The sequence below is a fragment of the Streptomyces sp. NPDC059010 genome (assembly GCF_042740355.1).
GTDB lineage: Bacteria > Actinomycetota > Actinomycetes > Streptomycetales > Streptomycetaceae > Streptomyces.
This window is the reverse complement of record NZ_JBHYJA010000015.1, coordinates 1-57205: the sequence shown is the minus strand read 5'-3', so window position 1 is coordinate 57205 and position 57205 is coordinate 1. Positions and strand designations below refer to the sequence as shown.

At 71.1% G+C, this 57205-nt stretch carries 49 protein-coding genes (1 of these 49 cut by a window edge); 27 read left to right on the top strand and 22 right to left on the bottom strand.

Annotated elements, in window-relative coordinates; genetic code table 11:
* From ACFWYS_RS18005 to ACFWYS_RS17995, 3 genes are all read left to right on the top strand, one after another.
* On the top strand, positions 1-136 hold the 3' portion of the coding sequence (locus tag ACFWYS_RS18005; protein WP_384769270.1) for an aromatic amino acid ammonia-lyase. It extends 1382 nt beyond the left edge of the window; the window shows 136 of its 1518 coding nt (coding positions 1383-1518); its start codon lies off the left edge, out of view; it ends in the stop codon at positions 134-136.
* Complete coding sequence (locus ACFWYS_RS18000) at positions 133-993, top strand: MurR/RpiR family transcriptional regulator (RefSeq protein WP_384769267.1); 861 nt, start codon at positions 133-135, stop codon at positions 991-993. Before ACFWYS_RS18005 ends, ACFWYS_RS18000 begins: the two co-directional genes overlap by 4 nt.
* 82 nt (positions 994-1075) lie before the next feature.
* The gene (locus ACFWYS_RS17995; protein WP_384769264.1) at positions 1076-1663 is read left to right on the top strand and encodes a hypothetical protein; all 588 of its coding nucleotides are present in this window, start codon (positions 1076-1078) and stop codon (positions 1661-1663) included.
* A gap of 36 nt (positions 1664-1699) precedes the next feature.
* Here ACFWYS_RS17995 and ACFWYS_RS17990 read toward each other — a convergent pair whose 3' ends face one another.
* The 5 genes from ACFWYS_RS17990 to ACFWYS_RS17970 form a co-directional block, all read right to left on the bottom strand.
* Positions 1700-2074, bottom strand: coding sequence for a hypothetical protein (locus tag ACFWYS_RS17990; RefSeq protein ID WP_384769261.1), 375 nt, complete (start codon positions 2072-2074; stop codon positions 1700-1702).
* Between the two features lie 14 nt (positions 2075-2088).
* The gene (locus ACFWYS_RS17985) at positions 2089-2610 is read right to left on the bottom strand and encodes a roadblock/LC7 domain-containing protein (RefSeq protein WP_384769258.1); all 522 of its coding nucleotides are present in this window, start codon (positions 2608-2610) and stop codon (positions 2089-2091) included.
* A gap of 79 nt (positions 2611-2689) precedes the next feature.
* Complete coding sequence (locus ACFWYS_RS17980; protein ID WP_384769256.1) at positions 2690-3478, bottom strand: transcriptional regulator; 789 nt, start codon at positions 3476-3478, stop codon at positions 2690-2692.
* Complete coding sequence (locus ACFWYS_RS17975; protein ID WP_384769253.1) at positions 3475-3867, bottom strand: hypothetical protein; 393 nt, start codon at positions 3865-3867, stop codon at positions 3475-3477. The genes ACFWYS_RS17980 and ACFWYS_RS17975 overlap by 4 nt, the downstream gene beginning before the upstream one ends.
* 181 nt (positions 3868-4048) lie before the next feature.
* Positions 4049-5428, bottom strand: a complete 1380-nt coding sequence (locus ACFWYS_RS17970) for a diaminopimelate decarboxylase (protein ID WP_384769250.1) — start codon at positions 5426-5428, stop codon at positions 4049-4051.
* Positions 5429-5673: 245 nt separating this feature from the next.
* On the opposite strand from ACFWYS_RS17970, the gene hutU reads away from it, so the two are divergent.
* From hutU to hutI, 4 genes are all read left to right on the top strand, one after another.
* Positions 5674-7338: a urocanate hydratase gene (gene hutU, locus ACFWYS_RS17965; RefSeq protein ID WP_384769247.1), complete on the top strand. Its 1665-nt coding sequence runs from the start codon at positions 5674-5676 to the stop codon at positions 7336-7338.
* 119 nt (positions 7339-7457) lie between these two features.
* The gene (locus ACFWYS_RS17960) at positions 7458-8660 is read left to right on the top strand and encodes an allantoate amidohydrolase (RefSeq protein WP_384769649.1); all 1203 of its coding nucleotides are present in this window, start codon (positions 7458-7460) and stop codon (positions 8658-8660) included.
* Complete coding sequence (locus tag ACFWYS_RS17955) at positions 8657-10030, top strand: formimidoylglutamate deiminase (protein WP_384769244.1); 1374 nt, start codon at positions 8657-8659, stop codon at positions 10028-10030. The genes ACFWYS_RS17960 and ACFWYS_RS17955 overlap by 4 nt, the downstream gene beginning before the upstream one ends.
* Positions 10027-11346, top strand: a complete 1320-nt coding sequence (hutI, locus tag ACFWYS_RS17950; protein ID WP_384769241.1) for an imidazolonepropionase — start codon at positions 10027-10029, stop codon at positions 11344-11346. The genes ACFWYS_RS17955 and hutI overlap by 4 nt, the downstream gene beginning before the upstream one ends.
* A gap of 44 nt (positions 11347-11390) precedes the next feature.
* Here hutI and ACFWYS_RS17945 read toward each other — a convergent pair whose 3' ends face one another.
* Complete coding sequence (locus tag ACFWYS_RS17945) at positions 11391-12962, bottom strand: ricin-type beta-trefoil lectin domain protein (RefSeq protein ID WP_384769239.1); 1572 nt, start codon at positions 12960-12962, stop codon at positions 11391-11393.
* Between the two features lie 207 nt (positions 12963-13169).
* Positions 13170-14123, bottom strand: coding sequence for an RNA polymerase sigma factor SigF (locus tag ACFWYS_RS17940; protein WP_384769236.1), 954 nt, complete (start codon positions 14121-14123; stop codon positions 13170-13172).
* A 239-nt stretch (positions 14124-14362) separates the two neighbouring features.
* On the opposite strand from ACFWYS_RS17940, the gene ACFWYS_RS17935 reads away from it, so the two are divergent.
* The 6 genes from ACFWYS_RS17935 (at position 14363) to ACFWYS_RS17910 (ending at position 19888) form a co-directional block, all read left to right on the top strand.
* A complete protein-coding gene (locus tag ACFWYS_RS17935) occupies positions 14363-14749 on the top strand; it encodes an STAS domain-containing protein (RefSeq protein ID WP_384769234.1) in 387 nt (128 codons plus the stop codon).
* A gap of 248 nt (positions 14750-14997) precedes the next feature.
* The gene (locus ACFWYS_RS17930) at positions 14998-15510 is read left to right on the top strand and encodes an ATP-binding protein (RefSeq protein ID WP_384769232.1); all 513 of its coding nucleotides are present in this window, start codon (positions 14998-15000) and stop codon (positions 15508-15510) included.
* A gap of 230 nt (positions 15511-15740) precedes the next feature.
* The gene (locus ACFWYS_RS17925) at positions 15741-16427 is read left to right on the top strand and encodes an LPXTG cell wall anchor domain-containing protein (RefSeq protein ID WP_384769229.1); all 687 of its coding nucleotides are present in this window, start codon (positions 15741-15743) and stop codon (positions 16425-16427) included.
* Between the two features lie 82 nt (positions 16428-16509).
* Positions 16510-17373 (top strand): hypothetical protein, encoded by an 864-nt coding sequence (locus tag ACFWYS_RS17920; protein ID WP_384769226.1) that lies wholly within the window; start codon positions 16510-16512, stop codon positions 17371-17373.
* Complete coding sequence (locus ACFWYS_RS17915) at positions 17370-18467, top strand: hypothetical protein (RefSeq protein ID WP_384769223.1); 1098 nt, start codon at positions 17370-17372, stop codon at positions 18465-18467. The genes ACFWYS_RS17920 and ACFWYS_RS17915 overlap by 4 nt, the downstream gene beginning before the upstream one ends.
* 89 nt (positions 18468-18556) lie before the next feature.
* Positions 18557-19888 carry a hypothetical protein gene (locus tag ACFWYS_RS17910; RefSeq protein WP_384769646.1) on the top strand — a complete coding sequence of 444 codons (1332 nt, stop codon included), beginning with the start codon at positions 18557-18559 and terminating at the stop codon, positions 19886-19888.
* A gap of 108 nt (positions 19889-19996) precedes the next feature.
* Here the strand turns inward: ACFWYS_RS17910 and ACFWYS_RS17905 are convergent, their stop codons facing one another.
* Complete coding sequence (locus ACFWYS_RS17905) at positions 19997-21502, bottom strand: peptide MFS transporter (protein WP_384769220.1); 1506 nt, start codon at positions 21500-21502, stop codon at positions 19997-19999.
* Positions 21503-21929: 427 nt separating this feature from the next.
* On the opposite strand from ACFWYS_RS17905, the gene ACFWYS_RS17900 reads away from it, so the two are divergent.
* A complete protein-coding gene (locus tag ACFWYS_RS17900; protein ID WP_272114946.1) occupies positions 21930-22607 on the top strand; it encodes a response regulator transcription factor in 678 nt (225 codons plus the stop codon).
* Between the two features lie 62 nt (positions 22608-22669).
* Entirely contained in the window at positions 22670-23944 is a 1275-nt protein-coding gene (locus ACFWYS_RS17895; RefSeq protein ID WP_384769217.1) for an ATP-binding protein, read from the top strand.
* Positions 23945-24009: 65 nt separating this feature from the next.
* Here ACFWYS_RS17895 and ACFWYS_RS17890 read toward each other — a convergent pair whose 3' ends face one another.
* Positions 24010-24582 carry a GtrA family protein gene (locus tag ACFWYS_RS17890; RefSeq protein ID WP_384769214.1) on the bottom strand — a complete coding sequence of 191 codons (573 nt, stop codon included), beginning with the start codon at positions 24580-24582 and terminating at the stop codon, positions 24010-24012.
* 176 nt (positions 24583-24758) lie between these two features.
* Here ACFWYS_RS17890 and ACFWYS_RS17885 point away from each other — a divergent pair, with 176 nt between their 5' ends.
* Genes ACFWYS_RS17885 through ACFWYS_RS17875 form a run of 3 tightly spaced genes read left to right on the top strand, consistent with a single transcriptional unit; the run spans position 24759 to position 27630 of the window.
* Positions 24759-25898 (top strand): 5-(carboxyamino)imidazole ribonucleotide synthase, encoded by a 1140-nt coding sequence (locus ACFWYS_RS17885; protein ID WP_384769211.1) that lies wholly within the window; start codon positions 24759-24761, stop codon positions 25896-25898.
* Entirely contained in the window at positions 25895-26434 is a 540-nt protein-coding gene (gene purE, locus ACFWYS_RS17880; RefSeq protein WP_384769208.1) for a 5-(carboxyamino)imidazole ribonucleotide mutase, read from the top strand. The genes ACFWYS_RS17885 and purE overlap by 4 nt, the downstream gene beginning before the upstream one ends.
* Positions 26435-26439: 5 nt before the next feature.
* Positions 26440-27630, top strand: a complete 1191-nt coding sequence (locus ACFWYS_RS17875; RefSeq protein ID WP_384769205.1) for a dipeptidase — start codon at positions 26440-26442, stop codon at positions 27628-27630.
* Between the two features lie 4 nt (positions 27631-27634).
* On the opposite strand, the gene ACFWYS_RS17870 is transcribed toward ACFWYS_RS17875, so the two are convergent.
* Complete coding sequence (locus tag ACFWYS_RS17870) at positions 27635-27994, bottom strand: VOC family protein (protein WP_384769202.1); 360 nt, start codon at positions 27992-27994, stop codon at positions 27635-27637.
* 124 nt (positions 27995-28118) lie between these two features.
* On the opposite strand from ACFWYS_RS17870, the gene ACFWYS_RS17865 reads away from it, so the two are divergent.
* Positions 28119-28634: a CGNR zinc finger domain-containing protein gene (locus tag ACFWYS_RS17865; protein ID WP_384769199.1), complete on the top strand. Its 516-nt coding sequence runs from the start codon at positions 28119-28121 to the stop codon at positions 28632-28634.
* 169 nt (positions 28635-28803) lie between these two features.
* Here ACFWYS_RS17865 and ACFWYS_RS17860 read toward each other — a convergent pair whose 3' ends face one another.
* Positions 28804-30147, bottom strand: coding sequence for a UDP-glucose dehydrogenase family protein (locus tag ACFWYS_RS17860; protein WP_384769197.1), 1344 nt, complete (start codon positions 30145-30147; stop codon positions 28804-28806).
* Positions 30148-30334: 187 nt separating this feature from the next.
* Between ACFWYS_RS17860 and ACFWYS_RS17855 the strand changes: the two genes are divergently transcribed.
* On the top strand, positions 30335-31492 hold the full coding sequence (locus ACFWYS_RS17855; protein ID WP_384769194.1) for an acyl-CoA dehydrogenase family protein: 1158 nt from the start codon (positions 30335-30337) through the stop codon (positions 31490-31492).
* A 109-nt stretch (positions 31493-31601) separates the two neighbouring features.
* Here ACFWYS_RS17855 and ACFWYS_RS17850 read toward each other — a convergent pair whose 3' ends face one another.
* On the bottom strand, positions 31602-32159 hold the full coding sequence (locus ACFWYS_RS17850) for an acyl-CoA thioesterase (RefSeq protein ID WP_384769191.1): 558 nt from the start codon (positions 32157-32159) through the stop codon (positions 31602-31604).
* A gap of 119 nt (positions 32160-32278) precedes the next feature.
* Between ACFWYS_RS17850 and ACFWYS_RS17845 the strand changes: the two genes are divergently transcribed.
* The gene (locus tag ACFWYS_RS17845) at positions 32279-33553 is read left to right on the top strand and encodes an LCP family protein (RefSeq protein WP_384769188.1); all 1275 of its coding nucleotides are present in this window, start codon (positions 32279-32281) and stop codon (positions 33551-33553) included.
* Between the two features lie 77 nt (positions 33554-33630).
* On the opposite strand, the gene ACFWYS_RS17840 is transcribed toward ACFWYS_RS17845, so the two are convergent.
* Together ACFWYS_RS17840 and ACFWYS_RS17835 are read right to left on the bottom strand one after the other, a co-directional pair.
* Positions 33631-33993 carry a four-helix bundle copper-binding protein gene (locus ACFWYS_RS17840; RefSeq protein WP_272114960.1) on the bottom strand — a complete coding sequence of 121 codons (363 nt, stop codon included), beginning with the start codon at positions 33991-33993 and terminating at the stop codon, positions 33631-33633.
* Between the two features lie 222 nt (positions 33994-34215).
* On the bottom strand, positions 34216-35670 hold the full coding sequence (locus ACFWYS_RS17835) for an LCP family protein (protein WP_384769184.1): 1455 nt from the start codon (positions 35668-35670) through the stop codon (positions 34216-34218).
* A 146-nt stretch (positions 35671-35816) separates the two neighbouring features.
* Here ACFWYS_RS17835 and ACFWYS_RS17830 point away from each other — a divergent pair, with 146 nt between their 5' ends.
* Positions 35817-36845: a glycosyltransferase family 2 protein gene (locus ACFWYS_RS17830; protein ID WP_384769181.1), complete on the top strand. Its 1029-nt coding sequence runs from the start codon at positions 35817-35819 to the stop codon at positions 36843-36845.
* Between the two features lie 23 nt (positions 36846-36868).
* Here ACFWYS_RS17830 and ACFWYS_RS17825 read toward each other — a convergent pair whose 3' ends face one another.
* The 4 genes from ACFWYS_RS17825 to ACFWYS_RS17810 form a co-directional block, all read right to left on the bottom strand.
* Positions 36869-38458 (bottom strand): LCP family protein, encoded by a 1590-nt coding sequence (locus ACFWYS_RS17825; protein ID WP_384769644.1) that lies wholly within the window; start codon positions 38456-38458, stop codon positions 36869-36871.
* A gap of 400 nt (positions 38459-38858) precedes the next feature.
* Positions 38859-40664: an LCP family protein gene (locus ACFWYS_RS17820; protein ID WP_384769178.1), complete on the bottom strand. Its 1806-nt coding sequence runs from the start codon at positions 40662-40664 to the stop codon at positions 38859-38861.
* 227 nt (positions 40665-40891) lie between these two features.
* Positions 40892-42067 carry an LCP family protein gene (locus ACFWYS_RS17815; RefSeq protein WP_384769175.1) on the bottom strand — a complete coding sequence of 392 codons (1176 nt, stop codon included), beginning with the start codon at positions 42065-42067 and terminating at the stop codon, positions 40892-40894.
* A 364-nt stretch (positions 42068-42431) separates the two neighbouring features.
* Positions 42432-43187, bottom strand: coding sequence for a TIGR03089 family protein (locus tag ACFWYS_RS17810; RefSeq protein ID WP_384769173.1), 756 nt, complete (start codon positions 43185-43187; stop codon positions 42432-42434).
* Between the two features lie 141 nt (positions 43188-43328).
* Here ACFWYS_RS17810 and ACFWYS_RS17805 point away from each other — a divergent pair, with 141 nt between their 5' ends.
* The gene (locus ACFWYS_RS17805) at positions 43329-44840 is read left to right on the top strand and encodes a peptidoglycan recognition protein (RefSeq protein ID WP_384769170.1); all 1512 of its coding nucleotides are present in this window, start codon (positions 43329-43331) and stop codon (positions 44838-44840) included.
* A 335-nt stretch (positions 44841-45175) separates the two neighbouring features.
* Positions 45176-46258 carry a sugar phosphate nucleotidyltransferase gene (locus tag ACFWYS_RS17800; protein WP_384769167.1) on the top strand — a complete coding sequence of 361 codons (1083 nt, stop codon included), beginning with the start codon at positions 45176-45178 and terminating at the stop codon, positions 46256-46258.
* 232 nt (positions 46259-46490) lie between these two features.
* Here ACFWYS_RS17800 and ACFWYS_RS17795 read toward each other — a convergent pair whose 3' ends face one another.
* From ACFWYS_RS17795 to ACFWYS_RS17780, 4 genes are all read right to left on the bottom strand, one after another.
* Complete coding sequence (locus tag ACFWYS_RS17795) at positions 46491-47492, bottom strand: DNA-3-methyladenine glycosylase family protein (RefSeq protein ID WP_384769164.1); 1002 nt, start codon at positions 47490-47492, stop codon at positions 46491-46493.
* 368 nt (positions 47493-47860) lie between these two features.
* On the bottom strand, positions 47861-49171 hold the full coding sequence (locus tag ACFWYS_RS17790; RefSeq protein ID WP_384769163.1) for a coenzyme F420-0:L-glutamate ligase: 1311 nt from the start codon (positions 49169-49171) through the stop codon (positions 47861-47863).
* Entirely contained in the window at positions 49168-50127 is a 960-nt protein-coding gene (gene cofD / locus ACFWYS_RS17785) for a 2-phospho-L-lactate transferase (protein WP_384769160.1), read from the bottom strand. Before cofD ends, ACFWYS_RS17790 begins: the two co-directional genes overlap by 4 nt.
* Before the next feature lie 33 nt (positions 50128-50160).
* Complete coding sequence (locus tag ACFWYS_RS17780; RefSeq protein WP_384769158.1) at positions 50161-50667, bottom strand: cysteine dioxygenase; 507 nt, start codon at positions 50665-50667, stop codon at positions 50161-50163.
* Positions 50668-51315: 648 nt separating this feature from the next.
* On the opposite strand from ACFWYS_RS17780, the gene ACFWYS_RS17775 reads away from it, so the two are divergent.
* From ACFWYS_RS17775 to ACFWYS_RS17765, 3 genes are all read left to right on the top strand, one after another.
* Complete coding sequence (locus tag ACFWYS_RS17775; protein ID WP_003975777.1) at positions 51316-51579, top strand: WhiB family transcriptional regulator; 264 nt, start codon at positions 51316-51318, stop codon at positions 51577-51579.
* 217 nt (positions 51580-51796) lie between these two features.
* Positions 51797-55498: a glycosyltransferase family 2 protein gene (locus tag ACFWYS_RS17770; protein WP_384769155.1), complete on the top strand. Its 3702-nt coding sequence runs from the start codon at positions 51797-51799 to the stop codon at positions 55496-55498.
* Positions 55495-57009: a DUF5719 family protein gene (locus ACFWYS_RS17765; RefSeq protein ID WP_384769153.1), complete on the top strand. Its 1515-nt coding sequence runs from the start codon at positions 55495-55497 to the stop codon at positions 57007-57009. The genes ACFWYS_RS17770 and ACFWYS_RS17765 overlap by 4 nt, the downstream gene beginning before the upstream one ends.
* Positions 57010-57205: the final 196 nt, after the last annotated feature.

Below are 57205 nucleotides of genomic sequence, written 5' to 3'. Positions count from 1 at the left end.
GATCGGCCGGGCGATGGAGCTGGCCGAGTCGGTGCTCGACGACGACCTGGCCGACCGTCCGCTCACCGACGACGTGACGGCGGCGGCCGCACTGCTGGACCGGTTCACGGAGATCTGGAGGGGGAGCGCGGCATGAGCGCGGACAGGAACACCCACGGGACGGACAGCCCCGCCGCGCGGTTGCAGGCGCTCTTCGAGGGGCACCGGCTCACGCCCACCCAGCGGCGCATCGCGCACAGCATGGTGCGGCGGGCCGCCGACGTGCCCTTCCTGTCCAGCGTCGAACTGGCCGAGCTGGCCGGGGTCAGCCAGCCGTCCGTGACCCGCTTCGCCGTCGCCCTCGGCTTCGACGGCTACCCGGCGCTGCGCAAGCACCTGCGCGAGGTCGCCCCCGTCGAGCAGGCGGCGGACACCGGCTCGTACAACGAGTACCAGCAGGCCGTCGAGGCCGAGATCGAGAACCTGCGGCATCTGGCGGAGGTGCTGGCCGACCCGCGCCCGGTGCAGAAGGCCGGACGGCTGCTCGCCGCCTCGCGCCCGCTGCCGGTGCTCGGCCTGCGCGCCGCCGCCTCCCAGGCGTACGGCTTCTCGTACTTCGCCGCCAAGGTCCACCCGGACGTACGGCTGCTGGACGAGGGCGGCACGATGATCCAGGACCGTATCGACGCCGCCGTACGGGCCGGCGCGAGCGCCCTGCTCTGCTTCGCGCTGCCCCGGCATCCGCGCGAGGTTGTGGACACCCTCGCCCACGCCAAGGAGGCCGGGCTGACGGTGGTGACCGTCGCCGACTCCGCGTTCGCGCCGGTCGCCAAGGTCTCCGACCTGCTGCTGCCCGCCGCCGTCGGCACGGGCCTCGCCTTCGACACGGCCTGCGCGCCGATGCTGCTGGGCCGGGTCCTGCTGGAGGCCATGTGCGACGACCTGCCGGACGCCCAGGCGCGGCTGGAGGAGTTCGACGCGCGGGCGGCGGCCCGGGGGCTGTTCGTCGAGTGAGGTCCTGACCCGTTCTTAAGGCTCGTCTCACGTTCGCTGGCTAGCGTGCGCGCACAGCATCTGGACAGACGGGAGGCGGGACGTGGCACGCGCAGGTGGACAGGGGCTGGCTCGGGTGGCCGTCGTCGTACGGGCCGGGGCGGCGCCGTTGTGGTGGCTCGGGGTGTTCGCGGCCGGCATCGGGGTGCTGGTGCCGGGGCTGACGGGACGCCGGATCGGGGTGCTGGCGGGGGCGGCGCTGTTCATCGTCGCCGTGCCGGTCGTGGCGTACGCCCGCCGCAAGCGGTACGCCGCCCTGAGCCGCTCGGCCGCCCGGGCCGGCAAGCACGATGTGCTCCAGGACCGTGCCGTGGCCGTTCGCAACTGGCGCCGGGGCCACCGCTGGTGGCTGCTGCTCGCGTTCCTCGCCGCGCTGGGCAGCGCGTTCGCGGTTCCGGCGGCGGGCGGGATGCTGCTGGCCGGGTGCGGGGCGGGGCTGTGGCTCAAGGCGTCGTGGCTCGGCCGGCGGGAGCGGGCCGAGAACGCCCTGCTGTGGGTGCGGGTCGACTGGCTCGACGGCCGGGGCGGCCGGCCGGCGGGCAGGGCCGTGAAGGCCTACCGCAGTACCGGCATCGCCGCGGGCGACGCGGCCCCGGGCGGGGGCCGCCGCCGCACCGCGGCGCTCGTGTAGGTCAGCGGGGCAGGTGGGTCAGGTAGGTCCGGTGGGTCAGACCTCCAGGTCCTCCTCGATCTTCTTCAGCTGGTGCCTGGCCATGGCGAGGTTGGCCCGCTTGGCGTCGAGGACCAGGTAGAGGAAGAGGCCGTTGCCCCCGCGCCCGGTGATCAGCCGGATCAGGTGGTACTGGTCGGAGAGCGTGATCAGGATGTCCTCGATGCCGCCCTTGAGGCCGAGGTGCTCCATCGTGCGCATCTTGGAGCGGACCACGTCCGTGTTGCCCGCGGCGGCGACATTGAGGTCGAAGCTCTTGCCGCCGCCCAGCGTGCCGAGCGCCATCCCGCTGGTGTAGTCGACGAGCGCGACGCCGGTCGCACCCTCGATGGAGGCGAGGCATTCCTTCAGGGTGGTCTCGGTGTTGGCCATGATGGGGGTTCCTCTCAACTGTCGGTGGTGGTGGTACGCGCGTTGGCGGTCGTGGTGCGTGCGGAACGCGCGGTTCTCGTGCGGGTGGGCATGGACTTGGCGGGCTCCTTGGCCTCCTTCGGCTCCTTGGCGGAGCTCTTGGCGGGGCTCCTGCGGGGCGGCGCCGCCTCCGCGTCGACGAGCTCGCCGATGCGGGCACCGGCGCGGCGGCCCTCCAGATGCAGTCGGCCGACGTTGACGCCGTCCTTGGCGAGCAGCGTCAGCACGGCGGTCTCGCCCGCGGCGTACGTCGCCACATAGCCGTCCACCCCGCGTACCAGCAGTTCACGGAAGTCGCCCCGGCCGGTCGCGTCCGTCATGCGCTGCGCGACACCGAGTGCGGCGGCGGTCAGCGCGGCGAGGCCGTCCGGTTCGACGCCGGGTGTGTCGTGGGCGAGGACGAGGCCGTCCACGCCGGCCGCGAGCGCCCCGGTCAGCTGGGGCACACGGGCTCTGAGCCGGCGGAACTCGTCGAGTAGCGGGGCCTCGGCCGCCATCAGGTTTCTCCTCTCGGCACGGGACCGCTGCGGCGGGCGCGGCACCCCGACCGGCTCGCGGTCCTCGAAGGGTTTGCGGTCAAAGGGCCTCCAGCGCATCCCTGACCCTCTTCAGCAGCGCGATGTAGGGATCGGCGGCGTCGGGTGGGTGGTCCTCCATGGGCGGCGGCTGCGAGGACACGAGCCCCGCCGCGGCCAGCCGCCGTATGTGCACCAGCGTGTGGAACGCCGGTCTGCCCAGCTCCCGCGCGATGTCCGTGGCCCGTCGCACGCCGTCCACCCTCGCGAGTACGGCGGCCTGCCGGGACGGGACCGCCGGGGCCGCGACCGGGTCGGCCCGGATCAGCGGCGCGGCGTCCGTCGCCGGGTCGGGCCAGATACGGCGCAGCAGGGCGCGCCGGCGCAGCGTCTCGCGCTCCAGGTCGTCCACCGCCACGGGATGCACGGAGGCGAGCCAGTGCGCGGTGCCGTAGCGGAAGCGGCCGGGCGCGCTGCTGGGGGCGAGAGCGAAGTACGCGGCGTCGTACAGCGCGCTCACCTGGGCCAGCTCCAACGCCCCCGGCGGGAGGCCGCGCCGCAGGAGCCGCTCCTCGTCGGCGTTGTCCTCGGCGTCCTGCCAGGTCTCGACGTCGAGCGCGCCGTGGGTCGTCAGGAGCAGGCCGAGGCTGGGCGCGAGCGGGCTCTCGGCGTGCACCACCTGGCCGTCCACGAGGTGGATCGCGCCGTGCTCACGGGCCAGGACGCCGGTGGCCCGCTCCTCGGCGAGCCGGGTCAGCATCGGCGAGACCACGCCCCGCGCCCGTTCCCGGGCCGCCGCCGCGTCCCGGACCGGCAGCTGCGGCGGCGGGGTGGTTCCGACCACGGTCATGCCAGCACCAGCCGTTCGGCCATCTCGCCCAGCCGGATGCGGGCCAGCGCGAGGTTGCCGTCCGAGCGGGCCAGCCACAGGTAGAGCACCACGCTGCTGTCGAACGTCGTCGGCACGAACCGCAGCACGTGGTAGCTGTCCCGGTTGCTGAGGATCACGTCCTCGACCGGCGGATCCACGTCGTCGGAGCCGTCGGCCGGCCCGAACGCGTGCTGCTCGGCGGCCAGCCGCGCCAGCTCCGCGGCCTCGGCGGCCGCCGTCTCGTGGTCACCGCCCGGAGGGTCGCCCACGGTGCCCAGGGCCAGCCCGCTGGTCCAGTCGACCAGGGCCGCCCCCCGTGCACCGGGCAGCCTCATCGTCTCCAGCAAGCACTCGTCGATTCCGGGCACCGTCGCTCCCCTCCCGCCTGGGGTTCGCCTGAGTGACGTTGAAACTACGCAACGTGTGTGCGGCGAGTGAGCGTTCGGGCATTTTCCGGTGGAACATGCGCGGAGTGGCTAGGGTGGGTCAACTGAGCCTGTTTTCGAGCCAGTTGATCGTGTACGGCTTACTGCCCGACGCCGGTCTTCATCAACGGCGCTTCGGCGCGGGCAGGGTGGTGAGCGAAGCGGCGTGCGCCCCTCCTGATTCGGCCACGATCTCGTCGAGCGACTGCGGCTCACGCACCGTCGCGAAGGCGATGCCCCCGGCGTCGTCGGACGCGAAGCCGTAAATGCCGGGCCGGGCAAGGGAGTTGTAGGCGTAGTGGTGCGCGAAGTAGTACGCCCCCGTGTCCGTCGCCGCCGCGAAGTCGCCCTGCTCCAGCAGTGGCAGCGCGCACGCCTCGGCCAGCAGGTCGCCCGAGAAGCAGGCCGGCCCCGCCACGTCCTGCACCACGGCCGGCCCCTCCTTCGGGCGCCCCTTGCCGTCGTACGCCGCGATCCGCAGCGGCCAGCTCCCCGGCGCGTACACCGTCCGCGTCGCCACCTGCACCCCCGCGTGCGTGACCGCCACCGGCCGCCCGCCCGCGCTCTTGGCGTACTCGACCCGCGCCACGATCGTCCCGTGCTTGGCCAGCAGCGACCGGCCGAACTCCGTGACCAGTCCGTAGCGGCCGTCGAACAGCCCGGGCACCGCCTCGCTCAGCAGCCGCGCGTACTGCGCGTACGTCGGTGTGGTGGCGTCCGAGGCGAAATTGACCGGCAGCCCGCCGCCGATGTCGAGCGTGTCGATCTGCCGCCGTCCGATCCGCCGGTTGATCTCCTCGGCGAGGGCGTACGTCTGGGCGACCCCCTGCGTCATCAGCGACAGCGGGATGCCCTGCGAGCCGGTGTGCGCATGCAGCCGGGTCAGCCACGGGCGGTCCTGATATGCCCGCACGACCCACTCCCGCGTCCCCTCGTCCCGCAGCGCCACCCCGAACTTCGATGTCGCCGTCGCCGTGGACGTCGCCTCGATCGAACCGCCGCCGACCTGCGGATTCACCCGGATCCCGAGCGGCGAGCGACTCCCGGCCGACCTCACCAGGGCGTCGATCCGGTCCAGCTCCTGCGGGTTGTCCGCGTTGACGGCGATGCCCAGCGCCAGCGCCTCCCGCAGCTCGGCCGGGGTCTTGGCCGGCGAGTCCAGCACCGTCATCTCCGGACGCAGCCCCGCCGCCCGCGCCAGAGCCAGCTCGCCCGGGCTCGCCACCTCCGCCCCGATGCCCTCCTCGCGCAGCAGCCGCAGCACCGGCACCAGCGGGGTCGCCTTCACCGCGAAGGCGTGCAGCACGGGTGTCCCCGGCGCCACCACCGCGTCGAACGCCGCCCGCAGCGCCACCGCCGACTCCCGGATGCCGGTGACGTCCAGCAGGCCGACGATGGGGGAGTCGGGCCCGAGCAGCCCCTGCTCCACGGCCGCCCGCACCGCCTCGTCCCGCCGCGCCGCCCGGTCGGCGTCATACGCCGGGATCCCGATCCCCCTGGCCATTCGGTCGTTCACCACATTCCCCGTCGCGTCGTCGTACGAGCCCTGGCCCTTTCGGCGAGCCCCAGCCCTTTGTACGGGGCCGAGCTCTTTGTATGGGCCCATGCATCCAGCCAAACACCCGGAACGCGCACGCGCTGGCGCACGGATGTATTGACTAGTTCTATTCAGACGGTCAGGATGTGAATATCCACCTCAACAGTTCCACCCCCGACAGTTCGCAGTCACAGCCCGCTGGGAGGCAGACCATGTCAGGACCCCGCCCCGTCCGGTCACCGCGCGGTACGGAACTGAGTGCCCTGGGATGGCAGCAGGAAGCCGCCCTGCGGATGCTGCAGAACAACCTCGACCCCGAGGTCGCCGAGCACCCCGACAAGCTCGTCGTCTACGGCGGCACCGGCAAGGCGGCCCGCGACTGGCGCTCCTTCGACGCCATGGTGCGCACGCTGCGGACCCTCAAGCAGGACGAGACGATGCTCGTCCAGTCCGGCCGCCCCGTCGGCGTCATGCAGACCCACGAGTGGGCCCCGCGCGTCCTCATCGCCAACTCCAACCTCGTCGGCGACTGGGCCAACTGGGAGGAGTTCCGCCGCCTGGAGCAGCTGGGCCTGACCATGTACGGCCAGATGACGGCCGGGTCCTGGATCTACATCGGCACCCAGGGCATCCTCCAGGGCACCTACGAGACCTTCGCCGCCGTCGCCGCGAAGAAGTTCGACGGCACCCTCGCCGGGACCATCACCCTCACCGCCGGTCTCGGCGGCATGGGCGGCGCCCAGCCGCTCGCCGTGACCATGAACGACGGCGTCGCCATCTGCATCGACTGCGACCCGCGCGCCATCGAGCGCCGCATCGAGCACCGCTACCTGGACGTGAAGGCCGACTCGCTCGACCACGCCCTCCAGCTCGCCACCGAGGCCCGTGACGCCCGCCGCCCCCTCTCCATCGGCGTCCTCGGCAACGCCGCCGAGCTGGTCCCGCAGCTCCTCGCCATGGGCGCGCCCATCGACATCGTCACCGACCAGACCTCGGCCCACGACCCGCTGGCCTACCTGCCGCTGGGCATCGCCTTCGAGGACATGGCCGACGCCGCCGCCAAGGACCCGGCGGGCTTCACCACCAGGGCCCGCGAGGCCATGGCCAGGCACGTCGAGGCCATGGTCGGCTTCATGGACGCCGGCTCCGAGGTCTTCGACTACGGCAACTCCATCCGCGGCGAGGCCCAACTCGCCGGATACGACCGGGCGTTCGCCTTCCCCGGCTTCGTCCCCGCCTACATCCGCCCGCTGTTCTGCGAGGGCAAGGGCCCCTTCCGCTGGGCGGCCCTCTCTGGCGACCCGGCCGACATCGCCAAGACCGACAAGGCGATCCTCGACCTCTTCCCCGAGAACGAGTCCCTCGCCCGCTGGATCAAGATGGCCGGCGAGCGGGTCCACTTCCAGGGCCTGCCCGCGCGTATCTGCTGGCTCGGCTACGGCGAGCGGGACAAGGCGGGCGAGCGCTTCAACGACATGGTGGCGAGCGGCGAGCTGGCCGCGCCGCTGGCGATCGGGCGCGACCACCTGGACTGCGGTTCGGTGGCCTCCCCCTACCGCGAGACCGAGGCCATGCTCGACGGCTCGGACGCGATCGCCGACTGGCCCCTGCTGAACGCCATGGTGAACGTGGCCTCCGGTGCCTCCTGGGTGTCCCTCCACCACGGCGGCGGCGTCGGCATGGGCCGCTCCATCCACGCCGGCCAGGTGACCGTGGCCGACGGCACGAAGCTCGGCGGCGAGAAGATCCGCCGCGTGCTGACGAACGACCCCGGCATGGGCGTCATCCGGCACGTGGACGCGGGCTACGACATCGCGGAGTCGGTCGCCGACGAGCGTGCGGTTCGGGTTCCTATGCGCGAGGGTGACGACGCGTGACTCAGCATCTGGGCGGGCACGGCAACTCTCCGGCGGGGGCCGAGGCTTCGTCGCCGGGTGCGGGTCCGGCTGTGCCCACCTTGGCTCACTCTCAGCCTGGCGGCGCCTCCTTCCACGAGATGTGGCGCGAGCTGCTCCCCATCGGTCGGCACCCCGACTCCCGCGGCTACCGTCGCTTCGCCTGGAGCGGGGCCGACCTCGACTGCCGGGCCTGGTTCAAGGACCAGGCCGAGGCGCGCGGGCTCACCTACGAGGCCGACCGCAACGGCAACCAGTGGGCCTGGCTCGGGGACCCCGCCGCCGGGGACGCCGTCGTCACCGGGTCACATCTCGACTCCGTGCCCGACGGGGGCGCCTTCGACGGGCCCCTGGGCGTCGTCTCCTCCTTCGCCGCGCTCGACGAACTGCGCGGCAGGGGCGTGGACCTCGCCAGGCCCCTCGCCATCGTCAACTTCGGCGACGAGGAGGGCGCCCGGTTCGGGCTCGCCTGTGTCGGGTCGCGGCTCACCGCCGGGCAGCTCACCGTGGAGAACGCCCATCGGCTGACCGACGCGGACGGAGTCAGCCTGCCCCGGGCCATGGAGTCCGCCGGGTACGACCCCGAGACCATCGGCGCCGACCCGGAACGGCTCGCCCGCATCGGTGCCTTCGTCGAACTGCATGTCGAGCAGGGCCGCGCCCTAGACCTGTCCGGCGACCGGGTCGGCATCGCCAGCGCCATCTGGCCGCACGGCCGCTGGCGGTTCGACTTCCGGGGCGAGGCCAACCACGCCGGGACCACCCGGCTCGCGGACCGGCGCGACCCCATGCTGTCGTACGCCGAGACGGTGCTCGCCGCCCGCCGGGAGGCCGAACTCGCCGGCGCCGTGGCCACCTTCGGCAAGATCGCCGTCGAGCCCAACGGCGTCAACGCCATCCCCTCCCTGGTGCGCGGCTGGCTCGACTCCCGGGCCGAGGACCAGGCGAGCCTCGACCGAGTGGTCGGCGGCATCGAGAAGGCCGCCCGGGAGTACGCGGCGGCCCACGGCATCGACCTCGATGTCGTCCGGGAGTCCTTCACGCCCGTCGTCGAGTTCGACCACGCCCTGCGCGACGAACTGGGCCGCATCCTGGGCAAGGACACCGACATCACCGTCCCCGTCCTGGGTACCGGTGCCGGACACGACGCCGGAATCCTGTCCGGGACCATCCCGACGGCCATGCTGTTCGTACGCAACCCCACGGGCGTCTCGCACTCCCCGGCCGAGTTCGCCGCCGAGGACGACTGCGTGGCCGGAGTCATCGCCCTCGCCGACGTACTGGAAGGACTGGCCTGCACGTGACGCCCACCGAGCGGACCCGTACGTACTGGCTGGAACACGCCTGGCTCGACACCCACGTCGAGCCGGGCGTCGCCCTCACCGTGTCCACAAGCGGCTCCGCCGCGGGCCGGGACGGCCGCATCACCGCCGTCCGCACGGACGTCCCCACCCCGCCCCCGGGAGCGGAGCCCCTGCGCGGCCTCACCCTCCCCGGTCTGGCCAACGCCCACTCGCATGCCTTCCACCGCGCCCTGCGCGGCACCGTCCAGGTCGGCTCCGGCACCTTCTGGACCTGGCGCGAGACCATGTACGCCACGGCCGCCCGGCTCACCCCGGAGACCTACCACGCCCTCGCCCGCGCCGTGTACGCCGAGATGGCGCTGGCCGGGATCACCGCGGTCGGCGAGTTCCACTACGTCCACCACGCCCCGGGCGGCACCCCGTACGCCGACCCCAACGCGATGGGCGAGGCCCTCATCGAGGCCGCCGCCGAAGCCGGTATCCGGATCACCCTCCTCGACACCGCCTACCTCTCCTCCGGCTTCGGACAGGCCCCCAACACCCACCAGCTCCGCTTCTCCGACGGCGACGCCGACGCCTGGGCCGAACGCTGTTCAGTTCTCAAGGAACGGGATCACGCACGGATCGGGGCGGCGATCCACTCCGTACGGGCCGTGCCCGCCGACCAGTTGGAGACCGTCGCGCGGTGGGCAGAGGAACGGCGGGCACCGCTCCATGTGCACCTGTCCGAGCAGACCGCCGAGAACGAGGCGTGCCTGGAGGTCCACGGCTGCACCCCGACCCAGCTGCTCGCCCTGCACGGCGTCCTCGGACCGCGCACCACCGGCGTCCACAACACCCACCTCACCGCCGAGGACATCTCCCTCATCGGCGGCAGCGGCACCGGCACCTGTATGTGCCCGACCACCGAGCGGGACCTCGCGGACGGCATCGGCCCCGCCGTCGCCCTGCAGAACGAGGGCTCCCCGCTCTCCCTCGGCTCCGACAGCCACGCCGTGATCGACCTGCTCGAAGAGGCGCGCGCGATGGAGCTCAACGAGCGCCTGCGCACCCGTACGCGAGGTCACTGGACGGCGGCGGCCCTCCTACGGGCGGCCTCGGCCGACGGACACGCCGCCCTCGGCTGGGACGACACCGGCACCCTGGAGCCCGGCGCCCGCGCCGACTTCACGACGATCGCGCTCGACTCGGTCAGGACGGCAGGGCCGCTTCCGCGGCTCGGGGCCGAGACGGCCGTATTCGCCGCGTCGGCAGCAGACGTGTCGCATACGGTCGTGGCAGGTCGGCACGTCGTACGGGACGGGGTCCACACCCTCGTACCGAATGTGCCGCAAGCCCTCGCGGACGCCGTCGAAGCCCTGCGCGGATGACGCCGGGACGGCCCGGATCCTCCGCCCCCGAACCCGACACCGCCGACCAGGCAACCAAGGACGCCATGAGCAACGCGACGACCGTCAGCCCCGCCCACTCCGCGAGCACCGCAAGCACGCTCATCACCAACATCGCCGCCCTGGTCACCAACGACCCCTCCCTCGGATGGGGGTCCCCCCGTTCGAGCAAATTCGAGAATGGGGGAGGATCCCCCCTCGGACTGATCCAGGACGCGGCCGTCGTCATCGAAGGCGACCGCATCGCGTGGACCGGTGATCAAAGCAAAGCACCCGCCACTGACAATCGGGTCGACGCGGGCGGCCGGGCGGTCGTCCCCGGCTTCGTGGACTCCCACTCCCACCTCGTCTTCGCCGGTGACCGGACGCAGGAGTTCAACGCCCGGATGTCGGGGCGGCCGTACAGCGCGGGCGGCATCCGCACCACGGTCGCGGCCACCCGGGCCGCGAGCGACGAGGAACTGGAAGCCAACCTCACCCACTACCTCGCCGAGGCCCTCCGCCAGGGCACCACCACCTTCGAGACCAAGTCCGGCTACGGCCTGACCGTCGAGGACGAGGCCCGCGCCCTGCGCATCGCCGCCGCCCACACCGACGAGGTCACCTACCTCGGCGCCCACATCGTCTCGCCGGACTTCGCCGACGACCCGGCCGGCTACGTCGCCCTCGTCACCGGCGAGATGCTCGACGCCTGTGCCCCGTACGCCCGTTGGGTCGACGTCTTCTGCGAGAAGGGCGCCTTCGACGGCGACCAGGCCCGTGCGATCCTCACCGCCGGCAAGGCCAAGGGCCTGCACCCCCGCGTCCACGCCAACCAGCTCACCTACGGCCCCGGCGTCCAGCTGGCCGTCGAGCTGGACGCGGCCAGCGCCGACCACTGCACCCACCTCACGGACGCGGACGTCGACGCCCTGGCCAACGGCCGTACGGTCGCCACCCTGCTCCCCGGCGCCGAGTTCTCCACCCGCGCCCAGTGGCCGAACGCCCGCCGCCTGCTCGACGCGGGCGTCACCGTGGCCCTCTCCACCGACTGCAACCCGGGCTCGTCCTTCACCTCCTCCGTCCCCTTCTGCATCGCGCTGGCGGTACGGGACATGGGGATGACCCCGGACGAGGCGTTCTGGTCGGCCACGGCGGGCGGCGCCGCGGCCCTGCGCCGCGACGACATCGGCCGCCTCACCCCGGGCGCCCGCGCGGACCTGCTCCTCCTCGACGCCCCGAGCCATGTGCACCTGGCGTACCGGCCGGGCGTGCCGCTGGTCAGCGAGGTCTGGCGACGGGGCGTGCGCGAGGCCTGAGCAGCAGAGCCCTCAGCACGGGTCTCCTGACGAGAAAAGCCTGATCAGGAGGCCCCGGCCCGCCACCGCTGGCGCGCGTCCCCGTCCACCGGTTCCAGCCACAGCCCGTCACCGGCATCCCCGTACGCCGTCACCGCCGTCTCCAGCGCGATGGCGGGCCGGATCGCCCCGTCGCCGTCCACCACGAACTGCAGGTTCCGCCCGTTGGACCCGTAGACCGAGTCACACGTCCAGATCCCGACGCCCCGGTCCGTCGAACCCCGGCTGTCCAGGCAGAAGTCGGGATCGGCGGCCGACTGCACCACACCGCGCTCGGCGTCGACGCGCCAGCGCTGTGTCCGGGACGAGTTGCAGGGGGACGTGACCACGTCGGTGCCGTTGAAGAAGGCTCCGCCCACGTCCAGGCACAGCCCCGAGTCCACGTTCACGACCTGGGCGTATGTGCCGTTCGGCGGATGGGTCGGAGTCGGCTTGGGGGATGGCGGTGGCTTCGGGCGGGCCGTCTTCGACGGGGCCGGGCGCTTCGTCGGACTCTTGGTGGGAGAGGGCGACTTGGTGGTGGGCGAAGGCGACGGGCTCGCCGACACCGTGGCCGTCACGGTCACCGCCACCGGCGGCACGCTCACCGGGGTGCCGACCGAGCTCACGGGTTCCTGCGACGACGAACCACCCTGCGCCACCAGGAACAGCACCAACGGCAGCATCGCCACACCGAGGGCGGCCGACACCAGCACGACCCGGCGGCGGTCCCACGGCCAACTTCCCTCCGGCCAGCCTCCCTTCGCGACAATGGCGACGCCCTCCCGCTCGCCCGCGACATCCGCCGCATACGACGTCCCACCCCAGGGCAGCAGCCCTTCCGCCAGCGCCGTGCGCGGGGAGTCCCGCAGGGCCGACAGTTCCTCGTACGCCGTAGTGCAGTGCGGGCAGTGCACCATGTGAGCGTGCAGGTCGGCGCTGTCGCGGGGACCGTCCGGCCGTACCGACTCCTCGATGAGGCGGCCGAAGTCGGGGCAGTCGAGGCCGTCGGAGGCGGCGAGGCGGGCGCGCAGACAGGCGCGGGCCAGCTGCTGGAGCGCCGGGGCGATGCCGTAGGCGACGTCCGCGCGCGTGAGGCCGAGGAGACCGGCGGTGTGTTCCACGGGTTCGCGCTCCACGACGCCGTACCAGATCAGGCCCTGGGTGCGGGACGGCAGCGTCTGGAACGCCGTGAGCATGGGCGGGACCGGACCGGCGGGGCCGGCCGTGTTCAGGACGAGCAGCAGCCCCGCGTCCAGGCCCGCCGCCCGCTCGTCCATCGCCCAGGTCCCCGCCAGACGGGCGGTCAGCAGCAGGAGTTGGTGCCGCCAGGGCAGACCGTGATCGATGCCGCGCGCGGTCTGGCGGGCCGCGAGCGTGAACGCCTGGGCCGCCAACTGCCGTGCCATGGAGTCGTTCGGGGTGCACACGCGCGCGTAGGTGAGCACGGACGTGTGATGGCGGGCGCGCAGTTCCTGGAGCGCCGTGTACGCGGTGGCCGTGTCGGCGCGCAGCAGCTCGGTGAGCCGTGCGTCGGACGCGCCCGCGTGGATCCCATGACCACGGTCCCCACCGTCACCGTCACCGGCCCGAGCCATCCGCCTGCCTCCTCGCAGCCTTGCGACCCGTCCGGAGTTCTGACTTACCGGCGGGTATGACGGCTCATAGTGAAGGAAGGGGAGCTTTGGGGAAAGGGTTTCTGTGGGTAACCCCTGAACGCACTGTGCCCGGTGCCCTGCCGACAGATTCGGCGGGGCACCGGGCACAGTGCACGTCAGCGCGAGGGAGCGTCCGCTCCTCGCCGGTCATTCCTCGACCGTCAGACCCTTCCGGAGCCGGACCAGTGTTCGGGACAACAGTCGCGACACATGCATCTGCGAGATGCCGAGTTCGTCGCCGATCTCCGACTGGGTCATGCCCGCGACGAACCTCAGGGAGAGGATCTTCCGGTCCCGGGGCGGCAGGTCGGCGATGAGCGGCTTCAACGACTCGACGTACTCGATGCCTTCGATGCCGTGGTCCTCGTAGCCGATCCGGTCGGCCAGCGCGCCCTCGGCGTCGTCCTCCTCGGGCTGGGCGTCCAGCGACGAGGCGGTGTACGCGTTCGACGCGGCCATGCCCTCGACGACCTCGTCGTTGGTCAGCCCGAGCCGCTCGGCCAGTTCCGCCACCGTCGGGGCGCGGTCCAGCTTCTGGGCCAGCTCGTCACCGGCCTTGGCCAGGTCGAGCCGGAGCTCCTGAAGCCGGCGCGGTACCCGCACCGACCACGAGGTGTCGCGGAAGAAACGCTTGATCTCGCCGACGATGGTCGGCATCGCGAAGGTGGGGAACTCCACGCCACGGCTGAGCTCGAAGCGGTCGATCGCCTTGATCAGGCCGATGGTGCCGACCTGGATGATGTCCTCCATCGGCTCGCTGCGCGAGCGGAAGCGGGAGGCGGCGAACTTGACCAGGGCGAGGTTGAGTTCGACGAGCGTGTTGCGGACGTACGAGTATTCGTGGGTGCCTTCCTCCAGCGACTCCAGCCGCTCGAAGAGGGTCTTGGACAGGGCCCGCGCGTCCACCGGCCCCACCTCGTCGTACGGCGGGATGTCCGGAAGCCCGGCGAGTACGTCGTCCTGTTCGAACTCCTGGCCGAGGCCGGGTTCGGGGTGTACGTCGCTGCTCTGCGCGATGGGATCCAGATGTTCCGGTCGGGGTGCCGACGTCGCGTTCTGGGTATGCGAGGCGTCGAGCCGGGGTGACATGATGTCCTCCATCGTTCTCGGCATATGGCTGCCGGAGCCTGTGAGTGCACTGCGGTGTGCGGCGCCTCCAAAGCCGGCCGAGTCGGTTACGTGTCTCTACTAGCCCTACCCGGTTTCCCGAGCTCACCGCAAGTGCGCTGTGTTCCGAAATGTCCGTTTCTGGGTGGATGTTCGGGTGTTGGGGGGCGTAGGGAGGGCGTAGTGTTCGAGAGCGTGAGTCAGCAGCCACGACGTCGGGAGTGAGACACGGCATGGACCGCGGGACGGTCGGCAGCGCACAGTCTGGCCGACTTCTGGTCGAGGTGCGGCAAGAGGGCTCCAGTGCCGTCGTGACCCCGGCGGGTGAGTTGGATCACCACACCGCCGATTTGTTGCGTGAGCCACTCGACGACTGCCTCTCCAAGGGCTTCAGCCGACTGGTCGTCGACTGCTCGCGCCTTGAGTTCTGTGACTCCACGGGGCTGAATGTGCTGCTCGGGGCGCGCCTGAAGGCGGAGGCCGCCGGTGGCGGGGTGCATCTCGCGGGCATGCTGCCCGCCGTTGCGCGCGTGTTCGAGATCACGGGGGCTTCCGCGGTCTTCACGGTCCACGACTCGCTCGACGATGCCCTGGCCAACGAGTCCGACGGGTCCGGTTGACCCCTCGCGTCCGGCGCTGCATCAGACGTCACATCATTTGTGCCGAATACGGGGGTGTTCCCTCGGTCCGGTCGGGCAGGAGAGACCCTGAACCTGTCGGCTGTGATGTCCGCCACCGAGGGGTGGGGGACTGTGACCGACGTATCAGGCAAGGACTTGTGTACGGGCGTACTGACTCTGCGTACTTACTTCGAAATCGTGTTGAACGTTGAACTGGTGAATCGGTGAATCGGTGAGGTGAAGCGCTGATGAGCACCACCCGGCCCTTCTCGCCGGGCGACCGCGGCCCCGAGCCCAGCGGCGCTTCCGGGGCGTCCGAGGGGCCCGAGTCGTCCGTCGAACCGTCGGCGGGGCCTCAGGTCCGCCGACTCGACTTCGCCGGGCAGAGCGGTGTCGTCCCGCTCGCCCGCGACTTCGCGCGGCAGGCGCTGTACGCGTGGGGCTGGCTGCCCGCCGCCACCGCCGACCAGCGGGCCGCGGCCGAGGACGTGCTGCTCGTCGTCTCCGAGCTGGTCACCAACGCCTGTCTGCATGCCGACGGGCCGGCCGAGATGCTGATCGCCTGCGACAACAAGGTGATCCGGATCGAGGTCTCCGACAAGGGCACCGGCCAGCCCGCACCCCGCACCCCGCACCGCGCGGGCCGCCCCGGCGGTCACGGCATGTTCATCGTGCAGCGGCTGTGCCTGGACTGGGGGGTCGTGAGGGCGCCGGGCGTCTCCGGAAAGACGGTGTGGGCGGAGCTGGGCGCTCCGGCGTAGGGCGCGCCTGCGGCCGTACGGAAGATTCGTTTCCGCTTCCGGTGCGGACCCGCGGTCAGGCGCCGCCTCGGGTTACCCGGGGTCACCCCCACGGGTCCGCCCTCCACTCGAACCCCTTCTCTCACACGCCGGATCGCCACAACTCCGGCGTGCACCGTGTCTTCCTTCCTCAAGTCCCCGGGCGTACCTTGACGGCCCGATCTGATGTGCCGTCAGGAATTGAGGGGACCGTGTCGAAGCAGAAGCGAACCGCCGCGCTCGCGACCGCCGCGGCCCTGGCCGGCTCGGCGGTGTTGATGGCCGCCCCCGCGGCCCGGGCCGAAGTCGTCGACGTCAACTACGCCTGCAAGACGCCCATCGGCGACAAGAGCGCCGTCTCGCCCATCGACATCAAGGGCGTCAAGAGCGGCAGCGGCTACAAGGTCACCATGTCGTGGCAGAAGGGCGTCTCGTCCAGCCCGGTCGAACTGGGCAAGGGCGCGATGAACCCGAGCGCCACCATCAAGCTGGGCGGCGCCGACAGCGGCACCATGAACGTGACCGGCCCGGCCAACCAGGAGGCGATTCCCGCCAACACCCCCATCAAGATCAATGACTTGACGGGCACGTACACCCCGAAGAAGACCGGCAAGGTCACCTTCACGGCGGGCATCCTCACCATCAAGGCCCTCGGTACGACCACCACCTGCACGCCGACCAACAGCCCCGGGCCGTCGCTGAGCCTCGACGTGACGGCGGCGGGCGGCGGCGGGGCCGACAGCGGACCCCAGAGCGGCTCCGGTTCCGGCTCCGAACTCCCGCAGACCGGCCCCGAGGACTCGGCGATCGCGCTGGGCACCCTCGGCGGCACGGTCCTGCTGGCGGGCGCGGCGGGCGCGCTGTGGCTGACCCGGAGGAGGCAGGCGGTACGCCGCTGAACTCCCCCGTATGCCCGCTCGTCGCCCGACCACCGCCCCTCAGCGAGGCGCTTCGCGCCGCACCTCCTTGCCGGAGCCGCCGATGTCGTCAGCCGCCCGTGTCCTGTGCCTGCCTCTGCTGCTTCCGCTCCTGCTGGCGGCCGCCCCCACTGCGGCCGCCACCGGGACCTGGACCGTCGCGCCCTCCGGCGGCGGGCGCCCGTCCTTCTACACCGAGGGCGAGCCCGGCACGGTGCAGCGGGACACGGTGTCGGTGACGAACCGCGGCGCCGGGCCGGTCACCGTGCGGCTGACCGGCACCGGCGTGCCGATCGCCTTCGCCGAGAGCCGGGTGCGGATCCCGGCCCGCACCCGCGCCGAGGTCCCCTTCACGGTGACCGTCCCGACGGGCACGTCCCCCGGCGACCGTGACGCCGCGATCGTCGCCCGTGACACGGCGGGCCACGCCAGGACCGTCCCCCTCCGGCTGCGCGTCACCGGCCCCGAACTGTCCGCGCTGACCGTCGAGCACCTCGCGATACACGCCGACGGCATCACATACGAGCTGGTCAACAGGGGTACGACGCCTCTCACCCCGAGCCTCGCGGTGCGCGCCGACGGTGTCCTCGGCCGCCTCCTCGACCGCACCCCGCGCACCCTCCCCGTCGACCTGCCCCCGGGCAGCCGCACCAGGCTCACCGAGCCATGGCCCGACCGCCCCGCGCTGGACGCGGTCGACGTCCGGCTGACGGTGACGGCGGCGGGCGGCGCGAGCGACACGGCTCAGGCGTCGGCACGGTTCGTGCCGTGGGGCGCGGTGGCGGGGGCCGCGGGGTGCGCGGCGACGGTGGGCGCCCTCTTCGCCGTACGACGTCGAAGGCGCCGTAAGCCGTACGGCGGCGGCGGTGCGGCGGACGTAGTGCAACAGCCCCACGCGGAAGCCGAGTTGACGGGAGCGGGGACGTGAGCGGCAGGGTGCGGATCCCGGTGTGGGCGGCGCTGGTGGCGGTGCTGGCGCTGCTGTTGCCGCCGATGGCGGCCATGGGCGCGGCGGCGGCCGACGGTCCGCCGGTCGTGCGGCTGTCCAAGTCGCAGGCGGGCACGGGCGGGTCGATCACCGTGACCGGCAGCGGCTGGCGGGCGCGCACGCTGCTGATGATCCTGATCTGCGGCCAGTCGGTGCCGTCCTCCGGCGTCACCGGTGGCACCAACTCCTGTGCCAACTCCGACGGCAGGGCCGTGACGACGGACGCCGAGGGGCGGTTCAGCCGGAAGCTGCCGGTGGCCGAGCCGCCGGTGCCGTGCCCGTGCGTGGTGCACGTCGCGACGGTGACCGGGGCGAAGGCCGAGGCCGACGCGATCTTCCAGGTGGCCGGGCACGCGGTCGAGCCGCTGCCCGCCGAGCCGACGGGCGGGCGGCTGTCGGTCCTCACGGACACCCGGCTGGACGGCTCCGGCGGCCTGCTGACCTGGTTCGGCGCACCGCCGTCCCGGACGCTGGTGTTCACGGTCGGCAACGTCGGCACGTCACCCGTCAGGAACCCGGTCTTCCAGGTCGGCACCTCCCACGGCGTGTTCGCCCCGCAGTGGGAGGAACAGCAGTGGCGCGGCACGATCCGGCCCGGCAAGAAGGCACGGATCGAACTGCCGGTGGAACTCGCCGCCGGGGCGCACGGCGACTACACCGTCTCCCTGAAGTACGGCGGCAAGGTGATGGCCGAACAGCCCTGGGGCGTGGGCCGGCCCTGGGGCGTGACGCTGTTCTGGGTCCTGGTCTGCCTGGTCGTACCGGCTGCGCTGTTCCGCGTCGGGATGGCGGTGGTGGACCGGGTACGGCCGCGCCGGACCGCCCGGCGCCGCGGCCTCCGGCTGTCCGAACTGGCCCTGCGCATCCCGGGGTTGAAGCCCCGGGAGGAGGCGAGGCACGCCCTCTCCTCCCCTCCCTCGACCCTGCCGTGGTTCACCCCGGACAACGACCCGGGCACGGCCGGTCGGCTCTCCGCACCGCACGACGACAGCCCGACGAGTCCCACGACTCCGACCACGAAGGGATCCACGTGAGCATGCGAAGGAGAGTCACACCGGCCGGGCCCCGGAGCCCCGGCGGCCCCCGCAGCCCCCGCAGAGCGAGCGCCGCGGGGGCCGCCCTGATGCTCGGCGGCGCGACCGTCCTGCTCGGCGTGGCGGCCGCGCCCGCGCAGGCGGCCGAGGTGGCGTACGCGACCGAGTGCGTCCCGCCCGCGATCTCCGGGCTGCCGCCGGTCCAGGGCACCACGAAGGTGGAGATCACCGCGCCCGCGGAGGCGAAGGTCGGCGACGAGGTGGAGATCGTCTGGAAGTTCGTCCAGGCGGCGTCCAAGAACCCCAATATCCTCGACCTCGGGCAGGACACGGTCCAGCCGACGGGGACGCTGAAGGCGGCCGGTGCGCAGACGGCCGACATCGCCATGGAGGGGCCGCGGCGGAACCCGCCGATCCCCAAGAACAGCGATATGAAGCTGTCCGACATGAAGGGCAGGCTGAAGCTGACGGCACCGGGCGAGGTGTCCCTGACGCCCGGCGCGTACAACATCAACGTCAACAAGCCGATCTCCACGGACACCAAGTGCACGCCGAAGGAGAGCGTGCAGAAGGCGGCCACGATCAAGGTGACGGACGGAGGCGGTGGCCCGGGCGGGACGACGGGAGGGCTGCCGACTGTGGTCCCGACGCTGCCGACGAGTGTGCCGACCGGTCTGCCCACGGGACTGCCCACGGGGACGTCGAGCCCCTCCAGCCCGGCACCGAGTGGGAGCGGGACGGGCGGCGGGGACACCGGCGGCACGAGTACCGGCGGCGGGGACGGCGGCCAGACCGACTTCACGGGCAAGGAGGTCCAGGTCCCGTACAAGTGCAAGACGCCCATCGGCGACAAGGAGGCGACCTCGCCGGTCCAGATCAACGCCAAGAAGGACGGCGGGAGCTTCGACCTGACGGTTCAGTTCAAGAAGTCGGTGATGGACAGCCCCGCCGACATCCCCAAGGACTCGGTCAAGCCGTCGATGGAGGTCGCCCTCGGCGGCGCCGACAAGGGCACGGTCCATGTCGAGGGCCCGACCAACTCCGAGGCCATCAAGGCGGGCGACCCGATCGAGATCCCCGACCTCACGGGCACCTACAAGCCGGGCGCGAGCGGCGAGTCGACCCTCTCCCCGGGCGTCCTGACGATCGAGGCGCTGGGGACGACGACGACCTGCACACCGGCGAAGACGGAGGTCTCGTTGACGCTGGACACGTCCGAGCAGGCGAGCGGGGCGTCCGGCGGCGGATCGACGGGTGGCTCGGCGGGCGGTTCGGCGGGTGGTTCCGCCACGGACGGCGGCCTGGCGGCGACGGGCACGGAGGACCGCGGGGCGCTGAAGGCGCTGGGCCTGGTGGCGGGGACGGCATTGCTGCTGGGCGGCGCGGTGTTCACGTTCATGCCAGGACGTAGGACGCGCTGACCGACTAGTTCTTCAGGGGCGCGGGGAACCGCGCACGGTAGGTAAACCAACGGGGCCGTCACACTCACGTAAGTGCAACGGCCCCGTCGGCTCAAGCCAGCGCAGCGCCTAGCGCACGTCGCCCATGAGCGCCTTGACCTTCTTGCGGTACATCCACACCGCGAATCCGGCGACGACGGCCAGGACGGCCTCGACGGCGACGAAGTTCTTCTGGTCCAGGTTGACGCCGCCGACGGCCGGGTTGGACAGCAGCGCCGTGACGGAGTCGCCCGCGGTGACCGCGAGGAACCAGACACCCATCATCTGGGAGGCGTACTTCGCCGGTGCCATCTTCGACGTGACCGACAGACCCACCGGAGACAGCGTCAGCTCACCCAGCGTCTGGACGAAGTAGATCGCCACGATCCACATCGCCGCGGCCTTCTCGCCGCCCTCGGCGATCGACAGCGGGATGAGGAACACGAAGAAGGACGCACCGATCAGGAGGAGACCGGACGCGAACTTCACGACCGTGCTCGGCTCCTTGCCCCGCCGGTTCAGCCACACCCACAGCCAGGCGAACACCGGCGCGATGGCCATGATCAGGACCGGGTTGACCGACTGGTACCAGGAGACCGGGAACTCCCAGCCGAGGACGCTGTTGTCGCCCTTGGACTCGGCGAAGATCGACAGGGTCGTGGCGTTCTGGTCGTAGATCATCCAGAACACGGCCGCCGCGACGAAGAAGTAGACGTACGCCGACACCCTCGACTGCTCGGTGGAGCTCAGCTCCTTGTCCCGCTTTATGCGCGCGATCACCCAGATCGGCACGATCAGGCCGATGACCGTGAGCGGGATCATCGCCCAGTTCTGCGTGAAGTGGCCGGAGAGGCCGACGACGGAGTAGAAGACCACGGGGACGGCCAGCCACAGCAGGCCCTTGCGCAGGGTGCTGCGCTTCTCGTCGGCGTCCATCGGGGTCGGGACGATGTCGCTGCGCTCGCTCAGGTGACGGGTGCCGAGCAGGAACTGGACCAGACCCAGCGCCATGCCGAGCGCGGCCAGCGCGAAGCCCAGGTGCCAGTTGACCCTCTCGCCGACGGTGCCGATGATCAGCGGCGCGGCGAAGGCACCGGTGTTGATGCCGATGTAGAAGACGGTGAAGGCACCGTCGCGGCGCGCGTCGTTCGGGCCGTCGTAGAGGTGGCCGACCATCGTGGAGATGTTGGCCTTCAGCAGACCCGAGCCGATCGCGACGAGGGCGAGGCCCACGTAGAAGACGCCGGCCGACGGCAGTGCCAGGGTCAGATGGCCGAGCATGATGACCAGGCCGGCCACGGCCACGGTCTTGCGGGGGCCGAGGAAGCGGTCCGCGACCCAGCCGCCGGGCAGGGCCAGCAGGTAGACGAGCGACACATATACCGAGGCGACGGTGATCGCGGTCGGACCGCTGAGGTTCAGGCCGTTGTCGGCCACCAGGTACAGCGGGAGCAGTGCCTTCATGCCGTAGTAGGAGAACCTCTCCCACATCTCGGTCATGAAGAGAGTGGCCAGTCCGCGGGGGTGGCCGAAGAAGGTCTTCTCGGAGCCGGGGGTGCCCGGGCGGGCCGAGTCCTTCGTCAGGCTGGACGCCATGGTCGATCCTTGTTGGTCGGGACGCGTCTGCGTGAGCGGTGACGCGCCCGGTGGGGGGCTGGCCGGCACCGGCGGGACCCGCCGTACGGCGGTCACCGGGATCCATGCCCCCGTCCTTGAGGGCCCGGCCAGGTCATTCCAGGCACAAAAGAGACCTTCAGCGTCAAATGCTGCCGAAGGTCCCGCAGTGCTACAGGCGTAGATTCACCATACGTCAGGAAAGGGCCGGATATGGAAGGTCTTGAGAGAGAGATCACAGGTGTCCAGGGAACTGTGAGCGACCTTTCCAAGGTCCTTTCCAGGATCGCACCTTTTACGCATAGGTCTGCACCATGCCATCGAAAGTAAGGCGCGGGTCGGCGGCGAGTAAGAATCAAGGAGCCCGATCACACTCCAGCTCTTGTCATGGGCGGACTACCATCACCTCATGACCCGTGTACTGCTCGCCGAGGACGACGCGTCCATTTCGGAGCCGCTGGCCCGCGCATTGCGCCGGGAAGGGTACGAGGTCGAGGTGCGGGAGGACGGACCCACCGCACTCGACGCTGGATTGCAGGGCGGGATCGACCTGGTCGTGCTGGACCTCGGTCTCCCCGGCATGGATGGCCTGGAGGTGGCCCGCCGACTGCGTGCCGACGGCCACACCGTGCCGGTCCTCATCCTGACCGCGCGCGCCGACGAGGTGGACACCGTCGTCGGCCTGGACGCGGGCGCGGACGACTACGTCACCAAGCCGTTCCGGCTCGCCGAACTGCTCGCCCGGGTGCGGGCCCTGCTCCGGCGCGGCGCGGCGGAGCCGCAGCAGCCGCCGGCCACGCACGGGGTGCGGATCGACGTCGAGTCGCACCGGGCGTGGATGGGGGACGAGGAACTCCAGCTCACCGCCAAGGAGTTCGACCTGCTGCGGGTACTGGTGCGGGATGCCGGGCGGGTGGTCACCCGGGATCAGCTGATGCGCGAGGTCTGGGACACGACGTGGTGGTCGTCCACCAAGACGCTCGACATGCATATCTCCTGGCTGCGGAAAAAGCTGGGCGATGACGCGGCGAATCCCCGGTACATCGCCACGGTGCGCGGTGTGGGTTTCCGGTTCGAGAAGAGTTGAGGCGCCCCTTCCGGGCGTTGTACCGCTGGTTGTTGTGAAGTTATCGCCCGAAGGATCGCCCTGTGCGTCGCCGCCTCATCCAGTCGACCCTCGCTGTCGTGCTCGTCGTGATCGCCGTGTTCGGTGTGTCGCTCGTCATCGTCGAGACACGGACGATCACCAACACCGCGCAGGAGCGGGTGGACACCGAGGCGGTCCGGCTGGTCAGCATCGTGGACAGCCGGCTGCTCGGGGAAGAGACCGTGGACGCGTCCGTGCTGCGGGACCAGATCCAGGGGGATCGGTACGCCGAGATCCGGATCCCGGGCAAGTCGGTGATCGAGGTCGGCACCAAGCCGACCGGTGAGGTCATCAGCGCCCGTGAGACGGGCGAGGAGGGCGAGACGGTCACCGTGCAGGAGCCGCGGTCGTCGGTGACGCGGGAGGTCGGCCGTACGTTGCTGATCATCGGGGCGGTGGCGCTGCTCGCGGTGATCGCGGCGGTCCTGCTGGCGGTCCGCCAGGCGAACCGGCTGGCCTCGCCGCTGACCGACCTCGCGGAGACGGCGGAACGACTCGGCTCGGGCGACCCGCGCCCCCGGCACAAGCGGTACGGCGTCCCGGAGCTGGACCGGGTGGCGGACGTACTGGACTCCTCGGCCGAGCGCATCGGCCGCATGCTGACGGCGGAACGCCGCCTCGCCGCGGACGCCTCGCACCAGCTGCGCACCCCCCTCACGGCGCTCTCGATGCGCCTGGAGGAGATCACCCTCACCGACGATCCCGACACGGTGAAGGAGGAGGCGACGATCGCCCTGACGCAGGTGGAGCGCCTGACGGACGTGGTGGAACGCCTGCTGACCAACTCCCGCGACCCCCGTAACGGCTCCGCCGTCACCTTCGACCTCGACGAGGTCATCCAGCAGCAGCTGGCGGAGTGGCGCCCGGCGTACCGCAGCTCGGGCAGGGCGATCGTCAGCTCGGGCAAGCGGCACTTGCAGGCGGTGGGGACGCCGGGCGCGGTGGCCCAGGTGCTGGCGGCCCTGATCGAGAACTCCCTCATGCACGGCGGCGGCACCGTGGCGCTGCGTACTCGCGTCACCGGCAACCAGGCGGTCATCGAGGTCACCGACGAGGGGCCCGGCATCCCGGCCGACCTGGGCGCCCGCATCTTCGAGCGCGCCATCAGCGGCCGCAACTCCACGGGCATCGGCCTCGCGGTGGCCAGGGACCTGGCCGAGGCCGACGGCGGCCGCCTGGAAATGCTCCAGACGAACCCCCCGGTCATCGCCCTGTTCCTGTCCCGCACACACCCGGCGAAGAAGCCGGCGGAGGATTCGGGGCCGACGGTCCGGTAGGGGACGGTCGGGTACGGGACGGTCAGGCAGGGGACGGCGAAACAAGGCCCTTCAAAGGCCCCGCGTCAGCCCACCCGCTGGCGAACCCGCGGCTTGGCAGGCGCGGTCTCCCGCACATCCAGGAACGATTCCGCACCGCCCGTGACACCGGCCACCGCCGGCTCCTCGGAAGGCAGCGCCCGGAACACCCAGGTCCGGTACGACCAGAACCGGAACAGCGTCGCGACCCCGATCCCGAGGAACTTGAAGACGTTGCTCTGGAGTGGGCTGTCCCACCCGAAGCCGTACGTCGCCGCGTACAGCACGCCGTTCTCGATCACCAGGCCGACCACGCTGAACAGCAGGAACAGGCCCAGTTCCTTCGTACGACGGCTCTTGTCACGATCGCGGTACGTGAAGTAGCGGTACCCGATGTAGTTGGTCAGGGTCGCGACCGCCGTCGCGATCACGCTCGACCGCACCACCTGGAGGTCGGTCACATGCCGTACCAGGTTGAACACGAGGAAGTTGACCAGAACCCCGGCCCCGCCCACAGCCCCGAACTTGGCGACCTCCCGCATGAGCCGGTCGAGTCGCTGTCGAACAGCACTGCGAGCTGCCGGAGGCGCCGAATGAAGCCCCGAGGAACCACGTCCCATGGTCGTGAAGGCTCCTGTCGGTCGATGTGTCGGTCGATGTGTCGTTCTGTTTCGTCAACCCAGCCATGCTAACCACCCCCCTCGGCGATTGCCTGTGCGCGAGCTCATAGGTCGGGGAAGAGACAAGGAAAAGTCCGGTAAGAGGGTCGCGTCGGCCCGGCCGATACCCTAGGGGCGTGACGTTCCCGGTAGTCGGCATGGTCGGCGGGGGCCAGCTCGCGCGTATGACACACGAGTCAGGCATCCCGCTGGGCATCAGGTTCAAGCTCCTCAGTGACACCCCTCAGGATTCCGCGGCGCAGGTCGTCAGCGATGTCGTCATCGGCGACTATCGCGACCTCGACACGCTGCGCGACTTCGCGAGGGGCTGCGATGTGATCACCTTCGATCACGAACATGTACCCACAGAGCACCTCAGGGCCCTGGAGGCGGACGGCATCCCCGTGCGCCCTGGCCCGGACGCGCTGGTGCACGCCCAGGACAAGGGCGTGATGCGCGCGAAGCTCGACGCGATCGGCGTGCCATGTCCACGGCACCGCATCGTGACCGACCCGAAGGACGTGGTCGCCTTCGCGGAGGAGGGGGACGGCTTCCCGGTCGTCCTCAAGACGGTCCGCGGCGGTTACGACGGCAAGGGCGTCTGGGTCGTGGACTCCGTGGAGGAGGCCGCCGACCCCTTCCGCGCCGGCGTCCCGGTCCTCGCCGAGGAGAAGGTCGACTACGTACGGGAACTCGCGGCGAACGTCGTCCGCTCCCCGCACGGCCAGGCCGTGGCGTACCCGGTGGTGGAGTCGCAGCAGGTCAACGGCGTCTGCGACACGGTCATCGCGCCCGCCCCCGACCTGGACGGGACCCTCGCCCTCAAGGCCGAGGAGATGGCCCTGACCATCGCCAAGGAACTCGGCGTCGTGGGCCACCTCGCCGTCGAGCTGTTCGAGACGCGCGACGGCCGCATCCTCGTCAACGAGCTCGCGATGCGCCCCCACAACTCGGGCCACTGGACCCAGGACGGTGCCATCACCTCGCAGTTCGCCAACCACGTCCGGGCCGTCCTCGACCTCCCGCTCGGCGACCCGCGCCCGCGCGCCAGGTGGACGGTCATGGTCAACGTCCTCGGCGGCGACTACCCGGACATGTACTCCGCGTATCTGCACTGCATGGCCCGCGACCCCCAGCTCAAGATCCACATGTACGGCAAGGACGTGAAGCCCGGCCGCAAGGTCGGTCACGTCAACACCTACGGCGACGACCTGGACGACGTGCTGGAGCGCGCCCGTCACGCAGCCGGCTACCTGAAGGGCACGATCACCGAATGAGCAGCGCTGTCGGCCCCGTCGTGGGCATCGTGATGGGTTCGGACTCCGACTGGCCCGTCATGGAGGCCGCCGCCCAGGCCCTCGACGAGTTCGAGATCGACTACGAGGTCGACGTCGTCTCCGCGCACCGGATGCCCCGCGAGATGGTCACCTACGGCGAGCAGGCGGCCGAGCGCGGGCTGAAGGTGATCATCGCGGGAGCCGGCGGCGCCGCCCACCTCCCCGGCATGCTCGCCTCGGTCACGCCCCTCCCGGTCATCGGCGTCCCCGTGCCGCTGAAGTACCTCGACGGCATGGACTCCCTGCTGTCGATCGTGCAGATGCCGGCCGGCGTCCCGGTCGCCACCGTCTCGGTCGCCGGTGCCCGTAACGCGGGTCTGCTCGCGGCCCGCATCCTGGCCACCCAGGACGACGAGCTCCTCGGCCGGATGCGCGAGTTCCAGCAGGAGCTGAACGACCAGGCCACCGAGAAGGGCAAGCGACTGCGCGCCAAGGTCGAGGGCGCGGGCGGCTTCGGCTTCGGCACGGGGAAGTGACGGCGATGACCTCCGCCGCGTTGGAGGCGGCCCGGGAACTCCTGCGCGAGTTCCCCGTCGTCGACGGCCACAACGACCTCCCCTGGGCGCTGCGCGAACAGGTCCGCTACGACCTCGACGCCCGCGACATCGCCGGCGACCAGGGCGCCCATCTGCACACCGACATCCCCCGCCTGCGCGCGGGCGGTGTCGGCGCGCAGTTCTGGTCGGTGTACGTCCGCTCGGACTACGCGGGCGACAAGGCGGTCAGCGCCACCCTGGAACAGATCGACTGCGTACGGCAGTTGCTGGCGCGGTATCCGGGCGACCTGCGCCCGGCGCTGACGGCGGCGGACATGGAGGCGGCCCGCGCGGAGGGCCGTATCGCCTCCCTGATGGGGGCCGAGGGCGGCCACTCGATCGCCGACTCCCTCGCCACGCTGCGCGCGCTGTACGCGCTCGGCGTCCGCTACATGACGCTCACGCACAACGACAACATCGCGTGGGCGGACTCGGCGACGGACGAGCCCGGCGTGGGCGGCCTGTCGGCCTTCGGCCGTGAGGTCGTGCGGGAGATGAACCGCGAGGGCATGCTGGTCGACCTCTCGCACGTGGCGCCGTCGACGATGCGCGACGCGCTCGACACCTCCGCCGCGCCGGTGATCTTCTCCCACTCCTCCTCCCGTGCGGTCTGCGACCACCCGCGCAACATCCCGGACGACATCCTGGAACGCCTTCCCGGCAACGGCGGCATCGCGATGGTGACCTTCGTGCCGAAGTTCGTCCTCCAGGCGGCGGTCGACTGGACGGTCGCGGCCGACGACAACATGCGCGCCCACGGCTTCCACCACCTCGACACCACCGCCGAGGCGATGAAGGTGCACCGCGCCTTCGAGGAGACCAACCCGCGCCCGATCGCCACGGTCTCCACGGTCGCCGACCACCTGGACCACATGCGCGAGGTCGTCGGCGTCGACCACCTCGGCATCGGCGGCGACTACGACGGCACCGCCTTCACCCCCGACGGCCTGGGCGACGTCTCCGGCTACCCCAACCTCATCGCCGAACTCCTGGACCGCGGCTGGTCCAAGCCCGACCTGGCCAAGCTGACCTGGCAGAACGCGGTACGGGTACTCGGCGCGGCAGAGGACGTCGCCCGCGACCTGCAGGCGACGCGGGGCCCGTCCAACGCGACCATCGAGGCGCTGGACGGCTGACGCGTCAGCAGGCGCACAGGCAGAACGGGTGTCCTGCCGGGTCCGCGTACACCCTGAAGGCGCGCGAACGGTCCTCGGTGTCCAGGGGCTTCGCGCCCAGGGCCAGGACGGCTTCCTCGGCCGCGTCCAGGTCCGCCACGGTCAGGTCCAGGTGGAACTGCTGTGACTGATCGGGCGCGGGCCACCGAGGCGGTACGAATCCGGGGGCGGCCTGGAATGCCAGTGCCGTCCCGCCGGGCGCCTTCAGGTCCACCCAGTCCCCGTCGCCCTCCACGCTGCCGCCGAGCACGCGTGCGTAGAAGTCGGCGAGGGCGCGGGGGTCGGGACAGTCCAGGACGACGACGCCCAGTTCAGCAATGGCCATGACTTCCTCCTCGAAGTCTTGGTTACCCATGGAATGAGTCAACAGGTAACTCTGTTACCTCATGCTCCGGCATTGGGGGTAACGTCGCAAGGGGATTTCGGGAAGCGAGAGATAGCGTGCAGTCATGAGTGAGAGATCACCCGCGCCCGGGGGCCTGGAGCTGCTCCAGTCCCTGGTCAACACGCTGGACATCGAGTCGGGCGCCGACTCGCTGGACACGGCGGAGGGCCGGGCGCGCTTCGGGCTGGCCGAGGAGGACCTGCCGCGGGCGCGGGAACTGCGGGAGTCCCTGCGGGTGGCCCTGCTCGCCCACGCCGGGCATCCGCCGCACCGCGCGGTGACGCCGCTGGGGGAGCTGCTGACGGCGGGCCCGCTGGTGGTCGCGGTCGACGCCGCCGACGGTTCGGCGACCCTGGCCCCGGCCGCCCGCACCCCGGCAGGGGAGGGCCCGCTGCTCTCCCGGGTGGCGGAGGCCGTCGCCCTCGCCCTCGTCGAGGGCACCTGGCACCGGCTCAAGGCCTGCGAGGCGGCCGACTGCCACTGGGCGTACTACGACCGAAGCCCGGCGGGACGCGGTCGCTGGTGCTCGATGCAGGTGTGCGGGGCGCGGGCGAAGATGCGCCGCTACCGAGCGAAGTGAGCCACGGCGAAGCCGGTCAGGGCGAGGTGAGCGTGGCCGGGCAGGGCGAAGTGAGCCATTCCGAAAGGTTGTTGAAGATTCATTCGGCGTGTTGCGGCGGTGTGCGGCAGAATGCGAAGGACGCCGTTTCGGCCGACTGAGCCTCGGCCGAAACGGCGTCGCCCGTCTCTCAGGCCGTCGGCCGCCCCATCGCCCGATAGCTCCACCCGGCCTTGCGCCACACCTCCGGGTCGAGGGCGTTGCGCCCGTCCAGGATCACCCGGGCCGCCGTGACCTCGCCGAGCGCCGCCGCGTCCAGCTCGCGGAACTCCCGCCACTCGGTCAGATGCAGTACGACGTCGGCGCCCCGCACCGCGTCCAGCGCGCTGTCGGCGTAGCCGAGGGTCGGGAACAGTCGGCGGGCGTTGTCCATGCCCTTGGGGTCGTACACCGTGACCTGGCCGCCCTGGAGATGGATCTGCCCGGCGACGTTCAGCGCGGGCGAGTCCCGTACGTCGTCCGAGTCGGGCTTGAAGGTGGCGCCGAGCACCGCGACCCGCTTGCCCAGGAAGGGCCCGCCGCCCAGCGCCTGCCGGGCGAGCTCCACCATCTGGCCGCGCTGGCGCATGTTGATCGAGTCGATCTCGCGCAGGAAGGTCAGCGCCTGGTCGGCGCCCAGCTCACCGGCGCGGGCCATGAAGGCGCGGATGTCCTTGGGCAGGCAGCCGCCGCCGAAGCCGATGCCGGCCCGCAGGAACTTCCTGCCGATCCGGTCGTCGTGCCCGATGGCCTCCGCGAGCTTGGCGACATCGCCGCCGGCGGCCTCGCAGACCTCGGCCATCGCGTTGATGAAGGAGATCTTGGTGGCCAGGAAGGAGTTCGCGGAGGTCTTCACCAACTCGGCGGTGGGGAAGTCGGTGACGACGAAGGGGGAGCCGTCGGCGATCGGCGTCGCGTACACCTCGCGCAGCAGCTTCTCGGCCCGCTCGCTGCCCACGCCGACCACGATCCGGTCCGGGTGCAGCGTGTCGTCCACGGCGAAGCCCTCGCGCAGGAACTCCGGGTTCCAGGCCAGCTCGGCGCCCTCGCCGGCCGGCGCGTGCTCGACGAGGTAGGCGGCGAGGCGGTCGGCCGAGCCGACGGGGACCGTGGACTTGCCGACGACGAGGGCGGCTTCCGTCAGATGCGGGGCCAGCGAGGCGAAGGCGGCGTCGACGTACGACATGTCGCAGGCGTACTCGCCGTGCCGCTGCGGGGTGTTCACGCAGACGAAGTGCACATCGCCGAACTCTCCGACCTCGGCGTAGTCGGTGGTGAACCGGAGCCGCCCGCTGGACCCCTCGATCCCCGCCACATGCTTGCGGAGCAGATCCTCCAGCCCCGGCTCGTACATGGGGACCTCGCCCCGCCGCAGCATCTCGATCTTCTCTTCGACCACATCGAGCCCCAGCACCTCGAACCCGAGCTCGGCCATGGCCGCGGCGTGTGTGGCGCCGAGATAGCCGGTGCCGATCACGGTGATCTTGAGGGCCATGGATACTCCAAAAGCGGGACGGTGGCATGCGGGCCTGAGCATAGTCGGAGGGTCTGACGGGCAACTTCCCCGCTGTCGCCAAGCTCACGTATCACTCCCGTGGGCCGACCCCTAAAATTTGAGTTACTTAACGGTAATTAGCGCCAGCATCACCTTTGCTATCAGCGTCCTTGGAGCGTGAGAGACCTTGGCCGGATCGGCTGACTTCGACCTGTACCGCCCGTCCGAGGAGCACGACATGCTCCGTGACGTCATCCGCTCCCTGGCCGAGGCGAAGATCGCGCCGCACGCCGCCGCGGTGGACGAGGAAGCCCGTTTCCCGCAGGAGGCGCTGGAAGCGCTGGTCGCCAACGACCTGCACGCCGTGCACGTACCGGAGTCGTACGGCGGCGCGGGCGCGGACGCGCTGGCCACGGTGATCGTGATCGAGGAGGTCGCGCGGGTCTGCGCGTCGTCCTCCCTGATCCCCGCGGTGAACAAGCTGGGCTCGCTGCCGGTGATCCTCTCCGGCTCCGAGGACCTGAAGAAGAAGTACATGACCCCGCTCGCCCAGGGCGACGGCATGTTCTCGTACTGCCTCTCCGAGCCCGACGCCGGCTCCGACGCGGCCGGCATGAAGACGAAGGCGGTCCGCGACGGCGACCACTACGTCCTCAACGGCGTGAAGCGCTGGATCACCAACGCCGGCGTCTCCGAGTACTACACGGTGATGGCGGTCACCGACCCCTCCAAGCGCTCGAAGGGCATCTCGGCCTTCGTCGTCGAGAAGTCGGACGAGGGCGTCTCCTTCGGCGCCCCCGAGAAGAAGCTCGGCATCAAGGGCTCGCCGACCCGCGAGGTCTACCTGGACAACGTCCGCATCCCGGCCGACCGCATGATCGGCGAGGAGGGCACCGGCTTCGCGACGGCGATGAAGACGCTGGACCACACCCGCATCACCATCGCCGCGCAGGCGCTGGGCATCGCGCAGGGCGCCCTCGACTACGCCAAGGGCTATGTCCAGGAGCGCAAGCAGTTCGGCAAGCCGATCGCCGACTTCCAGGGCATCCAGTTCATGCTCGCCGACATGGCCATGAAGATCTCGGCCGCCCGCGCCCTGACCTACCAGGCCGCCGCCGCCTCCGAGCGCGGCGACGCCGACCTCACCTACCTGGGCGCCGCCGCCAAGTGCTTCGCCTCGGACGTGGCGATGGAGGCCACCACCGACGCGGTCCAGCTGCTCGGCGGTTACGGCTACACCCGCGACTACCCGGTCGAGCGCATGATGCGCGACGCCAAGATCACGCAGATCTACGAGGGCACCAACCAGGTCCAGCGGATCGTGATGGCGCGGAACCTGCCGTAGGGCGGAACCTGCCGTAGGACGGGGCCTTCCGTAAGGGCGACACGGACAGAGCGGCCCCCGGCGTCATGCCGGGGGCCGTTGTCATGTGCCGTGTGCCGTGTGCCGTGGGTCAGTCCTCGTACCCCTCGGCCGCCCGCTTCTCCCGCAGTTCCTTGATGGCGCGTCGCCGGGCCAGCCGGTGGGTCCGGCGGATCTGGGCCTCCTGGTTGCGCCGCTTGTCCCGCTCGGTCTCCGGCAGCACCTGCGGCACCCGGCGCGGCTTGCCGTCCGCGTCCACCGCCGCGAACACCAGGTACGCCGAGCCGACCTGGGTCGCCGGTGCCGACTCGTTCCAGCGCTCGGCCAGGACGCGTACGCCGACCTCCATCGAGGTCCGGCCGGTCCAGTTGACCTGGGCCTTCACATGGACGAGGTCGCCGACGCGGACCGGCTCCAGGAAGACCATCTCGTCCATGGACGCGGTGACGGCGGGGCCACCGCTGTGCCGGCCGGCCACCGCGCCCGCGGCATCGTCGACGAGTTTCATGATCACGCCGCCGTGCACCGTCCCCAGCAGGTTGGTGTCGTTGTGGGTCATGATGTGGCTGAGGGTGGTGCGGGACGCGGACGTCGGCTTGCCCGGGATCTCCGGAGTGCCTGATTCCGCTGCGGTGACCTGGTCTGTCATGGCGTCCACCTTATGCCGACCCGACATTCGCGGACTTTGTGTTGGCTTCGCAACAGCCGTGCCTCTATTTTCCACTGAACCTTGTAAGACACCTGGGCGTGCCCTGCACACTGGGGCGCATGAATGACTGGCCCCAGGCATGGTCCGACGACAACCGCGGCAGCCGTTACGGACGCGGCAGCGCGAGCGCACAGCCCGAAGGCGCCCGCGTGATGCGCCAGGTCCGCCGTGGTCCGGCGGCACCGCCCGGCCAGGGCTACGGCGGGGTGCCGCCGCAGCCGTCGTATGTGAACGGCCAGGGCCACGGCGGCTACGACGACGACGCCTACGACGACGGCTACAACACCGGCCAGGTCTACGGCGGCGGCTCGGGCGGCTCCGGCGGCCGGGGGATGCGTGAGCCACGGCCCGCGCCGAACTGGCGTCGCCGGATAAAGGTGACCTCGATCACGCTGGTGACGCTGCTGCTCGTGACGAGCGTCGCCACCTACTTCTGGGCCGACTCCAAGCTCAACCGCGACGTCGACCTGTCCAAGGTCATCGAGCGGCCTGAGGCGGGCGAGGGCACCAACTACCTGATCGTCGGCTCCGACAGCCGCGAGGGCATGACGGCCGAGCAGAAGAAGCAGCTGCACACCGGGTCCGCCGAGGGCAAGCGCACGGACTCGATGATGATCCTGCACGTCGGCAGCAACGGCGACACGCTGATCTCCCTGCCCCGCGACTCGAACGTCACGATCCCGTCGTTCAAGGGCTCGGACTCCGGGAAGTTCTACGAGGGCACCGGCCGGCAGGTGAAGCTGAACGCGGCCTACGCGGAGGACGGTCCCGAACTGCTGGTCCGCACCGTCGAGGCCAACACCGATCTGCACATCGACCACTACGTCGAGATCGGCTTCGCCGGCTTCGCGAACATCGTGGACGCGGTCGGCGGTGTCGAGATCGACATCCCGAAGGACATCAAGGACTCCAAGTCCGGCGCCGACTTCAAGAAGGGCAAGCAGACCCTGAACGGCGAGGAGTCGCTCGCCTTCGTCCGCACCCGGTACGCGCTGGCCCGCTCCGACCTGGACCGTACGGCGAACCAGCAGAAGTTCCTCGCCGCCCTGGCCAACCAGGTGGCGACGCCGAGCACGATCCTGAACCCCTTCAAGCTGTACCCGACGATGGGCGCGGGCCTCGACTCCCTCACCGTTGACAAGGACATGAGCCTGTGGGACCTGGCGTCCATGTTCTGGGCGATGAAGGGCGTCAACGGCGGCGACGGCAAGTCCATGAACATGCCGATCTCGGGCAACTCCCCCAACGGCAACCTCCAGTGGGACCGCGCGAAGGTGAAGCAGCTGGTGGAGCAGCTGAAGAACGACGAGACCGTGACCGTCTCCAGCGACTGAGCGGCGCGCATCGCGCGAACGTCGAGGGCACCCCGAACGCATGGGGTGCCCTCGCGCGTTGTCGGACGGCTGAACCGTCACATGATGGCGCCCGCCATCGAGCGACAGCTCTCGGCGCAGCGACGACACGCCTCCGCGCAGCGCATCATCTGCGGATCGTCCGGCATGGACATACACGCCTCGGCGCACATCTCACAGGCCTTGGCGCACATCGCGCACATCTCGGCCGACATGGGCGAGCGGCGCATCATCATGTCCGCGCACATACGGGTGGTCTCGGCGCAGTCCATGAGCGCCCGCATGATCTGCATCTGCGGCTGACCGCCCATCTGCATGCAGGAGCTCATCGTCTCCTCGCAGACCACATGGCAGGACATGCACGCGTCGACGCAGGCCTGCATCTCCTTGCTCATCGCGGGCATGGTTCCGGGCTGGGTCATGGCTCCTCCTGGGGGTACGGGAGCCCGGGGCGGGCCCCGTGTGCTTCCGTTCCTACGCCTGCGGGGCGCGGGGCGCCATCGGGCGGACGGGAACAATCCGCATCGAATGCCGCAGGGGGACCCGGTCCCGCATCCTCGGCCGTGGGTGACTGCCGTGGGTGAGGACACAGGCCCATTGGAGTTACGGGCTTCCCGCGCGGGCGCGAGGAGCCCGGGCCCTGTCTAGGAGCACCCCGCCTCGTCGCCGCGCACCACATAGGACTCCCCCTGCGTGGGGTCCGCCGACCTGACCTTCCGCACCTGCCGGAAGTCCTCCCCGACGATCACCTTCAGCGTCGGCCCCAGCCCCTTCACCGGGCGCAGCACGCTCCCCGGCAAGGCGGCTGCCAGGGACTTCGCCGAGCGGTCCCAGCGGGGGTCGTGGGCGACGACCGTGCGGGGTTCGGTGCGGTCGGCCGCCGGGAGCGGGCGACCGGTGGTGCGGAAGCCGGTGGCCGCCAGGGCCTCGTCGACGCGCTTGGCGAGGCCCTCCGTCTTGGTGCCGTTCTCCACCTGGACGTGGATCTCCTGCGGGGCGACCTCCACCCGGACCACCTTGTTGCGCGTCCGGTGCGGGGCCAGCGGCTGGTCCTCGCGCAGGGCGCTGAAGAGGCGGTCGGCCTTCTCGGTGTCCCACTTCACCGTGGAACCGATGCCCTTCACGGCGTATGCCATCTGCCGGATGGGCACCGTCGTGAACTCCGAGGACGACGGTGAGAAGTTGCGCATCGCCCGGCCGAGGTCCAGCAGCTCGCCCGTCCCGAAGCCCTTGTCGGCCCGTACCGAGCCCAGCACCGCGCGTGTCACGTCCCGGAAGCGCATCGGGTTCAGCAGGATCCCGGACGACGTGGCCCGCTCGATCAGCGCCGCCATGAAACGCTGCTGGCGCTGCATCCGGCCCAGGTCGGAGCCGCTGTCGATATGCCGGGCGCGCACGAACTGCAGCGCCTCGCCGCCCATCAGCCGGTGGGTGCCGGCCGGCAGGTCGAGTCCGGTGTACGAGTCCTTCAATGGCCCGGCGGTGCAGATCTGCACGCCGCCGACCACGTCCACCGTCTTCATGAAGCTGGTGAAGTCGACCTCCAGATAGTGGTCGATCTTCACATGGGTCATGTGCTCGACGGTGCGCACGGTGAGGTTCGGGCCGCCCTCCGCGTACGCCGCGTTGATCTTGATGGGGTGCGCCTCGCGTCCCTCACCGGCCGGCACCTCGGCGTACGAGTCGCGCGGCAGGCTCACCACACTCGCCCGCTCCCGGTCCTCCGAGATGTGCACGATCATGATCGTGTCGGTGCAGTGGCACGGGGCCCCGCCCAGCCGGTACCTGCGCCGGGCCTCGTCGCTGATGCGGTCGCGGCCGTCCGTGCCGACGAGCAGGACGTTCATCCCGGTCCCCGCCTGCGGCCGGTTCTTCATGTCCTTGAACGGGTCGACGCGTGCGATCTTCGCGTCCAGGCTGGTGACCACCGCATGCCCGATCCCAGCGGACGCGAGAACCACGACGGACAGCGTGGTCACCGCCCGCATGGCCCACCGCGGCCGTTTCCGCCGTACCGGCGCGACCGGCCGCGCCCCGCGGCGGGACGGCCGCGCGCGGCGCTGCGCGGGGGACGGGGACTGCCTGGGCGGCGTGGGCATGGGGAGATACCTCCGCGGGAGCTTGCCTTGCCCTGGGGGCCGTACGTGGGTCCGTGAGCACCGTAGGGCCATACGATCTCCTGCCCGGTGCAGCGGCCCCGGCGGCGCGCAAAGGTGTCCCCCGTTCGCGGTAACGTGAGCCCCCTATGAACGCCAATCCCGACGTGCAGCTCCCCGCCGTGTCCGTCATCATGCCCGTCCTCGACGAGGAGCGGCATCTGCGCGGCGCCGTCCAAGCGATCCTCGCGCAGGAGTACGCCGGCGAGATGGAGGTCGTGATCGCCCTCGGTCCTTCCACGGACCGCACGGACGAGATCGCCGCCGAGCTCGTCCGGGACGACTCCCGTGTGCACACCGTCCCGAACCCGACCGGCCGCACCCCCGCCGCCCTCAACGCCGCGATCAAGGCCTCCCGCCACCCGATCGTCGTCCGCGTCGACGGGCACGGCATCCTCTCCCCGAACTACATCGCCACCGCCGTACGGCTCCTGGAGGAGACCGGCGCGCAGAACGTCGGCGGCATCATGCACGCCGAGGGCGAGAACGACTGGGAGCACGCCGTCGCCGCCGCGATGACCTCGAAGATCGGGGTCGGCAACGCCGCCTTCCACACCGGGGGCGAGGCACAGCCGGCCGAGACCGTCTACCTCGGTGTCTTCCGGCGCGAGGCGCTGGAGCAACAGGGCGGCTACAACGAGGAGTTCATCCGCGCCCAGGACTGGGAGCTCAACTTCCGGATCCGGGAGGCGGGCGGGCTGATCTGGTTCTCGCCGGAGCTGAAGGTGTCGTACCGCCCGAGGCCGTCGGTGAAGGCCCTCGCCAAGCAGTACAAGGACTACGGCCGCTGGCGCCATGTCGTCGCCCGCTACCACTCCGGCTCCATCAACCTGCGCTACCTCGCCCCGCCGACGGCGGTGTGCGCGATCGCGGCGGGCCTGGTGCTGGGCGCCCTGGTCACCCCGTGGGCCCTGGTGGTCCCCGGCGGCTACCTCGCGGCGATCGTCGCCGGGTCCGTCCCCGCGGGCAAGGGGCTGCCGCTGAAGGCCCGGCTGCAGATTCCCGTCGCCCTCGCCACCATGCACATGTCGTGGGGCTACGGCTTTCTGACCAGCCCGCGCGCGCTGGCGAAGAAGGTCATCGCGTCCCGGCGCCCGGCGGTACTCAGCACCAGCTGAGCACGCCGGGCTCCGGCCCGCCGCTACGACCAGGTGAAGTCCGGGTCCACCTTCATGCACGCCTTGGTGTCGGAGGCGTTCAGCGCCTCCGCCGTGTCCGGCGTCTTGTCGTCCTGCTTCGGGGCCTTGTACGCCGTCCCCTCCCGCCAGTCCGCGCCGATGACGAGGGTGACGCCGGAGACGTCCGTGGACTTCTTCACGGCACTGGCCGGGATACCGAGTGCCTTGGCGACCCGCTGGGCGTCGCCCTCCAGGTCGGCGCTCGGGTAGCGGACGAGCGTCTTCTCCGCGACCGGCGTGGCCGACCCGTCGGCCACGGCCTGGGTGAAGCCCTTGGAGACGAGCAGCCCGGAGACGGTCGTCGCACGGCCGGAGACCGGGGCGAGGCTGTCGGTGCGGGTGCCGTTCTGCACCTGGACGGCGATCTCGCCGTCCGCCGCGGCCGGGTCGGTGGAAGGCTTCTCCTCGGTGGCCTTCTTCTTGTCCTTGCCGTCGAGCGCGATGTCGTCACGCACCAGCCGGAACAGCTGCGTCGCGTCCTCGGTGGGCACCACCCGGCCGGTCTGGATCGTGTCGTACGTGTTCGGCATCGTCGTCATGGTGATGCGCGAGGTCGGCACCTTCTTGAGCTCGCCCGCCAGGTCGTACAGCTTGGCCACGGTGCCCAGGCCCGGGTCCACGGTGAGCGCCTTGGTGGCCGCCTCGGCGAGGGCGCGCAGCTTGCCCGGGTTGCTGAGCTTCGCGTTCTTGCGCAGCTCGCGGACCATCGAGTTCATGTACATGTGCTGCGCCTTGGCGCGGGCCAGGTCGCTGCCGTCCTCGAAGCCGTAGCGGGTGCGCAGCCACTGCAGGGCCTGCTCGCCCTTGACGTACGTCGTGCCCTTCTCCAGCTTCAGCCCGGAGCCGTGGCCCCGGCTGTCCTTGGAGTGGATGTTGGCGTTGACACAGACCGGGACGCCGCCGATCGCGTCCGCCATCGACACCACGCCCGAGAAGTCGATCATCATGAAGTGGTCGATGTGGATGTCGGTGAGCTTCTCCCACGTCGCCACCGTGCACCCCGGTCCGCCGCGGCCGAGTGTCTGGTTCGTCATCTCGCGCGTGGCGGCCTTGTACACGTCCCCGCTGTCCGGATCCGTGCATGTGGGGATGTCGACCAGCGTGTCGCGGGGCATGCTGACGACCGACATGTTGGTGCGGTCGGCGGAGATGTGCAGCAGCATCTGGACATCGGCGAGCGGGGTGCCGCCGAACGTCTCCTTGGCGCCGCCGAGTTTCTGGTTCTCCTTGCTGTCGCGCGCGTCCGAGCCGATCAGCAGGATGTTCAGCGGCGTCTGACCGGCCGCGTTCGCCTCGGTCTCGGCGGCGCGGTCCTTGGCGTCGCCGATGTTGAGGTCGTCCTTCTTCAGATTGCCGTTGAGGTGCTGGTAGTAGAGATATCCGGCACCCGCGGTGCCCAGTATCACCACCGCCAGAACCGTCGCCGACCAGCGCAGCACACGCCGTCTGCGGCGCCTGCTGTCGGTTCCCCGGCCGCCTCTGCGTCCCCCGCCGCTGTGCCGGCCGGCCTGGTCGGCCGGCGTGTCCTGGTCGGCCTGCGGGGTGAGCGACATGGTGTCGTCCACCGCGGGGGCCTCCCCTCGCACACTGCTCTGCGCCAACTCTCTGCCCTTCCCCACCCTTGACCGCCACGGTTCGGCTCCGCGCCGGACCTCCCTGTCCGGTGCGGGCGAACCATGACAGGCCACCCTGTCCGACACCGGTTCGCAACCTTTCAGACCACTGTGGATCCGAACCGGGTTGGCCACGTGTCGGCAAAATCCACGCCAGGTAAGGCAGCGTGGTGTGTTCGGCCAACGCCGACTGACACAACCGTGTCGTGTGTCAGACCAACGAGTGCCCGGCACAGTTGCGTTCCCGCCGGAGATTCCTGCCGGCTTCACAACCGAAACGGGCCCGTCCCAGCCCAATTCGGCGGGGGAACGGGCCCGTTGGGCCACTACCGGAGTTCCGTCACTTCGCGCACTCGACCTTGTCGGCCGTGGACTTCTCCACGTCGGGCGCCTTCGTCGGAGCCGTGAGGGACACGCCCGCGCCCTTGAAGTCCTTGCCCAGTGTCAGGGTCATCGTGGGCAGGCCCTGGGAGTTGGTCACGCTCTTGCCGGGCTTCAGAGCGGATCCGGAGAGCCCCATGATCGCGGCGAGCCGGCGGGCCTGGTCCGCCTGGTCCGGCGCGTACTCCAGGGTCGTCTTCGCCAGCGTCGCCGGGGCGTTGCCCGCGTTCTCCGACTTGGTGACGTTCTCCTGGGTCTGCAGCCAGGAGAGGGTCTCCTGCGCACTGCCCGCGGGGGCACCGCCGTTGAAGACCTGCACCCGCACCTCGGAGGCGTCCGCCTTGGTGCCCTTGAGCCGGGCGGCCACGGCGGCGGCTTCCTTCTTCTTCTGCTGCTTGACCGCGGTGAACGACACGTCGTTCTGGATCGCCTGGAAGACCTGCGGAGCCGTGGTCGGGTTCACCACGACCGTCGCCCTGACCTTCTCCGCCGGGTTGTCGATCACCGGAACCGTCGTGAAGGTCAGGTTCTTGGTGTTGAGCTTGCCCAGCTCCAGACCCAGGTCCCTCAGTTTGTCGATGCTGTCCAGCTGGGAGTCGACGGTCAGCGCCTTGGTGCCCGCCTCGGCCAGCTTGATCATCTTGGTCGGGCTGGTGAGCGTGTCGTTCGACTTCAGCTTGCGCATCAGCGCGCTCAGGAACTGCTGCTGCAAGGTGATCCGGCTCAGGTCGCCGCCGGTGCCGACGGCATGCCGGGTACGGACGAAGGCCAGCGCCTGCTCGCCCTCGATGACATGCGCGCCCTTGGGGAGGTCGAGCTTGGAGTCGGGGTCCTTGATGTCCTTGCCCAGACAGACCTCGACGCCGCCCACCGCCGTCGTCAGCGTCTTCACCGCGTTGAAGTCGGCCACCATGAAGTTGTCCGGCTTGATCCCGGTCAGCTCCGTGACCGTACGAGCGGTGCAGCTGGGGGTACGGCCCTCCTGGCCGAGGCTCGTGTTGAAGCGGACGTCGGTCTCGCCGGAGATGACCTTCTGGGAGCCGTCCTCCTGCGTCGTCGGGCAGTCCGGGATGTCGACGATCAGGTCACGGGGGATGCTCAGCGCGGTCGCGTTCGAGCGGTCCTTGGAGACGTGCAGCAGGATCGTGGTGTCGGCGTGTCCGGCGCTGCCGGTGTCGCCGTAGCTGCCGTTGCCCGCGCCGGTGCGCTTGTCCGTGCCGATCAGCAGGATGTTGATGGCCTTGTCCTTGCTGAAGCCACCGGTGCTCGCTCCGTCGTCGGAGACGGACTGGATGTTGTCGTTGAGGTGCTCGATATAGAGATAAGCGCCGGTCGCGCCCGCCACCAGCACGAACGCCATGATGCCGCCGGTCCAGAGCACGGCCTTCTTCGCCTTGCTCTTCTTCTTCACCGGCCGGCGACCGCGCCGCCCCGCCTGCGTCTCCTCGGGCACACCCCGGCGCCTGCGCTGCGGCGGGACCTCACGACCCGGTGCCGGGCGCGCCTCGCGCTCGGGTGCCGCGGACCGGTTGCGGACCGTGCCGCCCGAGCCGCCCGCGCCGGCCACACCGGCCGCGCCCTGGGCGGGTGAACCGGCGGCGCGTGAGGCGGCGCCGGCCCGGGTAGCGGATCTGCGGGGTCCGGGGACCGATGACTGCGGAGCGGAAGGAGTCAGTCGCAGTTCGTATTCACCGGTGTTCGGATTGAGTACCCACTGGTCTGCGGGGTCGATGTCTTCCGCCCGCCCACGGCCTTGCGCGTCCACGGTTGTCTGAATCCTCCGCCGTCGGGGCCACGCGGCGCCTTCCCCCTCCAAGGCGCTCGGGTCTCGGTCAAACAGTGCGCAAGCCTAACTACGGCAGGGAGCACCGGATCGCTCACACTATCCGCCCAGTTCAGCGTGGAGCGACGACGGTGACAAATTCCACGTCCCTACAACTGGGCAATCCGCCCCATTTCTTTGAATTGAGGTTCGCCGACTTGGTGAGTGCTTTACCCGCAGGGGTTCTCGGCGGCGGTGTTGCCTCGGAACGTGGGGGGCGGGGGAGTGGGGTCCGCGGGTCGAACAGGCCGCTTCTTGCCGAAGGCCGGCCCTTTGTTGCCGTGCCGCAATTCGGGCGAATCAGCTACTTCCACCGGCGTGTCGGTACGCAGCCGGGCGAAGAGCCGCTCCGCCTCGGGCTTCACCAGCTGGTCTCGATTGGTGTTGTGGACGTACGACTCCCGGGGAACGGTAAGGAATTGCACGCGTTCGGTGGGGATGTCGCGCACGCCGCGCACGAGTTCGTACAAACCACGCAAGCTGGCCAGTGCTGGGTCGGTGGTGAGGGACGATGTGGCGGCGTCGAGCACGGGGTAGAGACGGACCGGATTGAGCAGTACGTCGTTGCTCTGGACCTTGTTGACCAGCGCGGCGAGGAATCGCTGCTGGCGGTCCATACGGTCGGTGTCGCTGCCGTCGCCGAGGGACTTGCGGGCGCGGACGTAGCCGAGGGCCTGTTCGCCGTTGAGGGTCACCTTGCCGGACGGGAGCCTCAGTTTGGCGGCCTTGTCGTTGATGGGCTCGGAGAGGCAGATCTCCACGCCGTCGAGGGCGTCGATCATCTCCTTGAAGCCCTGGAAGTCGATGACCACGTGGTGGTCGAGGCGGATGTCCGTGAGCCGCTCCACGGTGCGGACGGTGCAGGCCGAACCGCCCACCTGGAAGGCGTAGTTGAACATCGCGAACATCGGGGCGCTGCGGCTGCCGTCGGGGCGGCGGCAGCCGGGGACGTCGACCATGAGGTCGCGGGGTATCGAGACGGCGGTGGCGCTGCCGCGTCCTGCGGACAGGTGCAGCAGGATCGTGGTGTCGGAGCGTTCGGTGCCGGAGTCGCGGCCGTAGCGGCGGTTTCCGGTGCCGGACCTGGAGTCCGAGCCGATGAGCAGGATGTTCTGCGCGCCGTGTACGAGTGAGGTGGGGCGGTCCTTCTCGTACCGGGCGAGTTCCGCGGCGGCGGCCTCGTCGGGGGTGATGTTGGAGTCGAGCTTGGCGTAGATGGCCCAGCCGGCTCCGGTGGCGGCCACGAGGATCAGTCCGACCCCGAGTGCGCCTCGCCGCACCCAGCGCCATCTGCGCCGCCTGCCGACACCGGGACCTCCGGGGTGTGGGCGTGCGGTGCCGGTCACGTCGGGCTCCACTCCTCAGGGCGTGCTGCGTGTGGTGTGGGCTGTTGTTACGACCATGGCTCGGGTGGGGAGTGGGGGGTGGGTGGTGGTGGGCCGAACGGGTGACGGTTGCCTCCGGCGGGTGGGCGGGGGCGGTGCCTGCGGCGGCCTGTGTCTCTGAGTGGGGGTTCGCGTAGCGCCTTGGGTTGCGTTTGTGGGTCGGGGCCGCGCCGGGGGGGTGTCCGTCCTCGGACCGGCGGCTGGGGTAGGCCTGGAGGTGCTGTTTCTTGACGCCGGCCACTGCGGGCGGACACCCCCCGGCACGTCCCCTTCCCGCCGTACGCGGCTGTCGGGCGGTGGGGCTGCGCGTCTGCCCGGCCCGTCGCTACCTCGCGGTTGTCGTTACCCGCTCGGCCTCGATCCGCTTGGCCAGGGCTTCGTCGGTCAGGGAGTCGACGTTGCGGCACAGGACCACGGAGCCGTCGGTGGCCAGGGCGGCGTAGAGGCCGGCGTTGAGGCCCTCCCAGGTGGTGTAGGGGAGGGTCGAGAGGATGCGGGAGCCGGGGCCCGTCAGGCCCAGGGCCGTTGCCTCGGCGCGGGCGCGTTCGACGACCTCGGCGCCGCTGAACTCTCGGCCGGCCACGATCAGCGCGGGGTCCTCCGGGTCGACCGTGGCGTAGGGGGCGAAACGGTCGCCCTGGCTCGGTACCTCCACGGCGTAGTCGGCGAAGCCGGTGGGCGGCTGCGGGAAACGGCCCCCCAGTGGACGCAGGGCCAATGCGACGCGTTCACCCCGGCATGCCCGCGCGGCCTCCAGGTTCTCCGGATCGCTTACGACCACGTCGGCCGCCGCCGGATCCCCGCCCACGTCCGCGATGGTGCCCACGGACGAACACGCCAGCAGCCAGACCGCCGTCTGCCAGTGCGCGGGCAGCAGCAGGGTGACCCGGTCACCCGGCCCAGCTCCGAGATCGCCCTGGAGCAGATTCGCGGTCTTGGCCACCCAATTGGCGAAGGTGGCCACGGACAATTCGACACGTTCCCCGGTGGCGTCGTCGTAGAAGGTCACCAGGGGGCGTCCGGGATCCGCGGCGAGCGCGGAACGCAGCAGGTCGGCAGGGGTGCGGTCGGTGGCGTTCACCCGCGCAAGAGTACGCGGGCCCCTGTCCGCGCACCCCCGGTTGGCGGTACCCCGCCGCCACCGGTTCGGGCGAATCGGGGACCGACGGCCCGTCAATTCCCCGATGGACAGGTTTGTATGACTTTGCCCACTATCAGGAACATGCGTGGATTCCTTGCTTCCTCGATCGGTGTCACGTGCGCGGCAGCCCTCGTCCTCCCGCTCACCCCACCCGCCGTCGCGGCGACCGCGACACCGGCGCGCGGCGCGGAAGCGGCCACGAGCGCCGAGGCGGCGGCCCGGCCGACCGTGCGTCACGAGAGCCCCGAGCCCGCCCTTCCCGGCAGCACCCAGTCGCTGCCCCTAGCCCCACTCGACCGTGACCGTGTCCAGGGCGTGCCCACCGAACAGGGCCTGCCCCGACGGGACGTACGGCACTTCTCCCTCGTCGGCGTCGTCTGGGACGACCCGCACACCGAACTGCACGGCCGCGTCCAGGTCCGCACCCGCGCGGTCGGCTCCGGCTCCTGGTCCGGCTGGCAGGACGTCGAGACACACAACGCCGAGCACGCGGCCGACCCCGGCAGCCCCGAAGACACCTCGGGCGGGCTGCGCGGCGCCACGGCGCCCCTGTGGGTCGGGGAGTCGAACGGCGTGGAGGTGCGGGTCACCGCGGAGGGCGACGACGGCCGGTCCGAGGCACATGCACCGGCACCGGTACGAGGTGCCGCCGACCCGGCCCCGGAATCGGACCCGACAGCGGGCACCGAGGGCACCTCGCCCCTTCCCGGCGGTCTTCGCCTCGAACTCGTCGATCCCGGCGAGCCCGCACAGACGCCGAGCGACCCCGGTGGCGCGCCCCGCCCCGGCTCCCTGAAGGCCGAGACCGGCGAGACCGCCGAGGTCCTCGCCGCCTCCGCCCTCGACGCCGCGGCCTCCGCCAACGTCGAACTCGCGCCCCTCGGCGCCGCCGAGATCCCCGCGCTCACCCGCGCCGAGACCGAGCGGGAACTGGTGGACCTGCGGGGCGGTGAGCTGACGCAGGAGCAGCGGGCGAGGCCGCACATCGGGCCGCGGCCGCGCATCGTCACGCGGCGCGGCTGGGGTGCGAACGAATGGGTGCGGGAGCGGAGCTTCGCCTACACGAAGAGGGTGAAGGCGGCCTTCGTGCACCACACGGCGACCGGCGCCAAGTACTGGTGTTCGCAGTCCCCCTCGCTCATTCGCGGTATCTACCGCTACCACGTCAAGAGCATGGGCTGGCGCGACCTCGGCTACAACTTCCTCATCGACAAGTGCGGAAACATCTACGAGGGGCGCGCCGGGGGCGTGGCCAAGCCGGTCCTCGGGGCCCACACTCTCGGTTTCAACTCCAACAGCATGGGGATCGCCGTCCTCGGCAGCTTCGGCTCCAGCAAGCCGACCCGCGCCACGCTGCGGGCCATCGCCCGGCTCACGGCCTGGAAGCTGGGCCTCTTCGGCGCCAACCCGCGCGGCAAGACCTATCTGCGATCGGGTGGCGGCTTCGGCAATCTCCACCGAAAGGGAAAGAACGTACGGCTGAATGTGATCTCCGGCCATCGGGACAGCTACTCCACGGAATGCCCGGGCTGGCAGCTCTACCGCAAGCTCGGCACGGCCCGCTCGGCGGCGGCCCGGTACCAAGGGCGGTGAGGCGGAGGCGAGGCGAGGCCCGCGGCCGGGATGTAGGGCATTGCGGGCATGCCGGGCCATGCGGCAAGGCATGCTGGGGGCGATGAGGGGGCCATGCGGTGGGAATGGGGGAGAGGCATGGGCAGGCGCATGGACATGGATATGGATATGGGCATGGGCATGGGCAGGGGTGCGGGGGGAATGCGGGGATTCACTCGGGATCGCATTCACCGCGGTCGGGGGACAAGCGGCGGGAGGAACGCCGCACTGCCGTCGAGGGCGCCGCGCAACGGTCTGCATACACTGGCCGGTCGAAAGACAGTTCGGCCGGTCCCGGCAGGAAGCAGAGACGACAGGTGACAGAAGCGATCCTCCTGGTCGGCGGCAAGGGCACTCGGCTGCGCCCGCTCACCGTGCACACGCCGAAGCCCATGGTCCCGGCGGCAGGGGTCCCGTTCCTCACGCACCAGTTGGCGAGAGCGAGAGCGGCGGGCGTCGAGCACATCGTCCTGGCGACGTCGTATCTGGCCGAGGTGTTCGAGCCGTACTTCGGCGACGGCTCGGCGCTGGGCCTCCATCTGGAGTACGTCACGGAGGAGGAGCCCCTCGGCACCGGCGGCGCGATCCGCAACGTGGCGTCGCGTCTGCACTCCGCGCCCGACGACCCGGTACTGATCTTCAACGGGGACATCCTGACGGGCCTGGACATCAGAGCCCTGGTCGGCACACACGAGACGACGGGAGCGGATGTCTCCCTCCACCTCACCAAGGTGACGGACCCGAGGGCGTACGGCCTGGTTCCGACTGACGAGACGGGCCGGGTGACGGCGTTCCTGGAGAAGCCCCAGACTCCCGAGGAGATCGTCACCGACCAGATCAACGCGGGGGCGTACGTCTTCCGCCGCTCGGTCATCGACACGATCCCGGAGGGGCGGCCGGTGTCGGTGGAACGCGAGACGTTCCCGAACCTCCTGTCGGCCGGGGCCCACCTCCAGGGCATGGTCGACTCGACGTACTGGCTGGACCTGGGCACCCCCGCGGCATTCGTCCGAGGCTCGGCGGACCTCGTCCTGGGCCGTGCCCCGTCCCCCGCGGTCCCCGGCCGCTGCGGCGACCGCCTGATCCTCCCCACGGCCACGGTGGCCCCCGACGCCAAGCTGACCGGCGGCACGGTGGTGGGCGAGGGCGCCTTCGTGGCCGAGGGCGCGCGCGTCTTCGGCAGCACGATCCTCCCGGGCGCCGTCATCGAACCCGGCGCCGTCATCACCGACTCCCTCATCGGCACCCGCGCCCGCGTCGGCCAACGATCCGTCCTGACGGGGACGGTCATCGGCGACGGCGCGGTGATCGGCGCCGACAACGAACTGAGGGAGGGCGTCCGGGTGTGGTGCGATGCGCGGATACCGGCGGGGGCGGTGCGGTTTTCGTCGGATGTGTAGGGCGGCGAGGCGCGGGGTGAGTTGTCGGCGTCCAGGCAATCCAGCCCGTCCGGCGTTTGAGGACGAGGCCCGTTCAGGGCCGATGCGGGGGTCTGGGGGCGGCAGCCCCCAGGGGACCTCGGGGTCGAAGGGGCGGAGCCCCTGGGGATGGGACGGGTAGGGGCGGCGGGGGCGAAAAACCCGGCGGGGGCGAAAACCCGCCCACAGCAACCGCGACGCACCGCCCCGGGGATCACAACCGCCCGATATCCCCCCGAGGCATCCGCGGCGCCCGCCGCCCCGGCACCCGCCCACTCAACAGAATCAACCGAGCCGCCCGATGCCGCTGCCCCGCATACGGCTCCAACAGCTCCAGCATCACGGAGTCATCCGCCCCCCGATCCCCGGCCAGCGCAAACCCCACGATCCCCGGCAGATGCAGATCCCCCACGGTCACCGCATCCGGCGCCCCATGACTACGCTGCACAACCTCCGCCGACGTCCACGGCCCAACCCCCGGCACAACCTCCAACCGCCCCTGCGCCTCAGCCGGAGGCATCCGCACAGCCTCCTCCAGCCGCGCAGCAACCCGCACGGCCCGCAGAATCGTCGACGCCCGCTTGTGGTCGACCCCGGCCCGATGCCACTCCCAGGACGGAATCAGCGCCCAGGTCCGCGCATCCGGCATCACACACATCCGCCCGGGCGCGGGCCCCGGCGCAGGCTCCCCGTACTTCCGTACCAGCAACCGCCACGCCCGATACGCCTCATCGGTCGTGACCTTCTGCTCCAGAATCGACGGAATCAACGACTCCAGCACCAGCCCGGTCCGCGTCAGCCGAAGCCCAGGCCGCCGATGCCGAGCGACCGCCACCAGCCGATGCCGCGGCACGAAGGCGGACGGATCGTCGGCGGCCCCGAGCAACTCCGGCAACTGCTCCAGCAGCCACTCGGCCCCCGGCCCCCAGGCCTCACCCCGCACCTCGGCACCCCGCACGCCGACCCGCAGCGTCCCGGGCCCGGCCGGCGTACGACAGGCCCGCCACACGGACCCGTCCGGCATCGCCCGGAACGTCGGATCCCCCGGCCCACGCCGCAATGGACCCAGCACCAGCCCGAGATCGAGCGGCCCGTCCGGCACGACCGTCCGCACCTTCGCCGGCACCGCAGCCTGCCGAGGCACCCCCGCAGGCACGGCGACATGCCCACCACGCACAGTCGTGCGAGTAGGCCGCGGAGCAAAACGTCCAGCCACGAGAAACCCCGGGATGCAACTAGAAACCAACGAGCCCTACGAGCCTAGGCGGTCCCACAACCACCAACGGCGCATACCACCCCCCAAGGGGCGCGGGGAACTGCGCGACCAGCCACGACGATCCCGCAGCCACCGCTGAAACAGGTGCCCACACGAACCGCAGGCGCTTGCCCTCGACAGACCGGCAGCCGCCGTAGAAACAAGTGCCCGCACGAACCCCCCCGGCGCCCGCCCTTCACAGACCCGCAGCCGCCGCTGAAACAGGTGCTCGCACGAACCCCACGCGCCCGCCCCGCCCCACCAGACCCGAAGCCGCCGACGAAGCCGCCCCTCACCAACCTCAGGCGCCCGGCCCCCCAAGCGGAGCGTCACCGCACCTCGACAAACGCCCCCGCATCCCGCTCCGGCCGAGCCCGAGGCTCCTCCGCCGCATGCCCGACCGCCACCGCCCCCATCGGATCCCACTCCTCCGGCAGCCCGAGCACCTCGCGCACGACATCCCGGCAGAACATGGTCGACGACACCCACGCCGAGCCCAGCCGCTCCCCGGCCAGCGCGACCAGGAAGTTCTGCACCCCGGCGCCGGTGGCGACGACGAACATCTCCCGCTCGGCGCCGTCCCGCCGCGCGTCGCCGTAGGTGTGCGAGCCGTCCATGACCAGGCACGGCACCACCAGATACGGCGCGTCGCGCAGCACGTCCCCGCGGCGCACCCGCTTGGCGATGGACTCCTCGCTCTTGCCGTCCCGTCGCAGATCGGCGATCCACGCGTCACGCATCGCGTCGAGCAGCCGGGTCCGCGACCGAGCCGACTCCAGCAGCACGAACCGCCACGGCGTCGTGTGATGCGGCGCCGGCGCGGTGACGGCCGCCGCGACCGCTCTTCGTACGGCCCCGGGGTCGACGGGCTCGTCCGTGAACGCCCGTACGGTACGGCGCTGGGTCACCGCCTCCCGTACCGCCTCCGACGTGCCCAGCCGGAACATGTCGTCCCGCGCGCCGCGCACCAGGGCCCGCGCCCCCTCCCCGTGGTCCTCGGCCACCGTGTGCGCCAGCCCGCGCACCACGGCGACGGGCAGCCCGGCGGCCTTGCCCTTGACCAGGTCACCGGCGGCGGCGAGTTCGTCCGCGGTCGCCACGACGGTCGCGCTGAGCGGATTGCCGTACGCGTCCGTGCCCCCGCGCAGATCGTCGAGTACGTGGATGCCGGCGGCGCCGATCGCCACGTCCGTGAGCCCCGAGCGCCAGGGCCGCCCGAAGGTGTCGGTGACGACGACCCCGACGTTCACCCCCAGGGTGTCCCGCACGCCGTCCCGGATCGCCCGCGCGGACGCGTCGGGGTCCTCGGGCAGCAACAGCACGGTTCCGGCCGGGGTGTTGGACGCGTCGACCCCGGCCGCGGCCATCACGAGGCCCTGCCGGTTCTCGACGATGCGCAGGGTGCCGCGGCGCGCCACGACCCGTACCGTCTCCGCGTCGATCGCGGCCTCGCGGTCGGTCGCCTCGACGACACGTCCCTCCGCCTTGGACACGATCTTGGAGGTGACCAGGAGTACGTCCCCGTCGACGAGGCCCGGTTCGGCGGCGGCGATCAGTTTCGCCAGGTCGTCGCCCTGCTGGACCTCGGGAATCCCGGAGACGGCCCAGACCCGGTAGCCGTCGGCAGACACCTCGCTCAAGCCGCCCGCACCTCCTCCGCCAGCGTCAGCGCCTCGCGGGCCATCTGCGCGGACGCGTCGAGGTCGGTCATCATCAGCGGCACGGCCCGGCAGCGGATCCCGGCCGCTTCGACCCGCTCCACGGAACCCGCGTCCACGGTGTCCACGAGCCAGCCGTCGAGCAGCCCCGAGCCGTAGTGCTCGGCGACCGCCGCGGCCGTCGACTCCACGCCGACCGCCGCGAGCACCTTGTCGGCCATCCCGCGCACGGGCGCGTCCCCGACGATGGGGGAGAGCCCCACCACCGGCACGCCCGCCTCGGCGATCGCCTCGCGGATGCCGGGCACGGCGAGGATCGTGCCGACCGAGACGACCGGGTTGGACGGCGGGAAGAGGATGACGTCCGCCTCGGCGATCGCCTCCAGGACGCCCGGCGCCGGCTTGGACTGCTCCGCGCCGACCGGCACGATCGCCTCGGCCGGCACCTGGGCCCGTAGCCGTACCCAGTACTCCTGGAAGTGGACGGCCCTTCGCTCGCCGTCGACCTGGACCGCGACATGCGTCTCCACGCGGTCGTCGGTCATGGGGATGAGACGGACGCCCGGCTTCCAGCGGTCGCAGAGAGCCTCCGTCACCGCGCTGAGCGGATAGCCGGCGCCGATCATCTGCGTCCGCACGATGTGCGTGGCGAAGTCGCGGTCGCCCAGCCCGAACCACTCCGGGCCGACGCCGTACGCCGCGAGCTCCTCCTTGAGGTGGAAGGTCTCGTCGGCCCGGCCCCAGCCCTGCTCCTCGTTGATGCCGCCGCCCAGCGTGTACATCACCGTGTCGAGGTCCGGGCAGACCTTCAGGCCGAAGAGATGGATGTCGTCCCCGGTGTTGCCGATGACCGTGATGTCCGCGTCCTGCGCGGTCCGCTTCAGACCGCGCAGGAACCGGGCACCACCGATGCCGCCTGCCAGAACCACAATGCGCATGGGAGCAGTCTTGCAGGCGGGTACGACAACGCGTCAGGCAGTCACCGGACGCGGCTCGGTACGCGCCGCGCAGGCAGAGGCCGTGTGCATGGGCATCTCGGTCAGGCCCGGGTAGTACACGTGCAGGCTGACCGCGGGCTCCAGCGCGTCGTTCGCCACCTCGTGCACATAGCCCGGCGCGAACACCCGCTGCGCCCCCGCCGCCAACGCGCGCGTGCCGCGTTCCGTGTGCTCGGTCAGCGTGCCGTCCAGGACGGTCAGCACACCGGAGGAGCGGCCGTGGTCGTGCAGTCCGCTGCCCTGTCCCGGGACCCAGGACAGCAGCCAGACCTCGTAGCCGGGGCCGGTGCGCAGCCGGTGGTACCAGCGCGTGGTGGCGTCGTACCGGACGAGGTGCTCCCACTGGGAGCGGTCGGCCGCGATGGAGCGGGCCAGGCCGACGAAGTCGGCGACGGTGGCCGGGTGCTCGCGCGGTGTCTGGAGGAGGTGCGGGACTTCGAGGATGTCGCCGGCGATCTGGAGGTCGCTGTCGCTGTTCATGGGGTGCGGTGGTTCCTCAGTGAAAGAAGGTCAGAGGGAACAGGAGCCGAGAGGTGGATGACTCGGCCTACAGCTGGAGCGGGTGTGGCTCAACAGCTGGGACAGCAACAGCTACAGCGAGCGCGGGCAGCACCGTGGGACCCGGCGGTGCGGGTCGAGGTGAGTGCCAAGTTCGCGAGCATGCCCATAAGGACATCGGTTCATGCCTTCACTGTCAACTCGGCGCCCGGTGATGTGGCACAGGTTTCACCTCATCCGGTTCATCTTGGTGGCGAAAGGTTTGTTCTTGGGGCAGCCGGGACACATGGCGCACAACCGGGCGCACGGCGTCGTTGTGATCCTGTGATCCGACTGTGATCCGGTTCGCTTCCGCGCGTGTGTGCAACGAGATCGAACTTCTGGGCGTCCTTTTCCGTACAGGCTCTGCGGAGGGCTGGAGGTCCTCCTGGGTCCCGTCTGCTTGTCAAGGTTTATGCCGATTTGAACACTTTCCGCTAGGCCTTGGTTCCGCAGAGTGAATAAGGGGCTCAATAGCAGATCTCGGCTTGACTCGCCCGGAGCAGCACACTTGTAATTTCACTCGTGTCGTTCAGCCGGAATCGGTAACGGCAACATCACGGGGACGCGAAAGACAGACGAGGGGCGCACATGACCGAGCTGGTGCAGCAACTGCTGGTCGACGACGCGGACGAGGAACTCGGCTGGCAGGAGCGCGCGCTGTGCGCCCAGACCGACCCCGAGTCCTTCTTCCCCGAGAAGGGCGGCTCCACCCGCGAGGCCAAGAAGGTCTGCCTCGCCTGTGAGGTCCGCTCCGAGTGCCTCGAATACGCCCTCGCCAACGACGAGCGCTTCGGAATCTGGGGCGGCCTGTCCGAGCGCGAACGCCGCAGGCTGAAGAAGGCCGCTGTCTGAAGACCGGGGCGGCTGTCCGAAGAGGGCGGCCGGCTGGGGAAACGGCTCACAACCGCACGCACATACGCTACGTACGGCCCGTCGCAGGTGGGTTATCCACAGGCGGCGGGCCGCCGTCATGCCCAGCCGATAGTGTGGTCGCTCGTCCGAGAGGCACCGCTGCCCCCTTGGGGCACAGGCGTCCACCGCAGTCCATCGAACCGGGGCCCGTACCTCGATGTCCGTGCACAGCCAACCGGCAGCCCACCACGACCCCGCTGCCGCACCTGAGTTTCCGCGTCATGTGGTGACCGCGGTGCTCGTCTCCCATGACGGCGCCCGCTGGCTGCCCGACGCGCTCGCCGGGCTGCTCGGCCAGGAGCGCCCCGTCCAGTTCGCCGTGGGCGCCGACACCGGCAGCGCGGACCTCTCCGCACAGCTGGTCACCGACGCCCTCGGCGCCGACCGCGTACTGCACCTCGCCCGGCGCACCGGATTCGGCCAGGCCGTCGAGGAGGCCAACCGCACCGCGCCCGTCCTCACCCCGGACGAGCTGACCTATCTGAAGCGGCCGAGCGGCTGGGACCCCGTCACGCGCACGTGGCGCGACGACGCCTACGACATGCCCGAACTCCCGCACGGGGAGCCGGTGCAGTGGCTGTGGCTCCTGCACGACGACTGCGCCCCCGAGCCCGACGCCCTGGCCCAACTGCTGCGCGTCGTGGAGCACGAACGCGAGCTGGGCCGCGACGACGTCGCGGTCGTCGGCCCCAAGCTGCGCGGCTGGTACGACCGCCGGCAGCTCCTGGAGGTCGGCGTCACCATCGCCAACTCCGGCCGCCGCTGGACCGGCCTGGACCGCCGCGAACAGGACCAGGGCCAGCACGACCACGTCCGGTCCGTGCTGTCCGTGTCCACCGCCGGCATGCTGATCCGACGCGACGTCTTCGAACAACTCGGCGGCTTCGACCGGCGACTGCCCCTGATGCGCGACGACGTCGACCTGTGCTGGCGCGCCACCGCCGCCGGCCACCGCGTCCTCGTCGCCCCCGAGGCGGTCGTACGACACGCCGAGGCCGCCTCCCGCGAGCGCCGCACCGTCGACTGCGTCGGCCGCACCGCCGCGTCCCCGCACAAGGTCGACAAGGCCGGTGCCGTCTACACCCTGCTGGTCAACACGCGTACGGCCGTGCTGCCCTGGGTCCTGCTGCGCATTGTGCTCGGCACGGTCCTGCGGACCCTGGCCTACCTCGTGGGCAAGGTCCCCGGGCAGGCCCTCGACGAGATCCGCGGCTTCGTGGGCACCCTGCTGCGCCCCGAGCGGATCATCGCCGGGCGGCGCAGGCGCGGGAACCCCGTGATCGACAAGGGCGAGCTGCGGGCGCTGTTCCCGCCGCCCGGCGCTACCGTGCGGGCCACCGTCGAACAGGTCGCGAGCAGTGTCGTCGGCCGCTCCGACCCCGAGGTGGCCGCCGGAGCGGGACGGCACGGCAGCGCGATCGAGTCCGGGCCCGGCGGAGACGACGCGGACTTCCTGGAGATCGAGCAGTTCGCCCGCATCAAGCGCATCGCCCGCAAGCCCGGCCCCGTGCTCTTCCTGGCGCTGCTCTTCGTCTCGCTGATCGCCTGCCGTGAACTCCTCGGCAGCGGCGCCCTCGCGGGCGGCGCGTTGCTGCCCGCCCCGGCCGACTCCGGTGAGCTGTGGTCCCGTTACCTGGACGCCTGGCACCCGGTCGGTGCCGGTGGCACACCGTCCGCCCCGCCGTATCTCGCGATCGTGGCGATGCTCGCCTCGCTGCTGCTGGGCTCGACGGGGCTGGCCGTGACGATCCTGCTGGTCGGCTCGGTGCCGCTGGCCGGGTTCACCGCCTACTTCGCGTCCCGACCGCTCGTCGAGTCCCGCCTCCTGCGCGCGTGGGCGGCCGTCGCCTACGCCTTCCTGCCCGCCGCCACCGGCGCCCTCGCCGGCGGCCGCATCGGCACCGCCGTCCTCGCCGTCCTGCTGCCGCTCATCGCCCGCGCGGGCGTCGCGGCGAGCGGCCTGACGAACAGTTCCGGCGCACGCGGCAGTTGGCGCGCCACCTGGGCGTATGCGCTGCTGCTGACCATCACCACGGCCTTCACGCCGATCGTGTGGCCGATCGCGCTGGTCCTCGGACTCGCACTGCTGGCGGTGCGGCGCACCGACATCACCGCGTACGGCCTGCGCTTCCTGGCCCAGTTCGGCGTGCCCCTGCTGGTTCTCGCGCCCTGGTCGCTGTCGCTGTTCCCGTTCGGCTTCTTCCAGGAGGCCGGTCTGGAGTACGGCGCCTCGGCCGCGTCCGCCCTGGACCTGCTCGGCGCCGGACCCGGCGGGCCGGGCACCGTCAGCGGGCTGATGCTCGTCGGCGTCGTGCTGGCCGCGCTGGCCGCCCTGCTGCGCTCCGAGCGCCACTTCGGCATCTGGACCGCCTGGGCGGTCGCCCTGGTCGGCCTCGTCTTCGCGGCCCTCTCCAACAGCTCCACCTGGGCCGGCCCCGCGACCCTCGTCTACGGCATCGCCCTCCTCGCCGCCGCGGTGCTCGGCGCCGACGGGGCACGCTCGCGCGTGGCCGAGCAGAGCTTCGGCTGGCGCCAGCCGGTCGCCGCGCTGATCGCCTTCGCCGCGGCCGCGGGCCCGCTGCTCGTCGCCGCCGGCTGGATGATCCGCGGCGCCGACGGACCGCTGGAGCGGCGCGACCCCGTGCAGGTGCCCGCGTTCGTCGCCGAGGACAGCAACACCCGCGACCAGGCCCGCACCCTCGTCCTGGACAGCGAGTCCACGGCCCAGGTCGGCTACATGCTGGTCCGCGGCTCCGGCGCCCGCCTCGGCGACGCCGAACTCGCCACCGCCGACGGGGAGAACCCCAAGCTCGACAAGATCGTCGCCAACCTCGTCGCCGGCTCCGGCGCCGACCAGGTCGACCAGCTGGGCGCCTTCGCGGTGCGTTACGTCCTCGTCCACAAGGGCGCGCCCCGCGAGGTCACGCGCGTGCTGGACGCCACGCCCGGACTGATGCGGCTGAGCGAGCAGAACGGCAGTGCGCTGTGGCGGGTCGACCGGCAGGTGTCGCGGGCGGTCATCGTCGCCGGGGCCGCGTCCGGCTCCGGGGCGGAGGCGGGGGCCGGTGCGCCGCGGCCCGTCGCCGCCGGACCCGTCGACATCCACACGACCATTCCCGGTGGAGCCGACGGCCGCGTCCTGCGCCTCGCCGACAGCGCCAACGACGGCTGGACGGCCACCCTGGACGGCAAGCCGCTCACCGCCACCACGGTCGACGGCTGGGCCCAGGGCTTCGAACTCCCCGCCGTCGGCGGCAGGCTGGACGTCACCTACGACGACCCGGTCGGCCACACCGCCTGGCTGTGGACCCAGGGCTTCCTCGCCCTCGTCCTCGTCGTGATGGCCCTCCCGGGACGTCGCCGCGACATCGACGACGACCTGCCCGAGGAGGCACCCGTCCCCGCCGAGGCCATGGCGGGCGAGGGCCGGCGGGCCCGCCGGCTGCGCGCCCAGGCCGAGGCCGAGGCCGAAGAGGCGGGCCAGGGCGGGGAGTTCCCGCCTCCTCCTCCGGAGGAGGCGCCCGGTGCCGCCATTCCGCAGCAGTCGTCCTACGGCGAGTGGGACACGCCCAGTTACGCCGGCGCCGAGTACGGCGGCTACGGCGGCGATCAGTACCAGGGCGGCCAGCAGTACCCGGCGGGCGGCGCCTACGACCAGACGTATCAGGCGGATCCCTACCAGGGCGGCCAGTACGACCCGTACGCGTACGGCGGACAGTCCCAGGCGGGGGCGTACGACCAGACGTACGACGCCTCGTACGACCAGACGCAGACGTACCAGCAGGGCTACGACGCCACGTACGACCCGGCGCAGCCGCCTCCGCACGGCAGTGAGCGTTCCGACGGGAGCCAGCAGTGAACCGCACGACCCTGTCTCTGATCGCCGGTGCCTCGGCCCTCGCAGCCATAACCGGGGTCGCGGCGCTCACCATGCCGGGCACGACCGGGACGAACCCCGCCAAGGCGGCCGCCGAGCTGCCCGTGGAGCGTACGAGCCTGGTGTGTCCGGCGCCCAGCACCTCGGACCTCGCCGAGACGACCTACACGTCGTTCACGCCCGTCACCAAGGGGACGGGGAACGACGGGAAGGCGGAACTGCGGTCCGGGGTGGGGGAATCGGGCGCCGCGGCTGACGCGAAGGGCAAGAAGGCCGGTGACGCGAGCAAGGCAGTCGGCAAGTCCGTCCTGACCGCGAAGGAGCCGGGCAAGCCGGTCAGCGAGGACGCGTCCGGGGGCGACTCCCCGCCGCTCATCGGGACCGCCGACGGGAAGTTCGCGCCCGGCTGGACCGTGCAGGAGACCACGGAGGTCGCGGCGGGTACGGGGCGTGGAGTGCAGGGCGTCAACTGCACCGCACCGGACACCGATTTCTGGTTCCCGGGTGCCAGTACGGCTGCCGACCGCACGGACTACGTGCATCTGACCAACCCCGACGACTCCGTCGCCGTCGTCGACATCGAGCTGTACGGCAAGGACGGGGCGCTGGAGACCACGGTGGGGGAGGGGATCAAGGTTCAGCCGCATTCCGACGAGCCGATTCTGCTGTCCACGCTCACCGGTGAGAAGCAGGACAACATGACCGTGCATGTGAACGTGCGTGGTGGCCGGGTGGGAGCCTCGGTGCAGGCGCTGGACGACAAACTCGGCGGGGACTGGCTGGCCGCGTCCGCCGATCCTGCGGAGAGCCTCGTGCTGCCCGGCATCCCGAAGGACGCCACCGCTGTGCGACTGGTCGCGTTCACGCCGGGGGACGCGGATGCGGATCTGAAGGTGCGACTCGCGTCGCCGTCCGGGGAGATCACACCGGCCGGGAACGAGACGCTGCACGTCAAGGCCGGTATGACGAGTGCGGTGGATCTTGGTGACGTGATGCGGGGCGAAGCGGGGTCGTTGGTGCTGACGCCCACGGACGGGTCCGCCGCGCCGGTGGTCGCCGCGGTCCGGGTGGTGCGCGGGAAGGGTGCCAAGCAGGAGACGGCGTTCATCCCCGCCAGCCGGCCCGTCGGTGCGCGGGCGTCGGTGGTGGACAACCGGGCGAAGGGCACGACGCTGTCCGTGACGGCGCCGTTCGGCTCTGCGAAGGTCAAGGTCACGGCGTCGGCCGGGAGCGAGGGTGGTACGGCGGCGTCGAAGACGTACACGATCAAGTCCGGGACGACGCAGGACGTCGAGGTGCCGGTGCCGGGTGGGGTGAAGGGCACGTACGCGCTGACCGTCGAGTCGGTGTCGGGCGGGCCGGCGTACGCGGCCCGGATGCTGGCGGTGACTTCGGATGGCGTGCCCGGCTTTACGGTGCAGGCGCTGCCGGACGATCGGGGGATGGTGGCTGTGCCTGAGGCCGACGAGGATCTGTCGGTGCTGCAGAAGTAGGCGGGTGCGGATGCCTGCGGCGGCCTGTTGCTGTTCGGTGGGGGCTCGCGTAGCGCCTGCGGTTTGGGGGGTGGGTCGGGGCCGCGCCGGGGGGGGGGGGGGCACCCGACCCGCCGGGGGCGGTGGCGGGGCTGGGGGTGGAATTTTACCCGCCCCCACGGGGCCGCCCCCCCCCCCCCCCCCCCCACCCCCCCCC

Excerpts from the sequence above, each read along its gene's own strand:
- ACFWYS_RS18000 (WP_384769267.1), top strand. The coding sequence starts at position 133 with ATGAGCGCGGACAGGAACACCCACGGGACGGACAGCCCCGCCGCGCGG.
- ACFWYS_RS17990 (WP_384769261.1), bottom strand. The coding sequence starts at position 2,074 with ATGGCCAACACCGAGACCACCCTGAAGGAATGCCTCGCCTCCATCGAG.
- ACFWYS_RS17985 (WP_384769258.1), bottom strand. The coding sequence starts at position 2,610 with ATGGCGGCCGAGGCCCCGCTACTCGACGAGTTCCGCCGGCTCAGAGCC.
- ACFWYS_RS17980 (WP_384769256.1), bottom strand. The coding sequence starts at position 3,478 with ATGACCGTGGTCGGAACCACCCCGCCGCCGCAGCTGCCGGTCCGGGAC.
- ACFWYS_RS17970 (WP_384769250.1), bottom strand. The coding sequence starts at position 5,428 with ATGGCCAGGGGGATCGGGATCCCGGCGTATGACGCCGACCGGGCGGCG.
- hutU (WP_384769247.1), top strand. The coding sequence starts at position 5,674 with ATGTCAGGACCCCGCCCCGTCCGGTCACCGCGCGGTACGGAACTGAGT.
- ACFWYS_RS17960 (WP_384769649.1), top strand. The coding sequence starts at position 7,458 with ATGTGGCGCGAGCTGCTCCCCATCGGTCGGCACCCCGACTCCCGCGGC.
- hutI (WP_384769241.1), top strand. The coding sequence starts at position 10,027 with ATGACGCCGGGACGGCCCGGATCCTCCGCCCCCGAACCCGACACCGCC.
- ACFWYS_RS17945 (WP_384769239.1), bottom strand. The coding sequence starts at position 12,962 with ATGGCTCGGGCCGGTGACGGTGACGGTGGGGACCGTGGTCATGGGATC.
- ACFWYS_RS17940 (WP_384769236.1), bottom strand. The coding sequence starts at position 14,123 with ATGGAGGACATCATGTCACCCCGGCTCGACGCCTCGCATACCCAGAAC.
- ACFWYS_RS17935 (WP_384769234.1), top strand. The coding sequence starts at position 14,363 with ATGGACCGCGGGACGGTCGGCAGCGCACAGTCTGGCCGACTTCTGGTC.
- ACFWYS_RS17930 (WP_384769232.1), top strand. The coding sequence starts at position 14,998 with ATGAGCACCACCCGGCCCTTCTCGCCGGGCGACCGCGGCCCCGAGCCC.
- ACFWYS_RS17920 (WP_384769226.1), top strand. The coding sequence starts at position 16,510 with ATGTCGTCAGCCGCCCGTGTCCTGTGCCTGCCTCTGCTGCTTCCGCTC.
- ACFWYS_RS17910 (WP_384769646.1), top strand. The coding sequence starts at position 18,557 with ATGCTCGGCGGCGCGACCGTCCTGCTCGGCGTGGCGGCCGCGCCCGCG.
- ACFWYS_RS17905 (WP_384769220.1), bottom strand. The coding sequence starts at position 21,502 with ATGGCGTCCAGCCTGACGAAGGACTCGGCCCGCCCGGGCACCCCCGGC.
- ACFWYS_RS17900 (WP_272114946.1), top strand. The coding sequence starts at position 21,930 with ATGACCCGTGTACTGCTCGCCGAGGACGACGCGTCCATTTCGGAGCCG.
- ACFWYS_RS17890 (WP_384769214.1), bottom strand. The coding sequence starts at position 24,582 with ATGGGACGTGGTTCCTCGGGGCTTCATTCGGCGCCTCCGGCAGCTCGC.
- purE (WP_384769208.1), top strand. The coding sequence starts at position 25,895 with ATGAGCAGCGCTGTCGGCCCCGTCGTGGGCATCGTGATGGGTTCGGAC.
- ACFWYS_RS17875 (WP_384769205.1), top strand. The coding sequence starts at position 26,440 with ATGACCTCCGCCGCGTTGGAGGCGGCCCGGGAACTCCTGCGCGAGTTC.
- ACFWYS_RS17870 (WP_384769202.1), bottom strand. The coding sequence starts at position 27,994 with ATGGCCATTGCTGAACTGGGCGTCGTCGTCCTGGACTGTCCCGACCCC.
- ACFWYS_RS17865 (WP_384769199.1), top strand. The coding sequence starts at position 28,119 with ATGAGTGAGAGATCACCCGCGCCCGGGGGCCTGGAGCTGCTCCAGTCC.
- ACFWYS_RS17860 (WP_384769197.1), bottom strand. The coding sequence starts at position 30,147 with ATGGCCCTCAAGATCACCGTGATCGGCACCGGCTATCTCGGCGCCACA.
- ACFWYS_RS17850 (WP_384769191.1), bottom strand. The coding sequence starts at position 32,159 with ATGACAGACCAGGTCACCGCAGCGGAATCAGGCACTCCGGAGATCCCG.
- ACFWYS_RS17845 (WP_384769188.1), top strand. The coding sequence starts at position 32,279 with ATGAATGACTGGCCCCAGGCATGGTCCGACGACAACCGCGGCAGCCGT.
- ACFWYS_RS17840 (WP_272114960.1), bottom strand. The coding sequence starts at position 33,993 with ATGACCCAGCCCGGAACCATGCCCGCGATGAGCAAGGAGATGCAGGCC.
- ACFWYS_RS17835 (WP_384769184.1), bottom strand. The coding sequence starts at position 35,670 with ATGCCCACGCCGCCCAGGCAGTCCCCGTCCCCCGCGCAGCGCCGCGCG.
- ACFWYS_RS17830 (WP_384769181.1), top strand. The coding sequence starts at position 35,817 with ATGAACGCCAATCCCGACGTGCAGCTCCCCGCCGTGTCCGTCATCATG.
- ACFWYS_RS17825 (WP_384769644.1), bottom strand. The coding sequence starts at position 38,458 with ATGTCGCTCACCCCGCAGGCCGACCAGGACACGCCGGCCGACCAGGCC.
- ACFWYS_RS17805 (WP_384769170.1), top strand. The coding sequence starts at position 43,329 with ATGCGTGGATTCCTTGCTTCCTCGATCGGTGTCACGTGCGCGGCAGCC.
- cofD (WP_384769160.1), bottom strand. The coding sequence starts at position 50,127 with ATGCGCATTGTGGTTCTGGCAGGCGGCATCGGTGGTGCCCGGTTCCTG.
- ACFWYS_RS17780 (WP_384769158.1), bottom strand. The coding sequence starts at position 50,667 with ATGAACAGCGACAGCGACCTCCAGATCGCCGGCGACATCCTCGAAGTC.
- ACFWYS_RS17775 (WP_003975777.1), top strand. The coding sequence starts at position 51,316 with ATGACCGAGCTGGTGCAGCAACTGCTGGTCGACGACGCGGACGAGGAA.
- ACFWYS_RS17770 (WP_384769155.1), top strand. The coding sequence starts at position 51,797 with ATGTCCGTGCACAGCCAACCGGCAGCCCACCACGACCCCGCTGCCGCA.